Annotated in this window: 53 protein-coding genes and 1 riboswitch (2 of these 54 only partly in view); of the genes, 31 read left to right on the top strand and 22 right to left on the bottom strand. The window is 70.1% G+C overall.

The annotated features are described in order from the left end of the window. Window positions 1–533 carry the 3' portion of a xanthine dehydrogenase small subunit gene (gene xdhA, locus BC358_RS03530; RefSeq protein ID WP_143434145.1) on the top strand. It extends 970 nt beyond the left edge of the window, so only the last 533 of its 1,503 coding nucleotides appear in the window; its start codon lies beyond the left edge, outside the window; the stop codon is at window positions 531–533. Then, entirely contained in the window at window positions 530–2,839 is a 2,310-nt protein-coding gene (gene xdhB / locus BC358_RS03525; RefSeq protein WP_079364672.1) for a xanthine dehydrogenase molybdopterin binding subunit, read from the top strand. The genes xdhA and xdhB overlap by 4 nt, the downstream gene beginning before the upstream one ends. Window positions 2,840–2,877: 38 nt before the next feature. On the opposite strand, the gene BC358_RS03520 is transcribed toward xdhB, so the two are convergent. After that, complete coding sequence (locus BC358_RS03520; protein WP_079364671.1) at window positions 2,878–3,897, bottom strand: helix-turn-helix transcriptional regulator; 1,020 nt, start codon at window positions 3,895–3,897, stop codon at window positions 2,878–2,880. Window positions 3,898–3,931: 34 nt separating this feature from the next. Further along, window positions 3,932–5,119 carry a serine hydrolase gene (locus tag BC358_RS03515; RefSeq protein WP_066156358.1) on the bottom strand — a complete coding sequence of 396 codons (1,188 nt, stop codon included), beginning with the start codon at window positions 5,117–5,119 and terminating at the stop codon, window positions 3,932–3,934. Between the two features lie 290 nt (window positions 5,120–5,409). Here BC358_RS03515 and BC358_RS03510 point away from each other — a divergent pair, with 290 nt between their 5' ends. The 6 genes from BC358_RS03510 to BC358_RS03485 are packed head-to-tail and all read left to right on the top strand — an operon-like array spanning window position 5,410 to window position 12,353. Beyond that, on the top strand, window positions 5,410–6,606 hold the full coding sequence (locus tag BC358_RS03510) for an ROK family protein (protein ID WP_174545247.1): 1,197 nt from the start codon (window positions 5,410–5,412) through the stop codon (window positions 6,604–6,606). Further along, window positions 6,606–8,114: a sugar ABC transporter ATP-binding protein gene (locus BC358_RS03505; protein WP_066156356.1), complete on the top strand. Its 1,509-nt coding sequence runs from the start codon at window positions 6,606–6,608 to the stop codon at window positions 8,112–8,114. The genes BC358_RS03510 and BC358_RS03505 overlap by 1 nt, the downstream gene beginning before the upstream one ends. Beyond that, window positions 8,095–9,105 (top strand): ABC transporter permease, encoded by a 1,011-nt coding sequence (locus tag BC358_RS03500; protein WP_143434144.1) that lies wholly within the window; start codon window positions 8,095–8,097, stop codon window positions 9,103–9,105. Before BC358_RS03505 ends, BC358_RS03500 begins: the two co-directional genes overlap by 20 nt. 52 nt (window positions 9,106–9,157) lie before the next feature. Then, on the top strand, window positions 9,158–10,120 hold the full coding sequence (locus BC358_RS03495) for a substrate-binding domain-containing protein (protein WP_079364670.1): 963 nt from the start codon (window positions 9,158–9,160) through the stop codon (window positions 10,118–10,120). 26 nt (window positions 10,121–10,146) lie between these two features. Next, a complete protein-coding gene (locus BC358_RS03490) occupies window positions 10,147–11,205 on the top strand; it encodes a sugar phosphate isomerase/epimerase (protein ID WP_079364669.1) in 1,059 nt (352 codons plus the stop codon). Further along, complete coding sequence (locus BC358_RS03485) at window positions 11,202–12,353, top strand: Gfo/Idh/MocA family protein (RefSeq protein ID WP_079364668.1); 1,152 nt, start codon at window positions 11,202–11,204, stop codon at window positions 12,351–12,353. Before BC358_RS03490 ends, BC358_RS03485 begins: the two co-directional genes overlap by 4 nt. 25 nt (window positions 12,354–12,378) lie before the next feature. Here the strand turns inward: BC358_RS03485 and BC358_RS03480 are convergent, their stop codons facing one another. The 9 genes from BC358_RS03480 to BC358_RS03440 all read right to left on the bottom strand — a co-directional run bounded on the left by BC358_RS03480 (window position 12,379) and on the right by BC358_RS03440 (window position 21,815). Further along, on the bottom strand, window positions 12,379–13,743 hold the full coding sequence (locus BC358_RS03480; protein WP_066156347.1) for a sigma-54 dependent transcriptional regulator: 1,365 nt from the start codon (window positions 13,741–13,743) through the stop codon (window positions 12,379–12,381). Further along, window positions 13,740–15,728 (bottom strand): ATP-binding protein, encoded by a 1,989-nt coding sequence (locus tag BC358_RS03475; protein WP_143434143.1) that lies wholly within the window; start codon window positions 15,726–15,728, stop codon window positions 13,740–13,742. Before BC358_RS03475 ends, BC358_RS03480 begins: the two co-directional genes overlap by 4 nt. After that, window positions 15,725–16,459: an amino acid ABC transporter ATP-binding protein gene (locus BC358_RS03470; RefSeq protein ID WP_066156343.1), complete on the bottom strand. Its 735-nt coding sequence runs from the start codon at window positions 16,457–16,459 to the stop codon at window positions 15,725–15,727. Before BC358_RS03470 ends, BC358_RS03475 begins: the two co-directional genes overlap by 4 nt. Window positions 16,460–16,476: 17 nt before the next feature. Beyond that, window positions 16,477–17,142 carry an amino acid ABC transporter permease gene (locus BC358_RS03465; RefSeq protein WP_066156342.1) on the bottom strand — a complete coding sequence of 222 codons (666 nt, stop codon included), beginning with the start codon at window positions 17,140–17,142 and terminating at the stop codon, window positions 16,477–16,479. A 1-nt stretch (window position 17,143) separates the two neighbouring features. After that, a complete protein-coding gene (locus BC358_RS03460) occupies window positions 17,144–17,884 on the bottom strand; it encodes an amino acid ABC transporter permease (RefSeq protein WP_079364666.1) in 741 nt (246 codons plus the stop codon). 134 nt (window positions 17,885–18,018) lie between these two features. Further along, a complete protein-coding gene (locus tag BC358_RS03455) occupies window positions 18,019–18,918 on the bottom strand; it encodes an amino acid ABC transporter substrate-binding protein (protein ID WP_079364665.1) in 900 nt (299 codons plus the stop codon). Window positions 18,919–18,965: 47 nt separating this feature from the next. Continuing rightward, complete coding sequence (locus tag BC358_RS03450) at window positions 18,966–19,862, bottom strand: amino acid ABC transporter substrate-binding protein (protein ID WP_079364664.1); 897 nt, start codon at window positions 19,860–19,862, stop codon at window positions 18,966–18,968. Window positions 19,863–19,900: 38 nt separating this feature from the next. Further along, a complete protein-coding gene (locus BC358_RS03445; protein WP_079364663.1) occupies window positions 19,901–20,797 on the bottom strand; it encodes a transporter substrate-binding domain-containing protein in 897 nt (298 codons plus the stop codon). A 184-nt stretch (window positions 20,798–20,981) separates the two neighbouring features. Continuing rightward, window positions 20,982–21,815, bottom strand: coding sequence for an SDR family oxidoreductase (locus BC358_RS03440; protein ID WP_179129999.1), 834 nt, complete (start codon window positions 21,813–21,815; stop codon window positions 20,982–20,984). Window positions 21,816–21,927: 112 nt separating this feature from the next. Here BC358_RS03440 and BC358_RS03435 point away from each other — a divergent pair, with 112 nt between their 5' ends. The 3 genes from BC358_RS03435 to BC358_RS03425 all read left to right on the top strand — a co-directional run bounded on the left by BC358_RS03435 (window position 21,928) and on the right by BC358_RS03425 (window position 23,636). Next, window positions 21,928–22,917 (top strand): AraC family transcriptional regulator, encoded by a 990-nt coding sequence (locus BC358_RS03435; protein WP_079364661.1) that lies wholly within the window; start codon window positions 21,928–21,930, stop codon window positions 22,915–22,917. Window positions 22,918–23,022: 105 nt separating this feature from the next. Further along, window positions 23,023–23,361, top strand: a complete 339-nt coding sequence (locus BC358_RS03430; protein WP_079364660.1) for a zinc ribbon domain-containing protein YjdM — start codon at window positions 23,023–23,025, stop codon at window positions 23,359–23,361. Between the two features lie 8 nt (window positions 23,362–23,369). Continuing rightward, complete coding sequence (locus BC358_RS03425; RefSeq protein WP_079364659.1) at window positions 23,370–23,636, top strand: DUF167 domain-containing protein; 267 nt, start codon at window positions 23,370–23,372, stop codon at window positions 23,634–23,636. Here the strand turns inward: BC358_RS03425 and BC358_RS03420 are convergent. The 5 genes from BC358_RS03420 to BC358_RS03400 are packed head-to-tail and all read right to left on the bottom strand — an operon-like array spanning window position 23,608 to window position 28,601. After that, a complete protein-coding gene (locus BC358_RS03420; RefSeq protein ID WP_079364658.1) occupies window positions 23,608–24,897 on the bottom strand; it encodes an amidohydrolase family protein in 1,290 nt (429 codons plus the stop codon). The genes BC358_RS03425 and BC358_RS03420 overlap by 29 nt on opposite strands. 34 nt (window positions 24,898–24,931) lie before the next feature. Continuing rightward, complete coding sequence (locus tag BC358_RS03415) at window positions 24,932–25,378, bottom strand: HIT family protein (RefSeq protein WP_079364657.1); 447 nt, start codon at window positions 25,376–25,378, stop codon at window positions 24,932–24,934. A gap of 56 nt (window positions 25,379–25,434) precedes the next feature. After that, window positions 25,435–26,064: a uracil phosphoribosyltransferase gene (gene upp / locus BC358_RS03410; RefSeq protein ID WP_066156312.1), complete on the bottom strand. Its 630-nt coding sequence runs from the start codon at window positions 26,062–26,064 to the stop codon at window positions 25,435–25,437. Between the two features lie 36 nt (window positions 26,065–26,100). Continuing rightward, on the bottom strand, window positions 26,101–27,312 hold the full coding sequence (locus BC358_RS03405; protein WP_079364656.1) for a URC4/urg3 family protein: 1,212 nt from the start codon (window positions 27,310–27,312) through the stop codon (window positions 26,101–26,103). Then, window positions 27,309–28,601, bottom strand: coding sequence for a GTP cyclohydrolase II (locus BC358_RS03400; protein WP_066156307.1), 1,293 nt, complete (start codon window positions 28,599–28,601; stop codon window positions 27,309–27,311). The genes BC358_RS03405 and BC358_RS03400 overlap by 4 nt, the downstream gene beginning before the upstream one ends. Window positions 28,602–28,759: 158 nt before the next feature. Here BC358_RS03400 and BC358_RS03395 point away from each other — a divergent pair, with 158 nt between their 5' ends. The 3 genes from BC358_RS03395 (at window position 28,760) to BC358_RS03385 (ending at window position 32,716) form a co-directional block, all read left to right on the top strand. Then, window positions 28,760–29,053, top strand: coding sequence for a hypothetical protein (locus tag BC358_RS03395; protein WP_066156304.1), 294 nt, complete (start codon window positions 28,760–28,762; stop codon window positions 29,051–29,053). A gap of 2 nt (window positions 29,054–29,055) precedes the next feature. Beyond that, window positions 29,056–29,976, top strand: a complete 921-nt coding sequence (locus BC358_RS03390; RefSeq protein ID WP_079364655.1) for a ketopantoate reductase family protein — start codon at window positions 29,056–29,058, stop codon at window positions 29,974–29,976. A gap of 136 nt (window positions 29,977–30,112) precedes the next feature. Next, window positions 30,113–32,716 (top strand): PAS domain S-box protein, encoded by a 2,604-nt coding sequence (locus tag BC358_RS03385; RefSeq protein WP_079364654.1) that lies wholly within the window; start codon window positions 30,113–30,115, stop codon window positions 32,714–32,716. Window positions 32,717–32,743: 27 nt separating this feature from the next. Here BC358_RS03385 and ompA read toward each other — a convergent pair whose 3' ends face one another. Together ompA and BC358_RS03375 are read right to left on the bottom strand one after the other, a co-directional pair. After that, a complete protein-coding gene (gene ompA / locus BC358_RS03380) occupies window positions 32,744–33,397 on the bottom strand; it encodes an outer membrane protein OmpA (RefSeq protein WP_079364653.1) in 654 nt (217 codons plus the stop codon). Between the two features lie 168 nt (window positions 33,398–33,565). Beyond that, window positions 33,566–34,576 (bottom strand): sodium-dependent bicarbonate transport family permease, encoded by a 1,011-nt coding sequence (locus BC358_RS03375; RefSeq protein ID WP_079364772.1) that lies wholly within the window; start codon window positions 34,574–34,576, stop codon window positions 33,566–33,568. A 95-nt stretch (window positions 34,577–34,671) separates the two neighbouring features. Between BC358_RS03375 and BC358_RS03370 the strand changes: the two genes are divergently transcribed. Further along, entirely contained in the window at window positions 34,672–35,604 is a 933-nt protein-coding gene (locus tag BC358_RS03370; protein WP_079364652.1) for a LysR family transcriptional regulator, read from the top strand. Here the strand turns inward: BC358_RS03370 and BC358_RS03365 are convergent. Next, a complete protein-coding gene (locus BC358_RS03365; protein WP_079364651.1) occupies window positions 35,583–37,136 on the bottom strand; it encodes a class I adenylate-forming enzyme family protein in 1,554 nt (517 codons plus the stop codon). The two genes, BC358_RS03370 and BC358_RS03365, sit on opposite strands and share 22 nt — an antisense overlap. 108 nt (window positions 37,137–37,244) lie before the next feature. Here BC358_RS03365 and BC358_RS03360 point away from each other — a divergent pair, with 108 nt between their 5' ends. Both BC358_RS03360 and BC358_RS03355 read left to right on the top strand, forming a co-directional pair. Beyond that, window positions 37,245–38,981: a thiamine pyrophosphate-binding protein gene (locus tag BC358_RS03360; RefSeq protein WP_079364650.1), complete on the top strand. Its 1,737-nt coding sequence runs from the start codon at window positions 37,245–37,247 to the stop codon at window positions 38,979–38,981. Window positions 38,982–39,016: 35 nt separating this feature from the next. Further along, on the top strand, window positions 39,017–39,679 hold the full coding sequence (locus BC358_RS03355) for a GntR family transcriptional regulator (protein WP_079364649.1): 663 nt from the start codon (window positions 39,017–39,019) through the stop codon (window positions 39,677–39,679). Window positions 39,680–39,691: 12 nt separating this feature from the next. On the opposite strand, the gene BC358_RS03350 is transcribed toward BC358_RS03355, so the two are convergent. Beyond that, on the bottom strand, window positions 39,692–40,279 hold the full coding sequence (locus BC358_RS03350) for an NAD(P)H-dependent oxidoreductase (RefSeq protein WP_079364648.1): 588 nt from the start codon (window positions 40,277–40,279) through the stop codon (window positions 39,692–39,694). A 103-nt stretch (window positions 40,280–40,382) separates the two neighbouring features. On the opposite strand from BC358_RS03350, the gene BC358_RS03345 reads away from it, so the two are divergent. Continuing rightward, complete coding sequence (locus tag BC358_RS03345; RefSeq protein ID WP_079364647.1) at window positions 40,383–40,985, top strand: TetR/AcrR family transcriptional regulator; 603 nt, start codon at window positions 40,383–40,385, stop codon at window positions 40,983–40,985. A 58-nt stretch (window positions 40,986–41,043) separates the two neighbouring features. Next, entirely contained in the window at window positions 41,044–42,213 is a 1,170-nt protein-coding gene (locus tag BC358_RS03340; protein ID WP_079364646.1) for an AAA family ATPase, read from the top strand. A gap of 18 nt (window positions 42,214–42,231) precedes the next feature. Here the strand turns inward: BC358_RS03340 and BC358_RS03335 are convergent, their stop codons facing one another. Further along, the gene (locus BC358_RS03335) at window positions 42,232–42,993 is read right to left on the bottom strand and encodes an SDR family NAD(P)-dependent oxidoreductase (RefSeq protein ID WP_079364645.1); all 762 of its coding nucleotides are present in this window, start codon (window positions 42,991–42,993) and stop codon (window positions 42,232–42,234) included. 120 nt (window positions 42,994–43,113) lie between these two features. Between BC358_RS03335 and BC358_RS03330 the strand changes: the two genes are divergently transcribed. The 4 genes from BC358_RS03330 to BC358_RS03315 all read left to right on the top strand — a co-directional run bounded on the left by BC358_RS03330 (window position 43,114) and on the right by BC358_RS03315 (window position 46,108). Then, a complete protein-coding gene (locus BC358_RS03330; protein ID WP_079364644.1) occupies window positions 43,114–44,019 on the top strand; it encodes a LysR family transcriptional regulator in 906 nt (301 codons plus the stop codon). Between the two features lie 81 nt (window positions 44,020–44,100). Continuing rightward, window positions 44,101–44,559: a MarR family winged helix-turn-helix transcriptional regulator gene (locus BC358_RS03325; RefSeq protein WP_079364643.1), complete on the top strand. Its 459-nt coding sequence runs from the start codon at window positions 44,101–44,103 to the stop codon at window positions 44,557–44,559. Beyond that, window positions 44,556–45,485 carry an alpha/beta fold hydrolase gene (locus BC358_RS03320; protein WP_079364642.1) on the top strand — a complete coding sequence of 310 codons (930 nt, stop codon included), beginning with the start codon at window positions 44,556–44,558 and terminating at the stop codon, window positions 45,483–45,485. The genes BC358_RS03325 and BC358_RS03320 overlap by 4 nt, the downstream gene beginning before the upstream one ends. Continuing rightward, a complete protein-coding gene (locus BC358_RS03315) occupies window positions 45,482–46,108 on the top strand; it encodes a DNA-3-methyladenine glycosylase I (RefSeq protein WP_079364641.1) in 627 nt (208 codons plus the stop codon). Before BC358_RS03320 ends, BC358_RS03315 begins: the two co-directional genes overlap by 4 nt. A 14-nt stretch (window positions 46,109–46,122) precedes the next feature. On the opposite strand, the gene BC358_RS03310 is transcribed toward BC358_RS03315, so the two are convergent. Then, complete coding sequence (locus tag BC358_RS03310) at window positions 46,123–46,758, bottom strand: LysE family translocator (RefSeq protein ID WP_079364771.1); 636 nt, start codon at window positions 46,756–46,758, stop codon at window positions 46,123–46,125. Between the two features lie 127 nt (window positions 46,759–46,885). On the opposite strand from BC358_RS03310, the gene BC358_RS03305 reads away from it, so the two are divergent. From BC358_RS03305 to bioF, 8 genes are all read left to right on the top strand, one after another. Continuing rightward, the gene (locus tag BC358_RS03305; protein WP_079364640.1) at window positions 46,886–49,513 is read left to right on the top strand and encodes a cation-translocating P-type ATPase; all 2,628 of its coding nucleotides are present in this window, start codon (window positions 46,886–46,888) and stop codon (window positions 49,511–49,513) included. Between the two features lie 47 nt (window positions 49,514–49,560). Then, a riboswitch (TPP riboswitch) is annotated at window positions 49,561–49,676 on the top strand. 101 nt (window positions 49,677–49,777) lie between these two features. Further along, entirely contained in the window at window positions 49,778–51,670 is a 1,893-nt protein-coding gene (gene thiC, locus BC358_RS03300; RefSeq protein WP_079364639.1) for a phosphomethylpyrimidine synthase ThiC, read from the top strand. Window positions 51,671–51,673: 3 nt separating this feature from the next. Beyond that, window positions 51,674–52,816 carry an FAD-dependent oxidoreductase gene (locus tag BC358_RS03295; protein ID WP_079364638.1) on the top strand — a complete coding sequence of 381 codons (1,143 nt, stop codon included), beginning with the start codon at window positions 51,674–51,676 and terminating at the stop codon, window positions 52,814–52,816. Further along, on the top strand, window positions 52,810–53,007 hold the full coding sequence (gene thiS, locus BC358_RS03290; RefSeq protein WP_066156248.1) for a sulfur carrier protein ThiS: 198 nt from the start codon (window positions 52,810–52,812) through the stop codon (window positions 53,005–53,007). Before BC358_RS03295 ends, thiS begins: the two co-directional genes overlap by 7 nt. A gap of 30 nt (window positions 53,008–53,037) precedes the next feature. Then, window positions 53,038–53,430 carry an aspartate 1-decarboxylase gene (panD, locus tag BC358_RS03285; RefSeq protein ID WP_079364636.1) on the top strand — a complete coding sequence of 131 codons (393 nt, stop codon included), beginning with the start codon at window positions 53,038–53,040 and terminating at the stop codon, window positions 53,428–53,430. Next, window positions 53,427–54,725 carry an adenosylmethionine--8-amino-7-oxononanoate transaminase gene (locus BC358_RS03280; RefSeq protein ID WP_079364635.1) on the top strand — a complete coding sequence of 433 codons (1,299 nt, stop codon included), beginning with the start codon at window positions 53,427–53,429 and terminating at the stop codon, window positions 54,723–54,725. The genes panD and BC358_RS03280 overlap by 4 nt, the downstream gene beginning before the upstream one ends. After that, window positions 54,722–55,381, top strand: coding sequence for a dethiobiotin synthase (gene bioD / locus BC358_RS03275; protein WP_079364634.1), 660 nt, complete (start codon window positions 54,722–54,724; stop codon window positions 55,379–55,381). The genes BC358_RS03280 and bioD overlap by 4 nt, the downstream gene beginning before the upstream one ends. After that, window positions 55,378–55,668, top strand: the beginning of a protein-coding gene (bioF, locus tag BC358_RS03270) for an 8-amino-7-oxononanoate synthase (protein WP_079364633.1). The gene runs 975 nt beyond the window's last position; the window shows 291 of its 1,266 coding nt (coding positions 1–291); the start codon lies at window positions 55,378–55,380; its stop codon lies beyond the right edge, outside the window. Before bioD ends, bioF begins: the two co-directional genes overlap by 4 nt.

Raw genomic sequence — 55,668 nt, 5'->3', positions numbered from 1 at the left:
GTGCCAGCGTGGTGCTGATGCGCTGGAAGAAGACGAAAGCCGGCGGCGAGATCGCCCACCGCGAACTGCGCCTGGAAGACCTCTACACCGGCTACCGGACGAACGTGATGCGCCCGGATGAGCTGCTGTGCTGGATCAAGGTACCCCGGCCGACCGGACACGCTCTGGAAAAGGTCTACAAGATCAGCAAGCGCTTCGACGACGACATCTCGGCGGTGTGTCTGGCCATCCAGATGACGGTGAAAGCCGGGGTGGTGCAACAGGTCTCCATCGGCGCCGGCGGCGTGGCAGCCACGCCCGCCCGCGCGCGTAAGACCGAAGCCGCCCTGCTCGGCCAGGCCTGGAACGAGGACACCGTGATGGCCGCCACCGCCGCCCTGCGCGCCGAGTTCCAGCCCATCAGCGACATGCGCGCCAGCGCCGCCTACCGCCAGACGGTGCTGGGCAACCTGCTGCGCCGCTTCTGGCTGGAAAGCCAGGGGCAGCAGGCCATCAACCTCGAAAGCCTCAAGACCCTGGAGGCCCTGTCATGAACGCACCGGATCTCAAGCTCGTGGTGGACAACACGCCCGCCACCACCGCAGCCGGCGTCTCGCGCTTTCACGAAAGCGCCCGCGCCCAGGTGGCCGGCGCCGCCACCTACATCGACGACATCCCCGAGGTGCGCGGCACCCTGCACGCCGCGCCGGTGTGTTCGCCGGTGGCTCACGGGGTGCTCTTGAGGCTGGACCCGTCCGCCGCCCTCGCCGTGCCCGGCGTGCATGCCTTCATCGGTCCCGACGACATCCCGGGGGACCAGATGCTCGCCGCCTTCGCTCACGACGAACCCGTCTTCGCCCAGGGCACGGTGCAGTTCCTCGGCCAGGTCGGTGGCCTGATCGTGGCCGACGACGTGATGACCGCGCGCCGCGCGGCCCGTCTGGTGAAGTGGGACATCGAAGCGCTGGAGCCGGTGCTCACGCCGCAGCAGGCGCATGCCAAGCAAAGTTATGTGCTGCCGCCGGTGCACGTGACACGCGGCGATGCGGCGGCCGCGCTGCAGAAGGCGCCGCACACGCTGGCCGGCGCGTTCGAGGTCGGCGGTCAGGAACACTTCTACCTCGAAGGCCAGATCGCCTACGTGCTGCCGCTGGAGCAGCAGCAGTGGTGGGTCTGGAGCAGCACCCAGCACCCGGGCGAGGTGCAGCACTGGGTCTCGCACGCGCTGGGCCTGTCCAACCACGCGGTCACGGTGGAATGCCGGCGCATGGGCGGTGGTTTCGGCGGCAAGGAGACGCAGGCCGGGCATCTGGCGGTGTGGGCCGCCATCGCCGCGAACAAGCTGCGCCGGCCGGTCAAGCTGCGCCTGGACCGCGACGACGACTTCATGGTCACCGGCAAGCGCCACCCGTTCGCCTACAGCTACCGCGTCGGCTTCGACGACCGCGGCCGCCTCTGCGGGCTGGAGCTGGACATGCTGGCCAACTGCGGCTTCAGCGCGGACCTGTCGGGCCCGGTGGCCGACCGCGCCGTCTTCCACGCCGACAACGCCTACTTCCTCGAAGACGTCGCGATCCACTCCTACCGCTGCAAGACGAACACGCAGAGCCACACCGCCTACCGCGGCTTCGGCGGCCCGCAGGGCGTGATCGTCATCGAACGCATCATGGGCGACATCGCGCGCCACTTGGGGCTTGATGCGCTGGACGTGCGGCTGGCCAACCTCTACGGCATTACCGAGCGCAACGTCACGCACTACCAGATGACGGTGGAAGACAACATCCTCGAACCGCTCATGACGCAGCTGGCGCGCACCAGCGGCTACCGCGAGCGCGCCGAGCAGATCGCGCAGTGGAACGCCGGCAGCCCGGTCATCAAACGCGGCATCTCGCTCACGCCGGTCAAGTTCGGCATCAGCTTCACCGCCACCCTGTTCAACCAGGCCGGCGCGCTGGTGCACGTCTACACCGACGGCAGCGTGCAGGTGAACCACGGCGGCACCGAGATGGGCCAGGGCCTGAACACCAAGGTCGCGGCCATCGTGGCCGACGAGCTGGGCGTGCCCTTCGAGCGCGTGCTCAGCACCGCCAGCGACACCAGCAAGGTGCCCAACGCCAGCGCCACCGCCGCCAGCAGCGGCACCGACCTGAACGGCCGTGCGGCCCAGTTCGCCGCGCGCCAGGTGCGCCAGAACCTCGCGGCCTTCGTGGCCGGGCTGGACGGCGTGGGCGCGGGCGCGGTGCGCTTCGAAAACGGGCAGGTCATCACCGAGAAGACCACGCGCAGCTGGGAATCGGTGGTGGGCGCGGCGTATGCCAACCGCATCCAGCTCTGGAGCGACGGCTTCTACCGCACGCCCAAGATCCACTACGACAAGGTCACCATGCTGGGCCGGCCCTTCTACTACTTCGCCTACGGCGCGGCGGTGACCGAGGTGGCCATCGACACGCTGACCGGCGAGAGCCGCGTCCTGGCTGTGGACATCCTGCACGACGTGGGGCGCAGCATCAACCCGGCCATCGACATCGGCCAGATCGAGGGCGGTTTCGTGCAGGGCATGGGCTGGCTGACCACCGAACAACTCGTTTGGAACGGCAAGGGCTACCTGCAGACCCACGCGCCGAGCACCTACAAGATCCCGGCCACCGGGGACATCCCCGCGCACTTCAAGGTGGACCTCTGGCCCGAACCCAACCGCGAGGACAACGTGCACGGCAGCAAGGCCGTGGGCGAGCCGCCGTTCATGCTGGCGATCAGCGTGTTCGAGGCGCTGCGAGACGCGGTGGCCCAGGCCGGCGGGCGGCCGGAGGCCATGAACGCGCCGGCCACGGCCGAAGAGGTGCTGAACAGCCTGGCCTGATCATCGCTGCCGGGTCTGGCGCCCGGCCCGACGCCCGGTCACTGCATGCGGTGCCGCCGCAGCGAGGTGGCCGGCAGTTCGCCGAAGCGCTGACGGAACAGCCTTGCGAAGTGGCCGAAGTGGGCAAATCCCCAGCCTGCGGCGACCGACCGCACGGTGGCACCGGGCTGGGCCAGCAGCAGCTCGGCCCGCACGCCCTGCAGGCGCTGTTCGCGCAGCGCCTCCATGGGCGTGCAGCCCCGGTATTCGCGGAACGCCTGGCTCAGCGACCGCACGCTGACGCCGGCCACCGCCGCCAGTTCACCCAGCGTGGGCGCATGCCGCGCGTGTTCTCGGATGTGCCGCTCCGCGGCCAGCACATGCCGCGGCGCCAGCCGGTACTCGTTCTGCACGACCGGCCGGTCCAGGTGCGCGCGCCACTGCGTGAGCAGGTGCACACCGACCATCTCCTCCAGATGCCGTCCCAGGGGACCGTCCTGCACCGCCTCGGGCATGTGGGTGACGCACTGGCAGACGTAGTTCAGCAGCCCGATCCACGGCGAGCCCGCCCCGCCCAGGCGGAAGCTGCGCCGCCACAGTCGGTCGTCGGCCGGGCCGCCAAACCAGCGCTCGTGCAGGCGGTCCAGGGCGTCGTGTTCGAAGGTCAGGTTCACCTGCAGGTGCCCGGGGTCGAAGTCCACCCAGTAGGGGGTGCGCGAGTTGTCGACCACGAAGGCATCGCCCACCCCCGTGTCGCTGAACGCGCGCGGCGCGCTCCAGTGGCGCGCCGCGCCTCGCAGCGTGGTCAGCACCATGCCGGTGCCGGCCTCGGGCGAGAAGTCCTTGATGTTCACCGGGATGCCGTACTTGAAGCGGCTGAGTGTGAAGTGGCCGATCCGGGTCGCATCAAGCACCGAGTCCGGGCGCCGGGCCTTGCCCAGCGGTGTGACGGTGTAGGGCATGTAGACCTGGTCCGACCACTGGCGGATGTCGTCCCACTCGCTGGAGGCCACCAGACGGTGGCGCGTGCTCGGGCGCCCGTGGGCGTCGTGGACCAGCACATCGCGGATGGCGTCCATGGGGGTGTCTCCTTTGCCGCGGCTTCGCCCCGGATCAGCGGTGATGGTAGACCGCGGTCTCGAACTCCACAAACCCGGGGTAGGAGGCCGTGTCCTGGAACGGCAGGATCTGCGTGCCCCAGTAACCGCCGATGCCGTTCTTCCGGTCGATCCAGTAGTAGCAGTTGGCCAGTCCCGCCCACATCGGCGACCCGGCAGGGCGCCCGCTGGGCGTGGCTTCCCGGTTGAGCATGAAGGTGTGGCCCCAACCCTTGTCGGTGCCGGGGAAGAACTCGCCCGTGTTGCTGAGCGAGGGAATGGAGCTGGTCCATCCGCCCGCCGACAGGCCCATGGCGGCCAGACCGTCCTGGCACATGGCGGCCACCGTCTCGGGCCGCAGCACGCGGCCGTGCGGCCCCGCCCCGTCGTTGAGCATCATGCGGATGAACTTCATGTACTCGCCCACCGTCCCGTACAGACCGTGCCCGCCACAGTCCATCACGGCCGGCTGGGGCAGGGCCAGATCGGGCAGCGGCGTGAGCCGGCCGTCCGCCGCACGGTCGTGGATGGTCGCGCGGCGCTGCGCCATCGATTCGTTCATGGTGAAGGCGATGTCCTGCATGCCCAGCGGCTCGAACACGCGCTCGCGCATCACCTCGCCCAGGCGCCGGCCGCGCAAGTTCTCGATCACCAGGCCCGCCCAGTCCATGTTCACGCCGTAGGTCCATGCCGCGCCGGGGTCGTGCAACAGCACGGTTCGGATCGACGGCAGCGAGCTCGACACCACGGTGGGAATGCCCCGGGCCGTGCGGAACCGCAGGTCGTCGTGGCTGAAGAACTCGTAGCCAAGGCCCGAGGTGTGCAGCATCAGGTCGTTGAGGGTGATGCGCCGCCGGGGCGCGCGCGTCCGGGGCTGGCCGTCGGCGTCGAAACCGTCCAGCACCTGCAGTTCGTCGATCTCCGGCACGTAGTGACCCGCCGGGTCGTCCAGGCGCACCAGGCCCTCCTCCACCAGCTGCATCAGGCACACGCCGGCCAGCGCCTTGGTGGTGGAAAAGAGGGCCAGCACCGTGTCGGTGGTCATGGCCCCGTCCTTGCCCAGCTCGCGCACGCCCGCCGCGCCTTCGTAGAAGTTGCGCTCGCGGCCGGTGGCCATGGCCACCACCCCCGGGGAGCCGCCGTGGCGGCCCACGTTCTGCTGCAGCACCGCGTCCAGCGCGGTGTTCATCCTGGTCGTCGTCATGTGTCTGTCTCCATCGCGCGGCTGTTCGGAGCACCCGCACCGGGCCGCGGCTCACCGGATGGCAGGTGCGACCCAGTCTAGGAAGCGGGTGGGTGAAAGCCTGTCCGGGTCCGGCAGGGGGCTGTCCGGATCTGGTGAATTGATGCCGGTGATCTGCCTACGACCTGATTGATCCGTTTTGATTGACCCGTTTTGGGTCTAACTTTGATCTTGTCGGGTCGAATTCGACCACCTAGCATCCTTCCCCAAGTGCCACCCGGCGATGGTGGTGCGTCGAAGGAGACAAGCCAGTGATCTGGAAAGAACTGAAAAGCGGCGAACGCACCGTGCTGGACCATGTGTTCTGGTCCAGCGGGATCTCGCGCGACGCGCTCGCGACGGCGTCCTCGTTCTCCAAGACCCGCGCCAACGCCGCAGTGGCCGAACTGCTCGAACAGGGCCTGCTGGAACACACCGGCGAACAGGTGGGCACCGGCGGACGGCGCGCCGAGACCCTGCGCCTGAGCCGCAGCCTGGGCGTGCTGATCGGTGTGGCGGTGGGCGCGACGGGACTGGAGGTAGGCGTGCTCAGCCCCGACCTGACCGTGATGGCCCACCACAGCGAGCCGGCCGACGTGCGCGACGGCCCGGTGCCCATCCTCTCGCGCATCCGTGCGCTGATGCGCGAGCTGCTCACGCAGTGCGGCCTGCAGGCGCGCCAGGTCATCGCCATCGGCATCGGCCTGCCCGGCCCGGTGGATTTCGACAGCGGCCAGCTCGTGAACCCGCCGCTGATGCCGCAGTGGGACACCTATTCCATCCGGGACGACCTGGCCAGCGACTTCACCGCCCCCGTGTTCGTCGACAACGACGTCAACGTGATGGCGCTGGGCGAGCTCTGGCGCATGCAGCGCGGGCTGCAGAACTTCCTGGTGGTGAAGGTGGGCACCGGCATCGGCTGCGGCGTGGTCTGCCACGGCCAGGTCTACCGCGGCGCCAACGGCTCGGCCGGCGACGTGGGGCACATCTGCGTGGTGCCCGATGGCCCGCGCTGCCACTGCGGCAACCTGGGCTGCGTCGAGGCCATGGCCGCCGGCCCGGCCATCGCGCGCATGGCGGCCGAGGCCGCCGAGGCCGGCCAGAGCCCACTGCTCGCGCGCCTGATCGCCGAGCGCGGCGGCCTGCGCCTGCAGGACGTGGCCGAGGCCAGCCGCGGCGGCGACCTGGCCGCCAACCAGGTGATCCAGCGCTCGGGCGCCTATGTGGGGCAGATGCTCGCCTCGGTGGTGAACTTCTTCAATCCGTCGCACGTGTTCATCGGCGGCGGCATCACGCGCGTGGGGCCGCTGTTCCTGGCCGCCGTGCGCCAGAGCGTCTACCACCGCTCGCTGGCGCTCTCCACGCGCCACCTCGAGATCCAGTACACGCCGCTGGGCGAACGCGCCGGCCTGATCGGCGCGGGCGTGCTCGCCATGCAGGAAAGCCTGCGCCGGATGGAGGTGGCCTGATGACCACACCCGACACCGCCGGTGTGCGCGTCGAGCTGCGCGGCATCGTCAAGCGCTTCGGACCGGTGCAGGTGCTGCACGGCGTGGACCTGGCGTTCGAGCCCGGCCGCATCGTCGGCCTGCTGGGCGAGAACGGCGCGGGCAAGTCCACGCTCATGAAGATCCTCGCGGGCTACGAGGCGCCCAGCGAAGGCGGGATCGTGGTCAACGGCCGCGCCGTGGTGTTCGACGGACCTCGCGCGGCCGAGGCCGAAGGCATCGTGCTGATCCACCAGGAGTTCAACCTCGCCGAAGACCTCACGGTGGCGCAGAACATGTTCCTCGGCCACGAGATGCGCCGCGGCTGGTTCGTCGACGACGCGGCGATGCGGGGCATCGCGCGCGGCCTGCTCGACGACGTGGGCCTGGGCCAGGTGGACCCGGACACGCGCGTGCGCGACCTCATCGTGGCCGAGCGGCAGCTGGTCGAAATCGCCAAGGCGCTCTCGCGCAAGGCGCGCGTGCTCATCATGGACGAGCCCACCGCCACGCTGACGCCCGGCGAGACCGGTCGGCTGTTCGAGCTGGTGGCGCGGCTCCAGGCCGACGGTGTGACCATCGTCTTCATCTCGCACAAGCTCGACGAGGTGGAACGCATCACCGAGGAGGTCGTGGTGATGCGCGACGGCCGCCTGGTGGCCCGCCAGCCCACGGCCTCGCTCACGCGGGCACAGATGGCCAGCCTGATGGTGGGCCGCGAGCTGGAGGACCTCTACCCGCCCCGCCGGGCCGTGCCGGCCGACGCGCCGGTGCTGCTGTCGGTGCAGGACCTGAGCGTGCCCGGCTGGGCGCAGGACGTGAGCTTCGAGGTGCGGGCGGGCGAGGTGTTCGGCTTCGCCGGTCTGGTGGGCGCGGGCCGCACCGAGCTGTTCGAGGGCCTGCTGGGCCTGCGCGAGCGCCACGCGCGCGCGGTGTCCGTGGCTGGCAGTACGGTGCTGCCGCGCTCGCCGCGCGCCGCGGCCGAGGCCGGCCTGACCTACCTCAGCGAAGACCGCAAGGGGCGCGGGCTGCATGTGCACTTCGGGCTGCGCCAGAACCTCACGCTGATGGCGCTCGAACACCACGCGAAGCCCTGGCTGGACCCGGCCAGCGAGCGCCAGGCGCTGGAACAGGCGGTGCGCGAGTTCGGCATCCGCTGCGGTTCGCCCGACGTGACCGCGGGCTCGCTCTCGGGCGGCAACCAGCAGAAGCTCGCGCTGGCCAAGGTGCTGCACCCCGGGCCGCGCGTGGTGGTGCTCGACGAACCCACACGCGGCGTGGACATCGGCGCCAAGCGCGAGATCTACGCGCTCATCCGCCGTCTCGCCGACGAGGGCCGGGCCGTGGTGGTGATCTCGTCCGAACTCATGGAACTCATCGGCCTGTGCCACCGCGTCGCGGTGATGCGCGCGGGCCGCCTGCAGGCCACGCTGATGGCCGCCCAACTGAACGAACAGGAGCTGATCGCCCATGCCACCGGAACACACTGACGCCCCCTGGACGACCCCGTCCGCCACCGGGTCCGGCCGCGCGCTGCGCCTGCCCGCGTTCGGCCCGCTGCTGGGCCTGGCGCTGCTGTGCATCGCGGGCACCCTGCTCAACGGCGAGTTCGCCACGCTGGACAACGCCATGAACGTGCTCACCCGCACCGCCTTCATCGGCATCATCGCGGTGGGCATGTGCTTCGTGATCATCTCGGGCGGCATCGACCTCTCCGTGGGCTCCATGGCCGCGCTGATCGCGGGCGTGACCATCCTGCTCATGAACAAGATCGCACCGCTGGGCTGGTCGCCGGTGGCGGTGGTGATGCTGGGCATGGCCACCGCGGTGCTGCTGGGCGCGCTGTTCGGCCTGGCGCACGGCCTGCTCATCACGCGCGGTCGCATCGAGCCCTTCATCGTCACGCTGGGCACGCTGGGCATCTTCCGCGCCTACCTCACCTACTTCGCAGAAGGCGGCGCGCTGGCGCTGGACGACACACTCGCCGACACCTACGGCCCGGTCTACTACGGCAGCCTGCTGGGCGTGCCGATCCCGGTGTGGGTGTTCGCGCTGGTGGCCATCGGCGGCGCGCTGCTGCTCAACCGCACGGCCTACGGCCGCTACGTGCAGGCCATCGGTTCCAACGAACAGGTGGCGCGCTACGCGGCGGTGGATGTGGACCGCACCAAGGTGCTGACCTACACCCTGCTGGGCGTGTGCGTGGGCATCGCCACCCTGCTCTACGTGCCGCGCCTGGGTTCGGCCTCGCCCACCACCGGCCTGCTGTGGGAGCTCGAAGCCATCGCCGCCGTCATCGTGGGCGGCACCGCGCTGCGCGGCGGCGCCGGCAGCATCGGCGGCACCGTGGTCGGCGCCATCCTGCTCTCGGTCATCAGCAACATCCTCAACCTCACCAGCATCATCAGCGTGTACCTCAACGCGGCGGTGCAGGGTTTCGTGATCATCGCCGTCGCATTCATGCAGCGGCGGCGTCCGTGAAGGCACGCCAAGCCTTCGCTTTTCTGTCAGCACCACCCTCAAGGAGACAAGCATGAAGAACCGCATCCGCCTGCACGCACTGGCCGCCTTGGCCGCCGTCGGCCTGGCCAGCCCGCTGCTGGCACAGGCCCAGAACAAGGTGAACCTGGGCGTGGCCATCCCGGCCGCCACCCACAGCTTCGCCGCCGGCCTGGTGTACTGGGCCAACGAGGCCAAGAAGGAGCTTGAAAAGGACCCGAACATCAAGGTCACGATCAAGACCGCCAGCGGCGCGCCCGAGCAGGCCAACCAGCTGCAGGACCTGGTCACCGCGACCAAGATCGATTCCCTGGTGGTCCTGCCCTTCGAATCGGCCGCGCTCACGCGCCCGGTGCAGCAGGTGAAGTCCAAGGGGGTGTACGTCACCGTGGTCGACCGCGGCCTGACCGACACCAGCGCACAGGACGCCTATGTGTCCGGCGACAACACCGCCTTCGGCAAGGTGCCGGCCGAGTACCTGGCCAAGGCCCTCAACGGCAAGGGCAACATCGTCGCGCTGCGCGGCATTCCGACCACCATCGACAACGAGCGCATGGACGCGTTCACCGGGGTGATGAAGAACCACCCGGGCATCAAGATCCTGGACGCCAAGCACGGCAACTGGAACCGTGACGACGCCTTCAAGGTGATGCAGGACTTCCTCACCCGCTTCAAGGCGATCGACGCCGTGTGGGCGGCCGACGACGACATGGCCTTCGGCGTGCTGCGCGCCATCGAGCAGGCCAAGCGCAAGGACATCAAGATCGTGTTCGGCGGCGCCGGCGCCAAAGCCATGGTCAAGACGCTGATGGACGGCAGCAACCCGCTGATCCAGGCCAACGTGTCGTACTCGCCCAAGTTCCTCTACGACGCCATCAAGATGACCGCGCTGGCGCGCCAGAAGGGCGAGAAGCTGCCGGCCACGACCATCGTTCCTTCGGTGTTGATCACCAAGCAGAACGCCAAGGACTTCTACTTCCCCGACAGCCCGTTCTGAGGCCGCGCCCGCCAGGAGGACCCCACATGAAAACCATCCAGGGACCCGGGATCTTCCTGGCCCAGTTCATCGGCCCGGCCGCGCCCTTCAACACGCTGGAGGGCCTGGCCGGATGGGCCGCATCGCTGGGCTACCAGGGGCTGCAGATCCCGACCAGCGATGCGGCCATCTTCGATCTGGAACGCGCCGCGGAGAGCGACGCGTATTGCGACGAGGTAACGGGCCTGCTCGCCGCGCACGGCCTGCAGGTGACCGAGCTCTCGACCCACCTGCAGGGCCAGCTGCTCTGCGTGCACCCGGCCTACGACCTGCAGTTCGACGCCTTCGCCGCGCCGCAGGTGCGCGGCAACCCGGCCGCCCGCACGGCGTGGGCGCACGAGCAGCTGCTGCTTGCCGCGAAGGCCTCGAAGCGGCTCGGCCTGAAGGCCCATGCCTCGTTTTCAGGCGCGCTGGCCTGGCCCTACCTCTACCCCTGGCCGCAGCGCCCGCCCGGCCTGGTCGAGGCGGCGTTCGCCGAGCTCGCCAGGCGCTGGCGCCCGGTGCTCGACGCCTTCGACGACGCGGGCGTGGACGTCTGCTACGAGCTGCACCCCGGCGAGGACCTGCACGACGGCGTGACCTTCGAGCGCTTCCTCGACGCCGTGGGCCAGCACCCGCGCGCCAACATCCTCTACGACCCCAGCCACTTCGTGCTGCAGCAGCTCGACTACCTGGCCTTCATCGACCACTACCACGAGCGCATCCGCGCCTTCCACGTGAAGGACGCCGAGTTCCGGCCGAACGGCCGGCAGGGCGTGTACGGCGGCTTCAGCGACTGGGCGGACCGCGCCGGCCGCTTCCGCTCGCTGGGCGACGGGCAGATCGACTTCAAGGCCATCTTCTCGAAGATGGCGCAGCACGACTATGCGGGCTGGGCGGTGCTGGAATGGGAGTGCTGCCTCAAGCACCCGGAAGACGGCGCGCGCGAAGGTGCGGCCTTCATCCGCGACCACATCATCCGCGTGGCCGACCGGGCCTTCGACGATTTCGCCGCGAGCGCCGGAGACCCCGGCACGCTCGCGACCTTGCTGGGCCTGCAACCATGAACGACCACGACACCGGCGACCGCTCCCGGCGCCGCATCCGCCTGGGCATGGTGGGGGGCGGCGAAGGCAGCTTCATCGGCGCTGCGCACCGCATCGCCGCGCGGCTGGACGACCAGTTCGAATTGGTGGCCGGCGCCCTGTCGTCCACCGCGGAGCGCGCGCACGCCAGCGCGGCGGCGCTGCACATCCCGCGCGAACGCAGCTACGCCGACTACGCCGAGATGGCGCGCGCCGAGGCGCAGCGCCCCGACGGCATCGACGCCGTGGCCATCGTCACCCCCAACCACCTGCACGTCCCGGTTGCGCTGGCCTTCGCCGAGCAGGGCATCCACGTCATCTGCGACAAGCCCCTGGCCACCTCGCTCGCGCAAGCCCGGACGCTGGCCGAGACCGTGCGCACGCGCGGCCTGTTGTTCCTGCTGACGCACACCTACGCCGGCTACCCCATGGTGCGGCAGGCGCGCGACCTGGTGGCCGCGGGCCAGCTCGGCGAGCTGCGCATCGTGCAGGTTGAATACGCCCAGGACTGGCTGGGCGAGCCGGCCGAGCAGCAGGGCAACAAGCAGGCCGAGTGGCGCGCCGACCCGCTGCGGGCCGGACCCGCCGGTGCGCTGGGCGACATCGGCACCCACGCCTACCACCTGGCGCGCTACGTCAGCGGCCTGCGCGTGCAGGAGCTGTCGGCCGAACTCAGCCGATTCGTTCCGGGCCGCGTGCTGGACGACCACGTGCAGGCCATGCTGCGTTTCGACGGCGGCGCGCGGGGCATGCTGTGGGCCAGCCAGGTGGCCAGCGGCGCCAGCAACGCGCTGCGCCTGCGTGTGTACGGCACCCGCGCGTCGCTGCATTTCGACCAGGAACAGCCCGAGCAGCTCTGGCTGGCGCCCCGCGGTGAACCCGCCCGGCTGCTGCGCCGGGGCCTGCCACCACAGACGCAGACCCAGCCAGGAGACCAGCGCCTGCCCGCCGGGCACCCCGAGGGCTATCTCGAGGCCTTCGCCGGGCTGTACCGCGACTTCGCGCAGGCCTGGCGCGGCAACGGCAGCGCGGACTTCCCGGGGATGGCGGACGGGCTGGAGGGCATGGCCTTCATCGAGGCGGTGCTGCGCAGCCACCAGCAGAACGCGGGCTGGGTCCGGATGGAGTGACCGGGCGCCCAGCGCCCGCGCCGGTTCAGCCCGCGCCGGGGCCGCCCTTGCCCAGTCCGTGCTTGCGGATCTTGTCCACCAGCGTGGTCTTGGGCAGCCGCAGGGCCTTGGCGGTCTGGCCCACGTTGCCGCTGTGGCGCTCCAGCGCATCGGCGATCAGGCTGCGTTCGAACTGGTCGACCGTCTCGGCCAGGCCGGGCTCGCCGTCGGCCCCCGGCTCGCCCGACGGCGCCGCGTGCGGCGAGACCCACTGCGGCCCCACGCCCAGCACCAGCGCGTCGGCCACGTTGCGCAGTTCGCGCACATTGCCCGGCCAGTCGCGCGCCATCAGCTGGCGCAGCTGCGCCGCGGGCAGGCGCGGTTCGGGCCGGCCGTAGCGGCTGGCCGCCAGCAGCATGAAGTGCTCCAGCAGCATGGGGATGTCCTCGCGCCGCTCGCGCAGCGCCGGCAGCTCGATGTTCACCACGTTCAGGCGGTAGACCAGGTCGGCGCGGAAGCTGCCCTGCTGCGCGCGCGCCAGGAGGTCGTCCTTGGTGGCGGCGACCACGCGCACGTCCACCGGGATGCTCTGGTTCGATCCCAGGCGCTCGATGCAGCGCTCCTGCAGCACGCGCAGCAGCTTGACCTGCACGCCCAGGGGCATGCTTTCGAGTTCGTCGAGGAACAGGGTGCCGCCGTTGGCGTGTTCGATGCGGCCGATGCGGCGCTTCTGCGCGCCGGTGAAGGCGCCCGGCTCGTGGCCGAACAGTTCGCTGTCGAGCAGGCTGTCGGGCAGGCCGCCGCAGTTGAGCGCGACGTAGGGCGCATCGCGTCGGCGCGAGTGGTCGTGCAGGGCACGCGCCACCACCTCCTTGCCGGTGCCGGTCTCGCCACGGATCAGCACGTCCACCGGCGAATCGGCGATCTCGGTGATCAGCTGGCGCACGCGGGCGATGGCGGGCGCGTGGCCCACCAGCTTGCCTTCCAGGCCCTCGCTGAGCGTGAGCGCGCGGCGCAGGTTCGCCACCTCCAGCGTCAGGCGGCGCTTGTCCAGCGCGCGCTGCACCACCTCGACCAGCTGCTCGGGCGAAAACGGTTTGGGGATGAAGTCGTAGGCGCCGCTGCGCATGGCCTGCACCGCCAGGTTCACGTCGCCGTGGCCGGTGATCATGATGACCGGCAGGTCGGGGTCGAGGTCGTGCGCCTCGGCGATCAGCGAGAGGCCGTCGGCGCCGGGCAGGCGCATGTCGGTCACGACGACGCCGGCCATGCCGGGGCTCAGATGCGGCAGCACGGCCTCGACCGAGTCGAAGGCGCGCACGGCGATGTCGGCCAGCTGCAGGGCCTGCACGCAGCCCAGCTGCAGGTCCGTGTCGTCCTCGACCAGGAACACGGTGAGGTTGCGGTTCATCGGGATGGGGTGTCTTTCGCGGTGTCGGGGGCGGGACCCACGGGAACCGTGAGCACGAAGCAGGCGCCGCCATCGGCATGGTTGTGGGCCTGCAGGTCGCCCCCGAATTCTGCGGCAAGGTCGCGGCAGATCGCCAGGCCCAGGCCCAGGCCCGCGCCGCTGGGTTTGGTGGTGTAGAAGGGTTCGAAGAGGCGCCGCTGGTCGGTCTCGCTCAGGCCCTTGCCACTGTCGCGCACCGTCAGCGCCACCATCGGCACACCGGCCACCTCGCAGCTCTCGGCGCTCAGGGTGAGCACGCGCGGTTCGGCGTCGCGCATGGCGTCCAGCGCGTTGCCGACCAGGTTCACCAGCACCTGCTCCAGCCGGTTGGCGTCGCACCAGGCGGTCCACTGGCCCGGTGCGCAGCGGTTGTCCACCCGCACCTGGTCGTGGCGCACGCGCAGCTGGTACAGGAACAGCGCCTGCTCGACCACCCGGCCCACGTCGGTGGCCCCGGGCGAGGCGCTGGACTTGCGCGAGAAGCTCTTGAGCGGGTCGATGATGCGCGCCATCTGCTCCACCAGCCGCGCCACGATGGACAGGTTCTCCTGCGCGGCGGCGTGGTTGCCGCGGCGCATGAACTCGGCCGCGTTGCCCGCCAGCGTGCGGATGCCGCCCAGCGGCTGGGTCAGCTCGTGCGTGATGCTGGCGGCCAGCTGGCCCAGCACCGCCATCTTGCCGGCGTGCACCAGCTCGTCCTGCGCCGACCGCAGGGTCTGTTCGGTCTGCTGGCGCTCGGCCACTTCGCGGCGCAGCTGCTCGTTGGTGTCGGTCAGCTCCTGGGTGCGCAGGCCGACCTGGCGCTCCAGGTCTGCGTTGACCTGCTCCAGCAGCCGCTTGGCCGCGAGCTTCTGCCGTTCGATGCGGCGGCGCTGGCTCCAGTACAGCACCAGCAGGATCAGGAAGGCCGCGGTCATCGCGCCGCCCACGCCGTCGGCCAGGGCCTGGTCGCGCACCTCCGAGAGGCTGGTGAAGATCAGCACGCGCCAGTCCATGCCGTCGAGCGAGCGGCCCAGCACCAGATGCCCGGCCCGGTTGCTGCCGGCCCCCAGCGCTTCGCGGTGGCGCGCCTCGTCGCCCGAGACGAAGCCCTGCACCTCCTGCGTGTCCTCGTCGACGGAGAGCCGCACGTCGATGGGGAACTGCGGCAGCCGCAGCGAGCCGTAGGTCTGGGTCAGCTGCAGGTCGACCCGCCGCTCGGCCGGCAGCGGCGCCATCGAGGTGTAGCGCCAGGCCGGCTGCGACGACAGGATCACCACCTGGTTGGCGTCGGCCACCAGGGCGGGCGCCGCGAGCATGGGCCAGGTCTGCTCCAGCGCGTCCAGGCCGATCTTGATGGCGGCCACGCCCAGCACGCGCGGGCCGTCGTAGATCGGGTGCGAGGCGAAGTAGCCCGCCTGGCCCCCGCTGCCGATGGCGAAGTGGCGCGTCGAACGGCCGGCCAGCGCCTCCAGGTAGTAGGGACGGTAGGACACGTCCTCGCCCAGCAGGCTGTCGTCGCGCTCGGACACGTTGCTCGACGCCAGCACGACGCCGCGCACATCGAGCACGTAGACCGCCACACTGCCCAGGTGGGCATTCAGCCGGGCCAGGTAGTCGTTGGCGGCGCGCTCGCGGGCCGGATCGGGGGCGCGCAGCACCGCCAGCACCGCCGGGTTGAGCTGGATGGTGGCGGGCACCGGCTCCAGGCGCCGCACCCGCGCCTCGACAACCGTGGCGAACAGGTCCAGCCTGCTGTTGGTGGCGGCCTTGAGGCTGTGCTCACCCTGGGCGTAACTGTGCTGGTAGACGCCGGCGCCGGTGAGCGACACCAGGGCCACGCCGACCAGCAAGAGCAGCAGCCGCCGCGCCAGCCAGCCCACCCGTTCGGAGGCCGGACGCACAGCCGCGCCTGCGCCAGCGGGCGCGTTGGCGGGCGGGGATGGCGCGGCCTGGGCGGGGTTCAATGCTGGAGGATCTTGGAGAGGAAGTCCTTGGCGCGGGGTGAACGGGCATCGGGGTTGCCGAAGAACTCGTCGCGGCGGCAGTCTTCGACGATTTTGCCCGCGTCCATGAAGATCACGCGGTGGCTGACCTTCTTGGCAAAGCCCATTTCGTGCGTCACGCACATCATGGTCATGCCCTCGTTGGCCAGCTGCACCATCACGTCCAGCACCTCACCCACCATCTCGGGGTCGAGCGCCGAGGTCGGCTCGTCGAACAGCATGACGATGGGGTCCATCGACAGCGCGCGCGCGATCGCCACGCGCTGCTGCTGGCCGCCCGAGAGCTGGCCCGGGAACTTGTCCTTGTGCGCCATCAGGCCCACGCGGTCGAGCATCTTCAGCCCGCGCGTCTTGGCCTCGTCGGCGTTGCGACCCAGCACCTTGATCTGCGCGATCGTCAGGTTTTCGGTCACCGACAGGTGCGGAAACAGCTCGAAGTGCTGGAACACCATGCCCACGCGGCTGCGCAGCTTGGGCAGGTTGGTCCTGGGGTCGGCCAGGCTGATGCCGTCGACCACGATGTCGCCCTTCTGGAAGGGCTCCAGCGCGTTGACGGTCTTGATCAGCGTGGACTTGCCCGAGCCCGAGGGACCGCAGACCACCACCACCTCCCCCTTCTGGATGGAGGTGGTGCAGTCGGTCAGCACCTGGAAGCTGCCGTACCACTTGGAAACGTTCTTGATGTCGATCATGGTTCTTCTCCAGCCGCTCAGCGAATGATGGCGATCTTCTTCTGCAGGCGACGCACCAGCATCGACAGCGAGAAACAAATGACGAAATAGACGACGGCGGCGACCAGGTAGGTCTCGACCGGGCGGTTGAAGTTTTTGCCCGCCACCTCGAAGCCCTTGAGCAGGTCGTAGGCGCCGATGGCGTAGACCAGACTGGTGTCTTGGAACAGGATGATGGTCTGCGTCATCAGCACCGGCAGCATGTTGCGGAAGGCCTGCGGCAGCACGATCAGCTGCATGGTCTGCCCATAGGTCATGCCCACGGCGTAGCCGGCGTTGACCTGGCCCTTGGGCACGCTCTGGATGCCCGCGCGCATGATCTCCGAGTAGTAGGCCGCCTCGAACACCGTGAAGGTGATGATGGCCGAGAGCTCGGCGCCCATTGGCTGGCCGATCATCAGCGGGATCAGCAGGAAGAACCACAGGATCACCATCACCAGCGGGATGGAGCGCAGGGTGTTGACGTAGAACGCGGCCGGCATCACCAGCCACTTCTTGCCCGACAGGCGCATCAGCGCGAGCACCGTGCCCAGCGCGATGCCACCGATCATGGCCACCAGGGTCAGCTGCACCGAGAAGATCAGGCCCTTGAGCACGAAGCCCGTGAGCACGTCCCAGTTCAGGAATGAGAAGTCGAGGTTCATGTCAGTGACCTCCGATCATGCCGGGCACCTGCACCCGGTGTTCGATGAACAGGGCGATGCGGTTGATGACGAAGGCGGAGATGAAGTACAGGCCGGTGACGGCGAGGTAGACCTCGATGCCGCGCGAGGTTTCTTCCTGCGCCTGCATGGCGAACATGGTCAGCTCGGCAATCGACACCGCGAAGGCCACCGACGAGTTCTTGATGATGTTCATGCTCTCGCTGGTCAGCGGCGGAATGACGATGCGGAACGCCATCGGCAGCAGCACGTAGCGGTAGGTCTGGGTCAGCGTCAGGCCCATGGCGAGGCCCGCGTAGCGCTGGCCCTTGGGCAGGCTCTGGATGCCGGCGCGCACCTGCTCGGCGATGCGCGCCGAGGTGAAGAAGCCCAGCGCGAACACCACCAGGATGAAGCTGGGAAAGTTCTTGAGCGCGGGCACCAGCGCCGGCAGCACGTGGTACCAGAGGAACACCTGCACCAGCAGCGGGATGTTGCGGAACAGCTCGGTCCAGGCGTTGCCGATGGCCACCAGCGCCTTGCTGGGCGTGGTGCGGAAGATGCCCATGACCGAACCGACCACGAGCGCGACCACCAGCGCCAACAGGGCGACGGAGAGCGTCCAGCCCCAGGCCGAGAGCAGCCAGTCCAGGTAGGTGATGTCGCCACCCTCGCCGAAGCAGCGCGGACGGACCTCACCGTCGATGGTGTCCTTGCAGAACACCTGCCAATCCCATGTAGCCATGGTGAATCCCCAGGTTCAACAGAAGAAAAAACAAACCCGACGCCGGAGAGTGACCGACCCGGCGCCGGGCCGCCCCAAGCCGGGTCAGCCCCCTCGGGGGGCAGCGACCCGCGCAGCGGCGAAGCGTGGGGGCCTTACTTCTTGACAGCGTAGTCTTCCATCGGCTTGTCATTGGGGGTGGCCCAGGCCGCCTTGGTGGCTTCCGACAGCGGCAGGCCGATCTTGGCGTTGGCCGGCGGGATCGGCTGCATGAACCACTTGTCGTACAGCTTGGCCAGCGAGCCGTCCTTGATCTGGTTCTTGATGGAGTCGTCCACGGCCTTCTTGAAGGCGGCGTCGTCCTTGCGCAGCATGCAGGCGATGGGCTCGACCGACAGCACCTCGCCGACGATCTTGTAGTCGGCCGGGTTCTTGGACTTGGCGATGTTGGCGGCCAGAATGGAGCCGTCCATCACGAAGGCGTCGGCGCGGCCGGATTCGAGCAGCAGGAAGCTGTCGGCGTGGTCCTTGCCGAACACCTCTTCGAAGTTCACGTTGGTCGCACGCTCGTGCTTGCGCAGGGTCTGGACCGAGGTGGTGCCGGTGGTGGTGGCGACCTTCTTGCCGCTGAGCTGGGCGATGGAGTTGATGCCCGAGTTGGCCTTGACGGCGATGCGCACTTCTTCCACGTAGGTGGTCACGGCGAAGGACACGTCCTTCTGGCGGGCCGCGTTGTTGGTGGTGGAGCCGCACTCCAGGTCGACGGTGCCGTTCTGCACCAGGGGGATGCGGTTCTGCGAGGTCACCGGCTGGTACTTCACTTCCAGCTTGGCCAGGCCCAGCTGCTTCTGCAGGTCGGCGATCACGCGCTCGGCCATCTCGGTGTGGAAGCCCACGAACTTGCCGTTGCCGATGGTGTAGGACAGGCCGGAGGACTCGCGCACCCCCAGGGTGATGCTGCCGCTGTCCTTGATCTTCTTGAGCGTGTCGGCGGTCTGGGCCATTGCGGTCGAGGCGGCGAGCACGGCGGCCACGGCCAACAGGGTCTTCTTCATGGTTACTCCTTCGAGTGGGTTGGGGAAACGGAAATCGCTGCTGGAGATCAGCCCGGCACCTGGTCGGTGGGGTACTTCCAGAAGTCCTTGAGCAGGTAGTTCATGGGCAGGTTGAGGCTGCGGTTGGCCGGCGGGATGGGCTTCTGGAACCAGCGCTCGTAGACCACATGGGCCTCGCGCGTCTGGATCAGGCGCTTCATCTCGTCGTCGACCAGCTTCTTGAACTCGGCGTCGTCGCGCGAGAACATGATGGCCAGGGGCTCGATGGTCAGGAACTTGCCCACCACCTTGAACTTGCCGGGATCGGGCCGCCCGGCCACCAGGCCGTAGAGCAGCACGTCGTCCATCGCGAAGCCGTCGGCCTCGGCGGCGGCCACCATGTCGACCGCGCGCGCATGGTCCGGCGCTTCCACCACGCGGATGCCGAGCTGGTACTCGTTGTTGGCCTGCGTCACTGCCTTGAGCGGCGTGGTGCCCTTGGTCGAGACCACGGTGCGGCCCTTGAAGTCGCGGATCACGTCCACCGGGCTGTCGGCCCGCACGAGGTAGCGCGCCCCGGCGATGTAGTGCGGCACGGTGAAAGCCACCTTCTGCCGGCGCTCGGCGTTGTTGGTGGTCGAGCCGCATTCCAGGTCGGCCTTGCCCTCTTCGATCATGGCGATGCGGTTGGCCGGCGTCACCATCACGAAGCGGGGTTTCAGATCGGGCGCGGCCATCTGGCGGCGCAGCGCGTCCACCAGCTTCAGGCACAGGTCCACCGCGTAACCCACCGGCTTGCCGTCCGGGTCGACAAAGGAGAACGGCACCGACGATTCGCGGTGGGCGATCACCACAGTGCCGCTGGATTTGATGCGGTCCAGCACCGGGCCGGCCATCGACGGCTGGACCAGCGCGGCGGCCAGCAAGGCGAGCGCACAACGGGCGAGGGACCGGGTGAGTGGCATGGCGGTGTTGTTGGTGGAAGGGTGGAGGAATGGACGGCTCAGCCCAGCGGCCGGTCGTTGGGCGACCGGTACAGCTCCAGCAGCGCCTCGGGCGCGGGCCAGTTGAGGTTGAGCCCCCTGGGCGGAATCGGCGACTGGAACCAGCGGCGGTAGATCTTCAGCGCCTCGCCCGACTGCATCAGCTCGGTCAGGCTGCGGTCCACCAGCGCCTTGAAGCGCGGGTCGTCCTTGCGCAGCATGCAGGCATAGACCTCGGCCGCCATCGGCTGGCCGACCACGCGCCAGTCGCCGGGCCGGTCGGCCTTGGCGCGCAGGCCGTAGAGCATGGCCTCGTCCATCAGGAAGGCCGCCGCACGGCCATCCTGCACGCTGTTGAAACCGTCGCCGTGGTCCTTGACCTTGAGGATGTCGAAGCGGGTGCCGGTGGCCTCGGCGTGCAGCAGCAGCGAGCGCTCGCTGGTGGTGCCAGCGGTCACCGCCACGCGGCGGCCCTTGAGGTCGGCCAGCTCCTCGATGCCCGAGCCATGGCGCGTGAGCAGGCGCGAGCTGGTCACGAAGATGGACACCGAGAACGCCACCTGGCGCGCGCGTTCGCGGTTGTGGGTGGTGGAGCCGCACTCCAGATCGACCGAGCCGTTCTGCACCAGCGGAATCCGGTTCTGCGAGGTCACCGGCACCAGCTTGACCGCCAGCGCGGGCAGCTTGAGTTCACGGCGGATGCGCTCGACCGCCGCCAGCATCAGGTCGTGCGAATAGCCCACCACCTGGCGCTTGCTGTCGTAGTAGGAGAAGGGCACCGAGGACTCGCGGTGGCCCAGGCTGATGGTGGCCGTGCGCGAAATCTTCTCCAGCGTCGGCAGGCCTGAGGGCTCGGCCCGCGCGGTCAGGGCCAGTGGCAGGAGCAGCAGAAGGGGGAGGTGGCGAAGGGGTTTCATGGGCGCAGTGTGCCGCCCATGGCGCAAGGGACGTGCCAGTCGGTGTAAACCCTCGGTTCCGCCCCTCCAGACCGGGTTTGTGGCCCTGAAACCGGTCTTCAGGGCCGGGGCGCGAACGGAAATCCGACCGCCGCCAGCGGACGGCAGACGGATTTCCGACCCCCGGCCTTCAGACGCAGGTCCTTCAGGCCCAGTGCGCCTTGAAGTCCTGCGCGTACTGCTCGAAGCGGATCGGCGCGCGCCCGGTGATGCGCTGCACGCCGTCGGTGGTGCGCTCGGCAAATCCGGCCTTGAAGGCGCCCAGGATCACTAGCAGGAACTCGGCGTAGTCGGCCGGCAGGCCCGCGCCCAGCAGGCCCTGGCGCATCGCGTCTTCCGGGATGTCGGTGTAGCCGATGGTCCGGCCCGCCGTTTTGGACAGGATGGCCGCCACCTGGTTGTGGTCCAGCGCTTCGCTGCCGGTGAGGTCGTGCGCGGCGTTGACGAACTCGTCCGACGACAGCAGCTTCGCGGCCACGGCGGCGATGTCGCGCGTGTCGATGAAGCTGCCCTTGGCGGCGCCCACCGGCAGGAAGATCTGGCCTTCGGTCTGGATGCCGTGCAGCCAGAAGGTGTGGAAGTTCTGCATGAACCAGTTGGGGCGGATCACGTTCCAGGCCAGGCCCGAACGCTCCAGGTGCAGCTCGGCACGGCGCAGCGGAATGCTGTCGTCGGCATTCGCACCCATCGCAGACAGCAGCAGCACCTTGCGCACGCCGGCGGCCTTGGCCGCGTCGATGGCGGGGATCAGCAGCTCGTGCTGGTTGGCGTAGCCGGGCGGCGCCATCAGGAACAGCTGGTCCACGCCGGCCAGCGCGGCCGCCAGGCCTTCGCCGGTGGCGAGGTTGACCTGCACCTCGCCGGGTTGGGAGGGCGCGCGGCTGGTGGCGCGGCGCACGGTCTGGCCCTGGGCCGACAGCAGGTCAACAAGGGTGGAACCGATCTGGCCGCTGGCGCCGGTCACGAGGGTGGTGGTCATGGGAAATCTCCTGTGGTGTGTTGCGAAGGCCTCCAGTGTGTTTCCGATGAGCCAGAACTGGAATGCATGAAATTCCAACATTCATGTCTAATCGTCCATAAAATACCGCTCCATGGACATACTCTCCGACATCCTCCATGTCGCCGGGTTGCGGCGGCGCCTGCTCGACCTGCACGGGCTCACGCCCGAGGCGGCGCTGCGTTTCCCCTGCGAACGCAGCTTCGGCCTGCACGCGGTCACGCGCGGCCGCGCCTTCGTGCACGCGCCCAACCTGGACGGACCACTGGAACTGCAGGCCGGCGACCTGGTGCTGATGGCGCGCGGCTGCGTGCACCTGCTCTCGCTGGACCGCGAGCCGCCCGCCCGCAGCACCACGGTGCCGATCGCGCGCTTCGTGGGCAGCGACCTGGCCGAGAGCGACCATGACCGCTTGCACGACAGCCCGCCCGCCCGCGACCCGGCCGCGCCCACCCAGGTCATCAGCGCCGCCTACCAGCTCTGGCACGACCCGCTGCACCCCTTCCTGCGCAGCCTGCCGCCCTGGTTTGTGGTGCGCGGCCACAGCCTGCCCCAGCTGTCGGCGGTGCCGCTGACGCTTGGTCTGCTGGACCGCGAGCTGGGCGACCAGGCGCTGGGCGCGACCTCGGCCACGCACGGCCTCTTGGACGCCCTGTTCGCCTTCGCACTGCGCGAGATCGCCGCCCGCGAGAACCCCGGCACACCGGGCTGGCACCACGCCATCGCCGACCGGCCGATCCGCCAGGTGCTCACCCTCATGCACGGCAACCTGGGCCACGGCTGGACGCTGGACGAGCTGGGCCAGCAGGTGGGCCTGTCGCGTTCGGCGCTGGCCGAGCGCTTTCGCAGCGCCATGGGCGACACGCCGCTGAACCACCTGCGCACGCTGCGCATGCAGAAGGCCATGCAGCTGCTGGCCGAGACGCGGCAGACGCTGGAGCAGGTGGCGCAGGCCGTGGGCTACCAGGACGCCTTCGGTTTCTCCAAGGTGTTCAAACGCACCACCGGCCAGTCGCCGCGCCAGTTCCGCGAGCAGGACGCGTCGGACCGGCAGACCGCATGGCGCATCCAGGAGGCCTCCTGAGTTCAGCGGCGGGGCGAGGTCGGGGAGTTCGCGCCGGGGCACCGAACACCGTGAGGGGTACAGTGTCGGCCTCTGCGCTCCAGCGCTCTCCGAATCCCACACACCATGGCCCTGCCCCGCTGCCCGAAATGCCAGTCCGAGTTCACCTACGAGGACGGCGATCTCTACATCTGCCCCGAATGCGCCCACGAGTGGGGCAAGTCCGGCGGTGACGAACCGGCCGAAGCGGCCAAAGTCTGGAAGGACGCGTTCGGCAACCTGCTGGCCGATGGCGACAGCGTGACACTGGTCAAAGACCTCAAGCTCAAGGGCTCGTCGGCGGTCATCAAGGTCGGCACCAAGGTCAAGAACATCCGCCTGGTCGAGGGCGACCACGACATCGACTGCAAGATCGAGGGCTTCGGCGCGATGCAGCTCAAGTCCGAGTTCGTGAAGAAGAGCTGATTTCCCCCATGGGCCGCATCGTCGTCTACTGCCAGCCCGGTGCCAAGCAGACCCAGTGCGTCGGCCTGCACGACGGCAAACCCAAGATCCAGCTCAAGGCGCCGCCGGTCGATGGCGCGGCCAACAAGGCGCTGATCGGCTTTCTCTCCGACGTGTTCGGCGTGCCCAAGTCGGCCATCAGCATCGAGCTCGGCGCGTCGGGCCGCACCAAGCGGGTCGAGGTGGCCGGCGTGGACGACGCGGAACTCAGCCGCCGGCTGCTCGCGGCGGCATGAACGCGGTGCTGCCCGGCCGGCCGGGCAGCGATAGCTGCGCTTCGGTGGGCGCGGTCTGCGCCAGCAGCTTCCCTTGGCGCCACACCTTCAGACGCGTCGCGCGCAGGCGGATCGCCTCCACCGGGTCGCGCGCCTGCAGCAGCACGAAGCTCGCGTCCCGGCCCTTCTCGATGCCATAACCCGCCAGCCCCATCACCTGCGCCGCGTTCACCGTCACCGCATCGAAGCACTGGCGCATGCCGGCCTGGCTGGTCATCTGCGCCACGTGCAGGCCCATGTGGGCCACCTCCAGCATGTCGCCGCTGCCCAGCGAGTACCAGGGGTCCATCACGCAGTCGTGACCGAAGGCCACCGTCACGCCGGCCGCCATCAGCTCGGGCACGCGGGTCATGCCGCGGCGCTTCGGGTACGTGTCGTGGCGGCCCTGCAGCGTGATGTTGATCAGCGGGTTGGCCACCGCGCTCACACCGGCCTCGGCGATGAGCGGGATCAGCTTGCTCACGTAGTAGTTGTCCATGCTGTGCATGGACGTCAGGTGGGAGCCGTTGACGCGCCCCTGCAGGCCCAGACGCTGTGTTTCGTACGCCAGCGTCTCGATGTGGCGCGAGAGCGGGTCGTCGCTCTCGTCGCAGTGCATGTCCACCGGCAGGCCGCGTTCGGCGGCGAGTTCGCACAGCAGCTTCACGCTTTGCGCCCCCTGTTCAGAAGTGCGCTCGAAGTGCGGGATGCCACCGACCACGTCCACACCCAGATTCAGGGCGCGCGTCAGGTTGTCCAGACCGCCCTTCGTTCGCAGCACGCCGTCCTGCGGGAAGGCGACCAACTGCAGGTCCAGGTAGGGCGCGACGCGCGATTTCACTTCGAGCATCGCGCGCACCGGCAGCAGGCTGGGGTCGCTGGTGTCCACATGGCTGCGGATGGCCAGCAGGCCTTTGGCCACCGCCCAGTCGCAGTAAGCGAGCGCGCGCTCGACCAGCGCCTCTTCGGTCAGCAGCGGCTTGAGTTCGCCCCAGAGCGCGATGCCTTCGAGCAGGGTGCCGCTCTGGTTCACGCGCGGCAGGCCATGGCTCAGCGTCGCGTCCATGTGGAAGTGCGGGTCGCAGAACGGCGGGCTCAGCAGCTGGCCGGCGGCGTCCACGGTTTCGTGCGCGGGCGCCTGCAAGCCCTCGGTCACCGCCACGATGCGGCCGTCCTGCACCGCGACCGACATGCCGGTGCGGCCGTCGGGCAGGGTGGCGCGGGTGATCAGCAGGTCGAGCATGGCGACGTCCGTCCGGCCGTGGGCGACCAGGCGCTCATGGCGTCACGAGCACGGCCCGAAGCCGCTCGGCATACCCGTGCAGCACCTCGGCGCCCGGCTCCTTGCGCGGCCAGCTCAGAGCGATGCCATCGCCGCCATGGCGCGGCACCAAGTGCAGGTGGAAATGGAACACGGTCTGGTCGCCTTCGCGGCCATTGGCCTGCAGCAGGGTGAGGCCCGGCGGATCGAACACCGCCTGAACGGCCCGCGCCACGCGCTGCGCCGTCTGCATCACGGCGGCGGCTTCTTCGGCGGTGATGTCCAGCAGGGTCGCGGCGTGGCGACGGGTTGCCACCAGCACATGGCCGGGATTGACCTGGCCCAGGTCCATGAAGGCGATGGTCAGCGCGTCTTCGTACACCTTGGCCGAAGGAATGTCGCCACTGACCAGCCGACAAAAAATGCACTGGCCGGGTGGCGAGGTGTCGATGAACATGGGCATGTACAGGCTCCTCAAGGGTCGCAGTCATGGTAGCAGCCGGCCCCTCGGCGCCGCGCTCACTGCGTGCCGAAGATGCGGTCGCCGGCGTCGCCCAGGCCCGGCAGGATGTAGCCGTGATCGTTGAGCTGGCGGTCGATGGCCGCGGTGTAGATGGGCACGTCCGGGTGGGCTTTCTCCATCGCGGCCAGGCCTTCCGGGCAGGTCAGCAGGCAGACGAACTTGATGGACTTCGGGTTGCATTCCTTGAGGCGGTCGATGGCGGCGATGGCGGAGTGGCCGGTGGCCAGCATCGGGTCCACCACGATGGCGTCGCGCTCGTGCATCTCGGGCGGCATCTTGAAGTAGTACTCCACCGCGGTCAGGGTCTTGGGGTCGCGGTAGAGGCCGATGTGGCCCACGCGCGCACCCGGCACCACGCTGAGCATGCCGTCCAGGATGCCGTTGCCCGCGCGCAGGATGGACACGAAGACCAGCTTCTTGCCGTCGATGACCTGACCCGTCATGGTCTCCAGCGGCGTTTCCACTACCAGGTCCTGCATGGGCATGTCGCGCGTGACCTCGTAGGTCATGAGCATGGACAGCTCGTTGAGCAGGCGGCGGAAGCTGTTGGTGCTGGCGGTCTTGCTGCGCATGAGCGTGAGCTTGTGCTGCACCAGCGGGTGGTTCACGACGTGGACGTTGCTCATGGTGGAGGCCTTTGTTGTGGTGATGGAAAGAAAGGGTCAGAAAACCGTGCCGTCGCTGACGATGTTCAGCGGCGGCAGCCCACCGCGCTGGCGCTGCGCGAGCAGGCGGCCGGCGGCCCAGGTGCCGCCTTCGAGCACGCAGGCCAGGGGCATCTGCTGCTCGCTCAGATCCAGCTCGGCGCGCACCAGCGGCGCCAGTTCGTCCAGCAGCGCCACGGTGAGCGCGCGCCATTCGACGATGAAGGTATCGCCCGCCTGCCAGTCGCGCGTGGCCCAGTCGGGCGGCAGCGGGCGCAGCACGCCAGCGTCGATCAGCAGGCCGCCGTTGCGGTATTCGGGCAGCCCCGTCAGGGCGTCCAGGCCGGTCACGCGCACGCCCGCCCATTCAAAGGGTTCGAGCAGCGAGTAGGTCAGCCACTGAGACAGTTTGTGGAAGGGCATCCAGCCCGCGGTCAGCCCTTCGCCCACCACGGCCGGGTGGCGCCAGCAGTCGCCCAGCGGTTCGCCATCGATGGTGTTCTGCGCTGGCCAGATGCCGGACAGCGTGTCCAGCAGCAGCACCAGGATGTCGTGCGCGGCCACCGCGCCACCGCCCTGCGCGGTCAGTGCATCGAACAGGCCACCGGGCCGGCCCTGGGCACCGAACACCGCCGGCTGCGCGGCCAGCGCCTCGCCCAGCCGGCGCAACAGCGCGGCGCGCCCCTCCAGTCCCACCAGCGGGTTGCCACCGCCCACCTGGAAGGCGGTGGCCAGCCGGTCGGCCGTCACGGCGCTCAGACCGGCCGCGTCCACCCGCAGCGGCCGCTGCGGGTCGCTGGAGAACAGGCCGGCCAGGAAGGCATGGAAGCTCGCCACGCCCAGGCCTTCGGAGCGCGCGAAGCGCTGGCCGCTGGCGGCTTCCCGGTACGACCAGTCGGCGCCCGCGCCCGCGTCCAGCAGCACGCTCACCACCACCAGATCGATCTGCGCACGCGCCCGCGTGGCCGCTTCCACGTCGCCCAGCGCGGCGTCCAGCAGGGCACGCCGGTCCACGCCACCGGCCTCGAAATGGCGCCAGCGGCTGTGGTACGGGATGCGGCCGTCGGGGTAGCGCTCGCGCGTGAGTTGGGCCACGGTGCGCGCAGCGCCGGCCAGCGCAGTGCCGCTCACCACAAAGTACTCGGAGGCGCCTTCACGCGCGCGGGCCAGCAGCTGGCGCGCGCGGGTGCGGACGGCCGTCGTCGACCGCAGCAGGCGGGCGGCGCTCATGCCCCCAGTCCCCGGCCCTTGGCCTTCTTCAGCTCCTCGGCGTCGGGCACCACACCCGGCGTGAAGTAGCCGGCCGCCATCTTGGCGTCCATCTCCACGCGCGCGTCGGCGGGGATCAGCTCGTCCGGGATGTTGACGCGCTCGCCCACCTCGATGCCCGAGCCGGTGATGGCGTCGTACTTCATGTTGCTCATCGACACCAGCCGGTGGATCTTGGTGATGCCCAGCCAGTGCAGCACGTCGGGCATGAGCTCCTGGAAGCGCATGTCCTGCACGCCGGCCACGCACTCGGTGCGCGCGAAGTACTGGTCGGCCGTGTCGCCGCCCACCTGCCGCTTGCGCGCGTTGTACACGAGGAACTTGGTCACCTCGCCCAGCGCCCGGCCCTCCTTGCGCGAATAGGCCACCAGGCCCACGCCGCCGCGCTGCGCGCCCTGGATGCACTCTTCGATGGCGTGCGTCAGGTAAGGCCGGCAGGTGCAGATGTCGGAGCCGAACACATCCGATCCATTGCACTCGTCGTGCACACGCGCGGTCAGCGTGACGGCGGGATTGGCCAGGTCGCGCGGGTGGCCGAAGATGTAGAGCGTCTGCCCGCCAATCGGCGGCAGGAAAACTTCAAGGTCGGAGCGCGTGACCAGCTCCGGGTACATGCCGCCGGTTTCTTCGAACAGCACGCGGCGCAAATCCGCCTCGCTGCAGCCGAAGCGCTTCGCCACACCCGGCAGGTACCACACCGGCTCGACCGCCACCTTGGTCACCACTGCCGCACCGCCCGCGGTCAGCAGCTGGCCATCCGGCTTCAGACGCCCCTTCTGCACGGCGTCGATCACTTCGGGCAGCAGCACATGGGCCTTGGTCACGGCAATGGTCGGGCGGATGTCGTAGCCCGCGGCCAGCTCCTGCGCGTACACGTCGGCCACCTCGGCGCCCCAGGGGTCCAGGCTGACGATCTTGGTCGGATCGGCCCACTGCGGGTAGGGGCCGATCACGTCGGTGGGCGCGGTGTTGGTCAGGTCGGCCTTGTGCTCGCGCTTGAGCGCGCCGGCCGCCACCGCCAGCGCACGGTAGACGCTGTAGCTGCCGCTGTGCGTGCCGATGACGTTGCGGTGCGCGCGGTTGGTGGTGGTGCCCACCACCGGGCCGCGCTCGCGCGCCGTGGCCGCGCCCCAGACGATCGGCAGGGCACCGAAACCGCCCGAGTGCGAGGTGAGCCGGATGTGGCGCGGGTGCGGCGTCTGGGCCGAGGCCGGGGCCTCGCCGGAAGGCTGGGAAGCGTCTGCGGACATGGACAGGTCCTGTGGTGAAAGCCCGTGGCGGGCGAACCGGCGGCAGCGGCGGGTGGCCGCTGCCGACACCCGTTTCCGTTGTAGCAAGGCCGATGCCAGCCGTCCACCCGGCGGCCCTCCGTACAATCCCGGCCCTCCCCCTCTTTCTGGCCACTTTCATGCACTACGCCGTCTCCCACCACAAGCTCAAGCTCATCCTCAGCGGCGCCGGCCTCAAGTCCGGCGACGCGGCCGGCATCGACCAGCTCTTTGGCGGCAAGGACGGCTACTACTGGTTCGGCACCCTGCGCGACATGTGCCCCGAGGGCAAGACCCTGACCTGGGACAACCAGTACGCGCTGGTCGCGGCCATCCAGGCGCACGAAGACGCCAGCGCGGCCGAGGACGAGATGCCGCCCGAGAAGCCGACGCCGGCCCACATCGCGGCCATCTGCAAACTGCTCGCGATCTGACCATGAGCACGCCGACCGCACCGCTCCAGGTCGCCGTGCTCGGTGCCGGTGCCGTCGGCTGCTTCTACGGCGGCATGCTCGCGCGCGCCGGCCACCGCGTCACGCTCATCGGCCGGCCGCAGCACGTGCAGGTGTTCGAGGCGCAAGGCCTGCGCATGCAGACCCTGGCCTTCGACGAGACGGTGAAGCTGCACGCCAGCACCGAGGCATCGGCGGTGGCCGGCGCCGACCTGGTGCTGTTCGCGGTCAAGTCGCCCGACACGGAAACGGCGGGCGCGCAGATGCGCGAGCACCTGAAGCCCGGTGCCCTGGTGCTGTGCCTGCAGAACGGCGTGGACAACGCCGAACGCCTGCGCGCCGTGCTGACCGGCGTGCAGGTGGCCGCCGCCGTGGTCTATGTGGCCACCGAGATGGCCGGCCCCGGCCACCTGCGCCACCACGGGCGCGGCGAACTGGTCATCGAACCCTCACCGGCCAGCGAACGGGTGGCACAGGCGCTGGCCGCCGCAGGCGTGCCCACCGAGATCAGCGACAACGTGCGCGGCGCGCTCTGGGCCAAGCTCATCCTCAACTGCGCCTACAACGCCCTCTCGGCCGTGGGGCGCATCGCCTATGGCGAACTGGTGCAGCAGCCCGGGGTGAAGGACACCATGCGCGACGTGGTGGCCGAGTGCCGCGCGGTGGCCGCAGCCGACGGCGTGACCTTGCCCGGCGACGTGGACGCCGCCGTGCGCCGCATCGCCGAGACCATGCCCAGCCAGTATTCGTCCACCGCGCAGGACCTGATGCGCGGCAAGCCCAGCGAGATCGACCACCTCAACGGCCACGTCGTGCGCCGCGGCGAGGCCCTGGGCGTGCCCACCCCCGCCAACCGGGTGCTGTGGGCGGTGGTGAAACTGGTGGAAGCCGCCACGCTCCGCTGACGACATCCATCGCGCACCGTCAATTCTGACAAGGGCATTCGGGGAGCGCCGGGCAGGATCTTGTACAACGGCCCCTCCCGGGTTACAAGCCCTTCTCCGATCACCGCGGCGGAGCCTCCGCCCTCACCGCATCAACGTGTCTTCTGGTCTGCGCAACAGTCTTCGGCTGCAGCTGGTGCTGCTCATCGGTGGCCTGGCCGTGGCCGGCGCGGTGGGCTATGTGCTGCTCACCACGCACCTGGTGCGGCAGCAGATCGAAGCCGACCAGTTCCGGCTGCAGCGCATCCTGGTCACCCGCATGGCCTCGCAGCTCGACCAGGACATGCACGCGCGCACCACCGAGCTGCGCTTCATTGCCAGCCTTGAGCGCCTGCGCGACCCGCAACGGGCGGCGCAGGACAAGCAGGCCCTGCTCCTGACCAAGAAAGCCATCTATCCCTTCTACGCCTGGATCGGCATCACCGACACGCAGGGCCGCATTCTGGCCAGCACAGAACCGCGCATCAACGGCGCGGATGTGTCGCAGCGCTCGTGGTTCATCGGCGGCCGGCAGCGCCTGCACCAGGAAGACATCCACGACGCCGTGCTGCTGGGCAAGCTGCTGCCCCCGCCCGAGCTGGACGAGCTGCCGCTGCGGCTGATGGACATTTCGCTGCCCCTGCTCGACCGCCAGGGCCAGTTCATCGGCGTGCTCGCCACCCACCTCAGCCTGGACTGGGCCTACCAGTTGCGCCACCAGCTGCTGGACCAGCTGGACGTGCCAGGGCTGGAGATGCTGCTGGTCAACCGGGACGGCGAAGTCATCGTGGGCAGCCCCACGCTGCCCGCCCGCGACGCGACCAAACTGTCGTCGCTCACGGTGTTCACCGGTTCGAAAGCCGGCCGGGTGGGCACCGCGATCGAGACCTGGCCCGACGGCCGGCGCTACCTCACCGCCGCCGCGCCGGCCCTGGGCACCCACCCCTACCCCGGCCTGGGGTGGACGGTGCTGGTGCGGCTGGACGAAGCCACCGCCTTCGCCGACGCACGGCGCCTGGGCGGGCGGGCGCTGGCCGTGGGCCTGGTGTCCGCGCTGCTGTTCTCCTGGATCACCTGGTGGGCCATGGGCCGCAAGCTGCGCCCCATGGAGCGCCTGAGCCAGGCGGTGGCCGACCTGGACGTGAACCGCCCTCTGGTGAGCCTGCCGGAGGTGGAAGGCGGCGGCGAGGTGGCGGTTTTCGCCCGCTCGATGGCCCGCCTGGTGAACGCGCTGGGCGAAAGCCGCGAGCGCTTCCAGATGCTGTTCGACCATGCGCCGGTGGCGATGGCCTTTGTGGCTTCGGACGGCCAGGTGCTGTTGCTCAATGCCCGCTTCACACAGCTGCTCGGCTACGACATCCGCCACGTGCCCCATGTGGACCAGTGGTTCGTGCAGGCCTTCCCGGAGGGGCCGGCCCGGGAAGCGGCCCGCGAACGCTGGCGGAACGCGTTGCCACACGTTGGCAAGACGCCCATGGCGCTGCCCACCGCCGAATACGAGTTGCGCTGCTATGACGGCAGCACCTGCATCGCCGAATCCGGCGGCATTGCCCTGCCCGACGGCATGCTCGTGTCGTTCCAGGACCTGACCGAACGCCGCAAGGCCGAGGCCGGCCTGCGCCTGTGGGCCGAGGCCTTTGAACACAGCGAAGTCGGGCTGCTGATCTCCGATGTGCGGACCGAAACCCTCATTTCGGCCAATCCGGCCTTCGCGCAGCAGCGGGGCTACACCGCCCGGGAGCTGAACGGCCTGCCGGTCGCCAGCCTGTACCCCGAGCGCGCCCTGCCCGGCCTGAGGGACGCACTGGAGCAGGCGTATGTGGACGACCACATCGTCTTCGAAACCGAGCACATCACACGCGATGGCCGCATCTTCCCGGTGCTGATCGACCTCACGGTGCTGCGCGACGCCGACGGCCGCCCCGTGCGCCGCGTGTCCTATGTGCAGGACCTGACCGAGCGCGAACGCGCGACGCAGGAAATCCGCCGCCTCAACACCGAACTGGAGCAGCGCGTCGTCGAACGCACGGCCGAGCTGAGCGCAGCCAACCGGGAGCTCAACGCCTTCGCCGCCGCCGTCACCCACGACCTGCGCGCGCCGCTGCGAACGGTCAACGGATTCGTGCAGATCCTGATGGACGAGTTTGCGGGTCTGCTGGGGGACGAGGGGCGCCAGCACCTGCTCCGCATCCAGGATGGCACGCGCCGCATGGGCGAACTCATCGAGGGCCTGCTGGCCCTCTCGCACCACACCAACAAGCCGCTGGACCGCACCCGCGTCGACCTGTCGACCATCGCCACGCGGCGCCTGGCCGAGCTGGCCGCGGCCGAACCGGCGCGCCAGGTGGTGGTGGAGGTGGAACCCGGCCTCGTGGCCGACTGCGACGCGGCCCTGGCCGAGGCCCTGCTGGTCAACCTGCTGGACAACGCCTGGAAGTACAGCGCCCGGACACCCCAGGCGCACATCCGCTTCTGCAGGGACACGGTCGATGGCCTGAGCGGCTTCTGTGTGTGCGACAACGGCGCTGGCTTCGACATGGCCAAGGCCGGCCACCTGTTCGAACCCTTCCAGCGCCTGCACCACCCCAGCGAATTCCAGGGCACCGGGGTGGGCCTGGCCACGGTGCGCCGCATCGTGGACCGGCACGGCGGCCGCATCACGGTGCAGGCGGCGCCCGGCCAGGGCGCGCGCTTCTGCTTCACGCTGCGCGCCGAGGCCTGACCACACGGTCAGCCCCGGCTCCCGTCCTCAGGGCTTCTGCGTGCCCACCACCTCGATCTCCACGCGGCGGTTCTGGGCGCGGCCCTCGCGGGTCTGGTTGGACGCCACCGGCTGCGACTCGCCGCGGCCTTCGGTCTTGATCTGCTCGCTCGGCACGCCCTTGCTCACCAGGTAGGCCTTGACCGCGCCGACGCGGCGCACGGACAGCGACTGGTTGTAGGCCTCGGTGCCGGTGGCGTCGGTGTGGCCCACGGCGATGATGGTTTCGACGTTCACCTTCGAGAGCTCTGCCACGAGGCCGTCGAGCGCGGCCTTGCCGGCCGGCTTGAGCACCGCCTTGTCGAAATCGAACAGGGTCTCGGCTTGCAGCGTCATCGCTTGCACCGGGGCTGGCGCGGGAGCGGGCGCCGGTGCGGGTGCTGGCACGGGCACCGGTGCCGGGACAGGCGCCTGCGCCACGGGGGCGGGCGGAGGCGGCGGCTTGATGGCGCCGTCGCAGTCCGGGTGGGCGGTGGCCGGCGTCCAGTTGCTGTTGCGCCAGCACAGCTCGTTCGTGCCGTTGCGCCAGGCGAGCGAGCCGTCGCCATTGGTCCAGTTGTCGACCGTCTGGGCACCGGCGGCAGAGGCCAGGCTGACCGTGGCGGCCAGCAGCAGCATGCGGGGGAGGTTGCGCTTGTTCATGAGGGGTTCCTTTTCTCGAAGCTCCGTGGAGCGTGGTTGGAAGGACTCTGGCGGGTCGGTCCTCTTCCCTGCCGAGTGAAGCCATTCTGGTTTTTTGCCCCCTCGGGCCCCATCGGAAAGCGCCGCATGCGCGTGTAGGACAACACGCCATGCGGCCCGCCCCTGCGTTCAGGGCAGCGTCATGGCCAGGTGCGTGTACAGCGGAATGCCCAGCAGCAGGTTGAGCGGGAAGGTCAGCCCCAGCGACAGGCCGAAGTACAGCGACGGGTTGGCCTCCGGTATCGCGTAGCGCACCACCGCCGGCACCGCGATGTAGGACGCGCTGGCCGCCAGCGTCATCAGCAGCGCGGTGTCGCCCGCGGGCAGGCCGGCGGTGCGCGCCAGGGCCCAGGCCAGCGAGGCGTGCAGCAGCGGCGCCAGCACGCCGTAGGCCAGCAGCACCGGCGAACGCCCGCGCAGGCCCGGCAGGTTGCGCGCGGCCATCAGGCCCATGTCGAGCAGGAAGAAGGCCAGCATGCCCTTGAACAGGTCGCCCGAGAAGGGCTGCATGGCCTCGCGCCCGGCCTCGCCGGTCATCAGGCCCACCACCATGGCGCCGATCAGCAGCAGCTGCGAGCCGTCGGTGAAAGATTCGTGCAGCAGCTTGCGCCAGTCGGTGGACACGCCTCCCCCAGGGGGCCCGCCCAGCACCGCCGCACCGCCGCCCAGCACGACTCCGGCCGGCGCCGTCTGCTGCTGGCGCAGGCGGTTGGCTATCAGCACCGCGAGCACGATGGCGGGCGACTCCATCAGCGCCATGGCCGCGGCCATGTGTCCGCCGTAGGGCAGACCGATCTTGTCCAGGTGGCCGGTGGCGGTGATGAAGGTCACCGCGCTGACCGAGCCGTAGGTGGCGGCCAGCGCCGCCGCGTCAAAGCCCGAGACCCAGCGCCGCAGCAGCGTGTAGCCGATCAGCGGCACCACCACCGCCAGCACCACGGCGATGCCCAGCCCCGCCACCACCTGCGCATTCAGGCCCGAGGCCGCAAGCGCGAACCCGCCCTTGAGGCCGAGCGCCATGAGCAGGTACATCGAGAGAAAGCGGGAAATGGCCGGCGGGATTTCGAGGTTCGAGCGGACCAGGCCGGCCAGCACGCCGACCACAAAAAACAGGATGGCCGGATCGACCAGGTTGTGCAGGTTCATGGGATGTTCCTTGGTTGGGCGCGGATTGTGGCGACCGGCATGCATTAAGTAAAATCGATTTTTGTGCGCCACAACATAGATAAAAATCTATGAACATCACCTTCCGCCAGATGCGCCTGTTCCTGGCGCTGGCCGACACCGGCAGCGTCAGCGCCGCCGCGCGCGCCCTGCACGTGACGCAGCCGACCGCGTCCATGCAGCTGCGCGAAGTCACCGAGTCCATCGGCCTGCCGCTGTACGAGGTGATCGGCCGCAAGGTCTTTCTCACCGAAGCGGGCCGCGAGCTGGCCCAGAGCGCGCGCGCCATCGCCGGCGAATGGGAACGTTTCGGCCAGCAGGTCAGCGCCATGAAGGGCCTGACCCGCGGGCGCCTGAGCGTGGCCGTGGTCAGCACCGCCAAGTACTTCGTGCCGCGCCTGCTTGGTGGCTTCTGCGAACAGCACCCGAGCATCGACATCGCGCTGGAGGTGCTCAACCGCGACGGTGTGGTGCAGCGCCTGCGCGAGAACCGCGACGACCTCTACGTCATGTCCCAGCCACCGGCCGACATCGACCTGCAGGACCAGGTGTTCCTGGACAACCCGCTGCACCTGATCGCGCCCGCCAGCCACCCGCTCGCGCAGCGCCAGCGCGTGGCGCTGCCGTCGCTGGCGGGTGAACGTTTCATCCTGCGCGAACGCGGCTCGGGCACCCGGCTGGCGACCGAGCGGCACTTCGCCGCGGCCGGCTTCGCACCCGCGCTCACGCTGGAGCTGGGCAGCAACGAGGCGCTGAAGGAAGCCGTGGCCGGCCACCTGGGCGTGGGCATCGTCTCGCGCCACGCGCTCAAGGCCGAGGAGATCGGCCGCGACCTGGTGCTGCTGCCGGTCAGCGGGTTTCCGATCCGCTCACAGTGGCACTTGGTGCACCCGCGCGCCAAGCAGCTGTCGCCCATCGCGCAGGTGTTCCGTGAGCACCTGCTGGGGAGCGCGGCGCAGTGGGCGGTCGGATCGGAGAAGCCTCAGGCGGGCAGGAAGCGCTGACGCAGGATGCGGTGCAGCACCTTGCCGGTGGCGGTGCGCGGCATCTCGTCCTCCTGAACGAAGACGATGCGCGACGGGCACTTGAAACCCGCCAGTCTTTCGCGGCACCAGTCGCGCAGCACCGCCTCGGTCGCCTCCGCCCCCTGGTGCAGCACCACCACCGCCAGCGGCGTCTCGCCCCATTTGTCGTGCGGCACGCCCACCACCGCCACGTCGCGCACCGCCGGGTGCTGACCGATCACGGCCTCCACCTCCGACGGGTACACGTTCTCGCCGCCGCTGATGATCATGTTGCTCTTGCGGTCCACCAGCCAGATGTAGCCCTGCTCGTCGCGCCGCGCCATGTCGCCCACCGAACACCAGTGGCCGTCCATCGCCTCGGCGGTCTTCTCGGGGTTGCGCCAGTAGCCGTCGAACACATAGGCGGTGCGCGAGAACAGCTCGCCCACCTCGCCGTCCGGCACCTCGTTGCGTTCGTGGTCGAGCAGCCGGATAGCCCCGCTGCCCGCCCATTCGCGCCCCACCGAACCGAGCTTGCTCAGTTGCTCGTCGGGCCGCAGCAGCGTGACCCAGCCGGCCTCGGTCGAGCCGTACAGCTCGTAGAGCTTGCCGTTGGGAAACAGCTTCATGATCCCGCGCTTGGTCTCGGGCCGCGCCGGGGCCGAGGAGATCATCAGCTTGCCCACGGCGCTCAGGTCGCAGGCCTGTTTCACCGCGTCGGGCAGGGCCATCATCATGATGTAGTGCGTGGGCACCAGCGAGGTGAAGGTCACGCGGTCCTGTGCCAGTGTCTTCAGCACCGCTTCGGCGTCGAAGCTGGGCCGGTCGTCGATCACGATGGTCGCGCCCAGGTGCACGAAGGTGGTGCCGAAGTACAGCGAGTTGGCGTGGCACAGCGGCATCACCAGCAGCGCGGTGTCGTCGCGGGTGAAGCCCATTTCCAGCGCCGTGGCCAGCGCGATCAGCGTGCTGCCCGCGTGTGCACGGATCGCGCCCTTGGGCCGGCCGGTGGTGCCCGAGGTGTACATGAGCGCACACATGTCCTCCGGCGCCACCAACGGAAACACCGTGTCCGTGCGCGCGCCGGCCAGCAGCGCCTCGTAGGCCGTCCAGCCCGCGGGGGACTCGTCGCCCAGCACCACGTAGCGGTCGGCTGGCACCGCCAGTTCGCCGCGGATGCCGTCCAGCGTGGCGCAGAAGTTGGGGCCCGCGATCACCGCGCCCACCTCGGCATGGTCCAGGATGTAGGCCATCTCCGGCCCGGTCAGGCGGAAGTTCAGCGGCACCACCACCAGCCCGGCGCGCGCCATGCCAGCGTACATCTCCATCCACTCCAGCCGGTTGTGCGCGATCAGGCCCACGCGGTCGCCCGGGGCCAGGCCCAGCCCCAGCAGGCCGGCCGCCAGCCGCGAGGCGCGCGCGTCCCACTCGGCATAGGTCAGTCGGCGCCGCGAGTCGCGCACCGCGAGCTTGTCCGGGGTGAGCCGGGCGTGCGTGGCCACGGCGTCGGCGATGGTGAGCAAAGGGCCCATGGGCTGTCTCCTGGGTGATGGCTGGGGGCGATTCCGGGTGAATCCTGGCTTGATTTATTTGAACTCTGAATTCAGAATTCAATTTCGTCAATCCCCCCGGAGACAAACATGGCCCCACCCCCGATCGGCGAGCAGTCCGCCGCCGCCGTCATCGCACGGTTCCTCAAGGCGCGCGGCGTGCGCCGCGTCTACGCCCTCTGCGGCGGGCACATCATGCCGATCTGGATGCGGCTGGACGCCGAGGGCATCCGCCTCGTGGACGTGCGCGACGAGCGCGCCGCCGTCTACATGGCGCACGCCGAGGCGCAGCTCACCGGCGGGCTCGGCGTGGCCCTGGTCACCGCAGGTCCGGGCGTCACCAATGCCATGACCGGCATCGCCAACGCCCACGTGGCCAAGGCCTCGGTGCTGATGCTCTCGGGCCTGCCGCCCACGCCGCAGGAAAACCGCGGCGCGCTGCAGGACATCGTGCACACCGAACTGGTGCGCAGCCTCACCCGCTACGCCCGCACCGTGCGCCACTCCGACCTGGTGCCGCAGGAACTGGCCGAGGCCGCCGCCCGTGCGCTGGGCGAAGGCGGCGAACCCGGCCCGGTCTACCTCGACTTTCCCATCGACACGCTGCGCGCCGACGTGGCGGTGCGCATGCAGCTGCCCGAGGTGTTCGCACCGCCCGCCGCCCTGCCCGCACCGCCGCACCCGCAGGCGGTGCAGGCGGCGGTGGACCTGCTGTGGGCAGCAAAACGCCCGCTGTTCATCTCGGGCCGCGGCGCGCGCGGCGCCGGCCCCGCCCTGTGTGCATTGCTGGAGAAGTTCGGCGCGGCCTACCTCGACACCGGCGAGAGCAAGGGCCTGGTGCCCGACGACCACCCCAGCGTGGTCGCTGCAATGCGCGGCGCGGTCATGGGCCAGGCGGACCTGGTGATCACCGTCGGCCGCCGGCTGGACTTCCAGCTCGCGTTCGGTTCCCCCGCCGTCTTTGGCGACGCCAGGTTCCTGCGCATTGCCGACACCGCCGCCGAACTGCGCGACAACCGGCGCGGTGCGGTCGAGGTGCTGGGCGATTGCGGGCTGGCGCTGCAGGCCATCGTGGACGCCGCGCCCGCCACCGCACCCGCCAGCGACGGTGCCTGGCTGGCCGGCCTGCGCGAGCAGCACCGCCAGCGTTCGGCCAAGCTGGAGCAGTCCATGAAGGACGCGCCCAGCGGCCGCGACGGCCGCCTGCACCCCAACCGCGTGCTGGCTGCGCTGCGCCAGGCCCTGCCACCTGACGCCATCGTGGTGGCCGACGGCGGCGACTTCCTCTCGTTCGCGCGCGTCGGCCTGCCCGCCAGCACCTATCTCGACCCCGGCTCGCTGGGCTGCATCGGCGTCGGCACACCCTTCGGCATCGCAGCCAGCCTGGCCTGCCCGGGCCGCACCGTGGTGGTGGCCACCGGCGACGGCGCCTTCGGCTTCAACGCCATGGAGATCGACACCGCCGTGCGGCAGAAGGCGCCGGTGCTCATCGTCGTGGCCAACAACGGGTCCTGGGCCATCGAGGTGCGCGACCAGCAGGAGACGCACGGCAAGGTGGTCGGCACCCACCTGCAGTTCGCCGACCACGCCGCCATGGCGCGCGCCTTCCACATGCACGGGGAACGGGTGGAGAAGGCCGAGGACCTGGACGGCGCGATCGCCCGCGCCCTGGCCGAGTTGCGCGCCGGCCGCCCGGCCTTGCTGGACGTCGTGGTCACGCCCGAAGCGGCATCGTCGGACGCCAAGAGCGGTCTGGCCTGGGTGCCCGACCTGCAGGCGCTGGGCGCCTGGGACGAGGCCGAACGGCGCTGGCGCGCAGGGGCCTGATAGCCAGGCGTCCGGCGACCACTACCATTGGGCCCATGAAGCCGCTGCAGTCTGCGCCCAGCCTGGTCGAACAAGTCCACCGTTCGATCCTCTCCAGCATTGCCTCGGGCCAGCTGCGCCATGGCGAACGCATCATCCAGGAGCAGCTGGCGCACCAGCTCGGCATTTCGCGCCAGCCGGTGCAGCAGGCGCTGACCCTGCTGCGCAAGGAGGGCGTTCTGATCGACGCGCCCGGCCGCGGCCTGCAGGTGGCACCGCTGGACCTGGACCACGTGCGCCACATGTACGAGGTGCGCGCCGTCATCGAAGGCCTGGCCTTCCGGAACGCCGCCGAGCGCAACGCCAGGGCGGCGGCCCGGCAGGGGCCGGCGCTGATCCGCGCCGGCCGACAGGCGGTGGCCAGCGGGTCCTACACCGAGATGATTGCCGCCGACATGGCCTTCCACGGTGTCATCTACGCGCTCTCGGGCAACCCGCTGGTGGCCCCCTCGATGGAAACGCACTGGACGCAGACCCAGCGCGTGATGGGCGAGGTGCTGATGCGCGACGACAAGCCGCGCGACATCTGGGACCAGCACGAAGCCCTGCTGGCCGCGGTGGCAGCCGGTGATGGCGACACCGCCGAACGCCTGGCGCGCCGCCACATTCTGGACGCCGCCGATTTCATGATCGAGCGGCTGCGGCAGGAAGCAGACTGAAGCCGCCGAGCCTCAGGCCCCGCGCGCGCCCAACTGCCCCACCGCCTCCAGCCAGCGCTGCACCCGGCCCGGCTTCGCATGGCTGGCCGGCGCGAACAGCGTGAAGCGCGCGGGCCGCAAACCGACGAAGTGCAGGATCTGCCCGCGCAGCTGCCAGACCAGCGCGTTGCGGTAGAGCAGGCGCAGGAACAGCGACGGCGTGTCGGACGTCACCACCACCCGCGCGCTGCGCCCCGTCAGCAGCGGCCGGGGCATGCCGGTCCAGCTCGGGTTGCGCGTGTCGAAGGCCTGGCCCGGCAGCAGCGAGCGGTCGAACAGGCCCTTGAGTCGGGCCGGCAGGCCGCCCCACCACATCGGCGTGAACAGCACGAAGTGGCCGCACCACGCCAGGTCGTCCTGGAACTTCTGCAGCGATGGCTCCAGCGGCTTGGTGGTCCCGTAGCCCGCCAGACCGAAGTCGGCGTCGAAGTCCAGGTCGTGCAGGTGGACGACCCGCAGCTCGTGCCCGGCCTCGCGCGCCGCGTCGGCGTAGCGCTGCGCGAGCGAGCGGCAGAGGGAGGCTGGCGCCGGATGGCCGTCGAGAACCAGGATGCGGGTCATGGGTGATCTCCTTTGAAAATGACTATGGTCAAATTCAAGCACAACTATTGACCGTGGTCAATTTAAATTTGACTGTGGTCAACACCTGCGGCACAGTGCCGCCATGCGCAAAGCCGTCCAGCAGAGAACCCTTGAAACGCGGGCCCGCCTCACCGAGGTTGCCCAGGCCCTGGTGACCGAAAAAGGCTTCGAGGCCTTGCGGATCGACGAGGTCGTGCAGCGCGCCGGGGTGGCCAAGGGCACCTTCTTCGCCCACTTCAACGACAAGGACGAACTGATGGACCTGCTCATCGGCGAGCGCATCAATGCCCAGCTCGACCGCATGTCCGCCGCCGCCCCGCCCCGCAACGCCGAACAGCTGGCCAGGCGCCTGATGCCGCTGCTGGAGCTGATGGCGTCGGAGCGTTACGTGTTCGACGTGATCCTGCGCCGCTCGGGCGCCGCGGCGATGGAAGAGATCGGCCCCATCGCCACCACCTTCGAGCGCATGGGCCAGGTCTGGGGCCCCTGGCTGGCGACCGGCGACTTCCGCCGCGACGTGTCGGTGGAGCTGCTGGTCGAGGGGCTGCAGGCCCTGGTGGTGCAGACCCTGGCACTGCACTTCTGCGCCCTGCACCAGCACAAGCCCATGAAGGACCGGCTGCTGCCCTACCTGCGGGCCTGGCTCGGCCCCTTCAGCGCAGGACCGGCGCCGATGCCGCTCTGAGTGGTTCATCCTGTTTTATCTGTTTCAGATAATTATCCGAATCCACTAATATCCGGCAATGAGCACCGACAGCCTCTTCCACCGCGACCTCTACGCCGGCCAGATGGCCGAGCAGCTGCTCAACCCCGGCCCGCTGGACGAGAGCACCCGCTCGGGCGTGTTCCTCTCGGGCATCCGCCGGGTGGGCAAGACCACCTTCCTGCGCCAGGACCTGATCCCCGCGCTGGAGTCCCGCGGCGCGCTGGTGATCTACGTGGACCTCTGGGCCGACCCGGCCAAGAGCCCTTCGGCCCTGGTGCACGAGGCGGTGCGCCAGACCCTGCTGCAGCTGCAGACGCCGGGCTCGGCCCTGCTCAAGCGGCTGCGGGGCCTGCGCCTGAGCGCGGCGGGGCTCAGCCTGGACATCGAGCTGGACCGCATCGGCGAGCCCGGCGGCAGCACGCTGGCCCAGGCCTTCGAGGCCCTGGTCGCGAAGACAAAGACCAACGTGGTGCTGATCATCGACGAGGTGCAGCAGACCCTGGGCACCGACGAGGGCCAGGCCCTGCTGCACGCGCTCAAGGCTGCGCGCGACGCCGTCAACGCCAAGCCCGGCACGCCCGGTCGCTTCCTGTTCATCGGCACCGGCTCGCACAAGTCGCTGCTGGCCGAGATGACGAGCCGGCGCGCGCAGCCCTTCGCGGGCGCGCTCTCGGCGTCCTACCAGGTGCTCGGCAAGGACTTCGTGCAGTGGCAGCTGGACCGCCTCGCGTCGGCGCCCGGCCTGACCCTGCCCAGCCTGGACGCCGCCTGGGAAGGCTTCCAGACCCTGGGCCACCGGCCGGAGGAGCTGCTCAAGGCGCTGCGCCAGCTGCAGCAGGTGGGCGGCACCGACCCCGACACCGCCTGGCACATCATCTGCGCCACCCTGGCCGGCGCCGCGGCCGACGCCGACCTCAAGGCCTTCGACGACCTGGGCGAACTCGGCAAGGCGGTGTTCGAGCGCATCGCCGCGGGTGGCGAACAGGGCGTCTCGGGCCTGTTCGGTGCCGAGTCGCTGACCTTCTACGGCGAGCGCATCGGCAGCGCGGTGGACGCCTCCCAGGTGCAGAAGGTCGTCGACAAGATGGTCGGCGCCCAGCTCATCATCCGGCCCAGCCACGGCGTCTACACCATCGCCGACCCCTTCGTGCGAAAGGTCTGGCAGGAGAAGCAGGCGCTGCTGGCGCCGCCCCCCGGCCCGCGCTGAACCGGGGGTGCCGGGGCTTCAGAGGTGGATGCCGCCCGAGGCCTCGATGCGCTGGCCATTGACCCAGCCCAGCCCGTCCGACAGCAGCGCCGCCATCACCGGGCCGATGTCGTCCGGCCGGCCCACGCGACCCAGCGCGGTCTGCCCGGCGATCAGGGCATTGAGCTGCGCGTTGTCGCGCACCGCACCGCCACCGAAGTCGGTCTCGATCGCCCCCGGTGCCACCGTGTTGACCGTGATGCGGCGCGGCCCCAGCTCCAGCGCCAGGTAGCGCGTCAGCACCTCGACGCCGCCCTTCATGACCGCGTAGGCGGCATAGCCCGGCAGCGAGAAGCGCGCCAGCCCGGAGGACACGTTGAGGATGCGGCCCCCGTCGGCGATCAGCGGCAGCAGCGCTTGCGTGAGGAAGAAGCTGCCCTTGAGGTGCACGCGCAGCATCTCGTCGAACTGCGCCTCGGTTGTTTCGGCGAACGATGCGTGCACCCCGCTGCCGGCGTTGTTGAGCAGGGCGTCGAAGGTCTCGCGCTGCCAGTGGGTCCGCAGGGCGGTGCGCAACGCGTCGGCGAAGGCGGCAAAACCGTTGCTGTCGCCCAGGTCCAGCGGCAGCGCCACCGCGGTCGCCCCGCGCACCTGCAGCTCGGAAACCAAGGTCTGCGCGTCGGCCGCGCCCTGGCGGTAGGTGACGATCAGGTCGAAGCCACGGGTGGCCAGCTGCAGGGCGGCGTTGCGGCCGAGGCCGCGGCTGCCCCCGGTGACGAGGGCGATGGGTCGGGTGTTCATGTCGGTGTCCTTTCAAGGCGGGGGTGGTACAGGGCCCGCAGTCTATTGATCGACATGAAATGAATAAACCAGATCAATCTGTCTAGACTGTGCAGAAATCCAGACCAATCGAACCGATCCATGCACCTCACCGAATCGCTGCGCATCTTTGCCCGCGTGGCCGAACTGGCCAGCTTCAGCGCCGCCGCCGAGCAGCTGGGCCTGCCACGCACCAGCGTGTCGGCCGCCGTGCGCGAGGCCGAGGCCGAACTGGGCACGCGCCTGCTGCACCGGACCACGCGGCGCGTGCAGCTCACGCAGGACGGTCAGGTGGTCTATGAACGGGCGCTGGACCTGCTGGCCGACGTCGACGAGCTGCGTGGCCTGTTCCAGGCCGAGCCCGCCGCGCTGCGCGGGCGCCTGCGCGTGGACATGCCGCAGACCCTGGCGCGCGAACTGGTCATTCCCGCGCTGCCGCGCTTCATGGCCGAGCACCCGGCGCTGGAGATCGAGCTCTCGTCGGTGGACCGCCGCGTGGACTTGGTGCGCGAGGGCTTCGACTGCGTGCTGCGCGTCGGCCACCTGGCCGACTCCAGCCTGATCGCCCGGCCGCTGGGCGCCTACCGCATGGTCAACCTGGCCAGCCCCGCCTACCTCCAGGCCCACGGCAGGCCCCGCAAGCTGGCCGACCTGGGCCGGCACCGCCTGGTGCACTACGTGCCCACACTGGGCAACAAGGCCGACGGCTTTGAACATGTGGACGCCGACGGCACGGTGCACACCCTGGCCATGGACGGCGCACTCACCGTCAACACCACCGCCGCCTACGAGGCCGCCGCCCTGGCCGGCCTGGGCATCGTCCAGGTGCCGGAGGCCGGGATGCGCGCCCACCTGCAGGCCGGGCGGCTGGTGGAGGTGCTGCCGAAGTGGCGCGCCGCGCCCCTGCCAGTCTCCATCGTCTACGCCCACCGGCGCCACCTGCCACAGCGCGTACAGGTGTTCATGCACTGGCTGGCGGCGCTCATCACCCCCCGGCTGCAGGGCTGACCGACGCGGTGGCGACAGCCGGCGCTGGCGCCCGCGTCATCGGGCAGATATATTTCGCATGCGAAACAAATTTAACACCGCATGCCACCCGCCAGACCGCCCCGCCTCATCTTCCTGCTCAACACCGCGCAGCGCCGCCTGCAGCAGCTCGTGGCCGCCGAACAGCTGCGGCTGGCGCATGACAACGCCGACGCACCCTCGCCCGCGCAGGGCGGTCTGCTGTTCGTGCTGCAGGACAGCGACGGCCGCACCATGGGCGAGATCGCGCAGGCGCTGGACCTCGCGCCCTCGGCCGCCACCGGCCTGGTGCAGCGCACCGAGGCGCTGGGCTGGGTACAGCGCGCCACCTGCCCTGAGGACGCGCGCACCCAGCGCGTGTGGCTGCTGCCCGCCGGGCGCGATCAGCTGCCGCTGCTGCGCTCGGCCATCCAGCGCATCAACCGCCGGCTGACCACCGGCTTCAGCCCCGACGAGCTGGCCACCGTGGCCCGCTGGCTGCAACGCGTGCAACAGACCGCCCAGGAGCCCGACGCGCCATGAACACCCCACACCCGACCACCGACGACACCGTGCCCATCACCTGCGCCGACGGCCAGCGCCTGCACGGCCACTTCATCGCCCGCAGCGGCGGTGCGCCGGAAGGCCTGCCGGTGCTCATCTCGCCCGCCACCGGCGTGCGGCAGCACTTCTACCTGCGCTTCGCACGCTGGCTGGCCACGCAGGGCCACGACGTGCTGGTGTTCGACTACCGGGGCATCGGCCTCTCGCTGCACGGGCGCCTGAAAGACTGCCGCGCCACCCTGGCCGACTGGGGCCAGCAGGACCAGGTGGCGGCGCTGGACTGGCTGCTGGCGCGCACCGGCGCCGCGCAGGCCGTGATCGTCGGCCACAGCGCGGGCGGGCAGATGATCGGCCTGCTGCCCAACCACCACCGCGTCGCGCGGCTGGTCGGCATCTCGGCCTCCACCGGCTGGTTCAAGGCCATGCGGCCCGGCTTCCGGCTGAAGGCCAACTTCGGCATGCGGCTGGTGCTGCCGCTGGGCACCCGCCTCACCGGCTACGGCACCACCGCACTGCTGGGCCTGGGCGAGAACCTGCCGGCCGGCGTGGCGCTGCAGTGGTCGCGCTGGTGCGCCCGCGGCGGCTACGCCACCAACGCCGTGCGCCACCGGCCCGAGCAGGACTTCCACGCCCAGGTGCGCACGCCCGTGACCGTGCTGCACGCCGAGGACGACGACATCGCCAACGCCGCCACCGTGGCCGACCTCCTGCGCACCCTGCCCGCCGCGCCGCGCCAGGCCCACTGCCTGCGGCCGCGCGACCACGGCCTGCGCCAGCTCGGCCACCTCGACTGGTTCCGGCAGTCGCACCAGAGCGTGTGGCCGCTGATGGCGCAGGCGGTGCGCGGTGAGACACTGGCGGTCGCTGGCGCCCCGTCGGGTGCCGCCGCCAGGGCCCACCCATGACCGCCCCCCCGCAGACCGACGCCACCGACGAGCTGCCGCGCTGCCGCTGGTGCAACGGCGCCCCCGAGTTCCCGGCCTACCACGACGCCGAATGGGGCTTTCCCGTGGCGGACGACCGGCGGCTGTTCGAGAAGGTCTGCCTCGAAGCCTTCCAGTCGGGCCTGTCCTGGCGCACCATCCTCAGCAAGCGCGAACACTTCCGCCGCGCCTTCCTCGGCTTCGACTTCGATCGGGTCGCCGCCTTCGGTCCGGCGGATGTCGAGCGCCTGCTGCAGGACGAAGGCATCGTGCGCCACCGCGGCAAGATCGAAGCCGTCATCCGCAACGCGGCCGGCGCGCAGGCGCTGGTGAAGGAGTTCGGTTCGCTCGGCGCCTACTTCTGGCGCTTCGAGCCCGACCCGGCCACGCTCGCGGCACCACAGACCGCGTCCACCCACGCGGCCTCGGTCGCCATGGCCAAAGACCTCAAGAAACGCGGCTGGGTCTTCGTCGGCCCCACCACCGCCTACGCCTTCATACAGGCCATGGGCCTGGTCAACGACCATGAACTGGGCTGCCATGCGCGTGCCAAGGTGGCCGCGGCGCGCAAGACGTTCAAGCCGCCAATGGCCCGGCCCGCCTGAGGCCGTTCAGCGCCTCAGCGCGACAGCGCCATCCGCAGGCCCAGGCCCACGAACACCACGCCGCTCACGCGGTCCAGCCACAGGCCGGCGCGCGGGCGGCGCTGCAGCCACTGGCCGATGCCACCTGCGAACCAGCCCAGCGCGCCGAACAGCACCGCCGCCTGCAGCGTGAACACCAGGCCCAGCACGGCCATCTGCAGCGGCACATCACCGTTGGCCGGCACCACGAACTGCGGCAGGAAGGACAGGAAGAACAGCACCACCTTGGGGTTGATGGCGTTGGCCAGCATGCCCTTGAAGAACTGCCGCGCCGCGGAGTCGGTGGCAGCGGGCGCGCCGCTCTCGGCCGGCAGGCCCAGGCCGCCCCGGCTGTGCAGGGCGTGGATGCCCAGCCACACCAGGTAGGCCCCGCCCAGCCAGCGCAGCGCGGTGAAAGCCACCGGTGAAGCGGCCAGCACCGCCGACACGCCGAGCGCGGCCAGCACCGTGTGGCTCAGGCAGCCGGTGGCGCAGCCCAGGCCGAACGCCATGCCCAGTCGCCGCCCGCGCGAGGCGCCGACACTGAGCACCATCAGGTTGTCCGGCCCCGGCGTGGCGGTGAGCAGGATGGCGGCGAGCAGGAAGGGCAGGACTTGGGCAAGCGCGGGCATGGCGTTCAGGTCGGTGGCGCGATCGGGCAAAGCCGACGATTGTCGCGGCAGTCGCGGTGGTGACGGTCCTGGCAGGCAGGTGCTGCCGGTGGATGGGCGCCCCCGACCTGCTGCGCTACGCTCGGGCATGCCCTCACCGACCACCCATCCCGCCGATCCGGACACGCTGGCCGGTGCGGCCCAGGGCCTCTCCTCGGCCACGGCCGCCCAGCGCCTGGCCGAAGACGGCCCCAACGCCCTGCCCGGCGGTCAGCGCCGCAGCCTGCTGTCGATTGCGCGGGACACGGCGAAAGAGCCCATGTTCCTGCTGCTGCTCGCGGCCGGAACGCTGTACCTGAGCTTTGGCGACCTGCAGGAAGGGCTGACCCTGTTCGGCTTCGTGCTCGTCACCCTGGGCCTGACGCTGTACCAGGAGGGCAAGACCGAGCGCGCCATCGAAGCACTGCGCGACCTGACCAGCCCTCGTGCGCTGGTGGTGCGCGACGGCGTGGCGCAGCGCATCGCGGGGTGCGACGTGGTGCGCGGCGACCTGCTGCAGCTGAGCGAGGGCGACCGCGTGCCGGCCGACGCCTTGCTGCTGTCGGCGGATGGCGTGCAGGCCGACGAATCGCTGCTGACGGGGGAGCCGGTGCCCGTGGCCAAACGGGCCGCCCTGCCCGACGAAGTGGCTGCGCTCACGCACGACGGCACCACCCCCGGCCACCGCCCCGGCGGCGACGAGCTGCCCTCTGTCTATGCGGGCACGCTGATAGTGCGCGGGCAGGCGCTGGCCCGGGTCACGGCCACGGGCGCGCGCAGCGAGATCGGGCGCATCGGCCTGGCGCTGGGCACGCTGGACAACGAACGATCCCCGCTGCAGCGGCAGACCACCGCGCTGGTGCGCAGGCTGGCCCTGCTGGCGCTGCTGCTCAGCCTGACCCTGGTGCTGGTGCACGGCCTGTTGCGGGGCGACTGGCTGCAGGCCGCGCTGGCCGGCATCGCGCTGGCCATGGCGATGCTGCCCGAGGAATACCCGGTGGTGATGACCGTGTTCCCGGCGCTGGGCGCGCGCCGCCTGTCGCGCGAAGGCGTGCTCACGCGGCGCATCAACGCCATCGAAACCCTGGGCGCCACCACGGTGCTGTGCAGCGACAAGACCGGCACGCTGACCGCCAACCGCATGACGGTCACCCACCTGGCCGCGGGCGGCGCCGCGCTGCCGGACCGACTGGCGCTGGACACGCTGGGCAGCGCACCCCTGCCAGAAGCCTTCCACACGCTGGTGGAGTACTCGATCCTGGCGAGCGTGGTGGAGCCCTTCGACCCGATGGAGAAGGCCTTCAACCAGCTGGGCGCGCGCTTCCTCGCCGACACCGAGCACCTGCACCACGACTGGCGGCTGGTGCAGACCTATGCGCTGAGCCCGGCGCTGCGCGCCATGTCGCATGTGTGGATGGCGTCGGACGGCGGCGCGCAGACGGTGGCCGCCAAGGGCGCCCCCGAAGCGGTGATGGACCTGTGCCACCTCGATGCGGCGCAGCGGGCGCACATCGCCACGGTGGTGGACGGGCTGGCCGCACAGGGCCTGCGTGTGCTGGCCGTGGCCAGCGGCCGGTTCGAGGGCGAGGACTGGCCCGCGAACGAACACGACTTCGATTTCGGCTTCGTCGGCCTGCTGGGCCTGGCCGACCCGGTGCGCCCGCAGGTGCCGGCGGCGATTGCCGAGTGCCGTGCGGCGGGCATCCGCGTGGTCATGATCACCGGCGACTACCCCACCACCGCGCTGACCATCGCGCAGCAGGCCGGCCTGGCCACATCGCTCACCGCGGACGACGTGCTCTCGGGCGACGAGATGGCCTCGCTCAGCGATGCCGCGCTGCAGGCGCGCATGGCGCACGTCAGCGTGTGCGCGCGCATCGCGCCGGAACAGAAACTGCGCATCGTGCAGGCGCTCAAGGCGCGCGGCGACATCGTGGCCATGACGGGCGACGGTGTGAACGACGCGCCCGCCCTGCGCGCCGCCCACGTGGGCGTGGCCATGGGCCTGCGCGGCACCGACGTGGCGCGCGAGGCGGCTTCACTGGTGCTGGTGGACGACGACTTCGCGGCCATCGTGCGCGCGGTGCGGCTGGGGCGGCGCATCTTCGACAACCTGCGCAAGGCCATGTCCTACATCCTGGCGGTGCACGTTCCGATCGCCGGCATGGCGCTGCTGCCGGTGCTGCTGGGCTGGCCGGCGCTGCTGTTCCCCATGCACATCGCGCTGCTCGAACTCATCATCGACCCGGCCTGCTCGGTCGCGTTTGAAAACGAACCGGCCGAGAGCGACCTGATGCAGCGCCCTCCGCGCGATGCCAGCGCCCCGCTGTTCGGCGGCGTGACCCTGTGGCTGGCGCTGCTGCAGGGCATGGGCGTTCTGGCGGCGGTGCTGGGGGCCTTCGCCTGGGCCGCGCCGCGCCTGCCCGAGGAAGAGGCCCGCGCCTTCGCCTTCGCCACCCTGGTGATCGGCAACCTGGCGCTGATCCTGTCCAACCGTTCGGCCACCGAGCCGTTCTGGATCACGCTGCGCACGCCCAACCGTTCGCTCTGGGTGGTGGTGGGGCTGGCCCTGGCGCTGCTGCTGGCCGCCCTGTATGTGCCCTGGGCCGTGGCGGTGCTGCGCTTCGCGCCGCTGCCCTGGCACGAACTCGCCGCGGCCGGTGGACTCGGCCTGCTGAGCGTGTTCTGGTTCGAGGCCATCAAGCGGGTCCGGCGCGGGCGGCGGGCGCAGCGCTGACCGTCGCAGGGACATTTGGCGCCCCGCAAAGAAGCACGCTACACTGCGCGCCTGCTCCGGGGTGCACGGGCCTGCCAAGGCCCGGCGCTGAGATGGTGTGACACACCGAACCCGTGAACTTGATCCGGCTAGTACCGGCGAAAGAAGAGCGTTGCCTTGAAGGACCCGTGGACGGGGTGCATCCGTCCACACCCATGGTCCCTCCGGGCGGTCCTCCGGAGCTGTTCGTTTTCGCAACAGCTTTTTCAATCAGGAGACCGCCCGATGAACGCCCCCGACAAGCTCCAGCAGCTGCTCACGCTCACGCGCGAGCCGTTCCCCCAGTCCCGCAAGGTCTATGCGCCTGGCGTACAGCCCGGCGTGCAGGTGCCCATGCGCGAGATCGCGCTGACCAACGGCGAGACCGTCACGGTCTACGACACCTCCGGCCCCTACACCGACCCGGCCGCGGACATCAACATCCGCCGAGGCCTGGCGCCGGTGCGCAGCGAGTGGGTGGCCGCGCGCGGCGACACCGAGGCCTATGAGGGCCGCGCCCGCGTGGCACTGGACGACGGCGGCAAACACGGCGAGGTGGCGGACGCGCGCATCGAAGCCCTGCGTGCCGAGGCCGCTGGCCTGCAGCGCCAGCCGCTGCGTGCCAAGGCCGGCGCCAACGTGACGCAGATGCACTACGCGCGAAAAGGCATCGTCACGCCCGAGATGGAGTACATCGCCATCCGCGAGAACGGCAAGCGCGAGTGGATGAAGGAATACCTCGGCGACGCCGAGCGCGAGGCGCGTCTGAAGGGCAACGGCATGGGCGCGCGCATCCCCGACGTGATCACGCCCGAGTTCGTGCGCGACGAGGTGGCGCGCGGCCGCGCGGTGATCCCGGCCAACATCAACCACCCCGAGGTCGAGCCGATGATCATCGGCCGCAACTTCCTAGTGAAGATCAACGCCAACATCGGCAACTCGGCCGTCACCTCGTCCATCGAGGAAGAAGTCGAAAAACTCGTGTGGTCCATCCGCTGGGGCGGCGACACGGTGATGGACCTGTCCACCGGCAAGAACATCCACACCACGCGCGACTGGATCGTGCGCAACTCGCCCGTGCCCATCGGCACGGTGCCGATCTACCAGGCGCTGGAAAAGGTGGGCGGCGTGGCCGAAGACCTCACCTGGGAAATCTTCCGCGACACGCTGATCGAGCAGGCCGAACAGGGCATCGACTACTTCACCATCCACGCCGGCGTGCGCCTGCCCTTCATCCACCTGACCACCAAGCGTCGCACCGGCATCGTCAGCCGTGGTGGCTCCATCCTGGCCAAGTGGTGCATCACGCACCACAAGGAAAACTTCCTGTACACGCACTTCGACGAGATCTGCGAAATCATGAAGGCGTATGACGTGACCTTCTCGCTGGGCGACGGCCTGCGCCCCGGCTCGGGCGCGGACGCCAACGACGAGGCGCAGTTCGCCGAACTCAAGACCCTGGGCGAGCTGACGCAGATCGCCTGGAAGCACGACGTGCAAACCATGATCGAAGGCCCCGGCCACGTGCCCATGCACATGATCCAGGCCAACATGGACGAGCAGATCAAGCACTGCCACGAGGCGCCGTTCTACACACTGGGCCCGCTGACCATCGACATCGCGCCGGGCTACGACCACATCGCCTCGGCCATCGGCGCCGCCATGATCGGCTGGATGGGCACGGCCATGCTCTGCTACGTGACGCCCAAGGAGCACCTGGGCCTGCCGGACCGCGACGACGTCAAGCAGGGGATCATTGCCTACAAGATCGCGGCCCACGCCGCCGACGTGGCCAAGGGCCACCCCGGCCAGCGCGCGCGCGACGACGCGATGAGCAAGGCACGCTTCGAGTTCCGCTGGCGCGACCAGTTCGCGCTCGGCCTGGACCCGCAGACCGCCGAGGCCTACCACGACGAGACGCTGCCCAAGGACTCGTCCAAGGAAGCCCATTTCTGCTCGATGTGCGGGCCCAAGTTCTGCAGCATGAAGATCACGCAGGACGTGCGCGACTACGCGGCCGCCAAAGGCCTGAGCGAGGAGCAGGCCCTGGCCGATGGCATGGCGCGCAAGAGCGAAGAGTTCAAGGCGGTGGGCGGCGAGTTCTACGTGCCCGTCGACTCATTGAAAAACAAGGCCTGAGCCATGGCGCGCATCGGTATCGCGGGCGCCGGCCTGCTGGGCCGGCTGCTCGCCTGGCGGCTGTCGCCCCACCACGAGGTGACGGTGTTCGACCCGGCCGATGGCCCGCAGGCCCGCAGCGACGGCCAGGGGCCGGCGGCCTTCACCGCGGCCGGCATGCTCAGCCCGCTGGCCGAGCTGGACAACAGCGGCCCCGCCATCGCCGCGCTGGGCTGGCGCTCCATGGCGCTGTGGCGCGAGATCACCGATGCCCTGGCCCGCGCAGGATCGCCGCGTGCGGGCGCCCTGCCCGCCGCCTGCGGCAGCTGCACCGGCTGCTCGACCAGCCCCGGCACCGGCGAGGAACCGGCGCTGCAGCTGCGCACCCTGGGCAGCCTGCTGGTGGCGCACGGCAGCGACCTGGGCGCGGCCCAGCGCGTGCTGGCGCGGCTGGCACAGGCGCCCGACCTGGTCGGCCACGCGCAGACCCCGCAGCGGCTGGACCGCGGCGCCCTGACGGCGCTGGAACCGGCCATCGACCCGCGCCTGCACGCCTGGCTGCTGCCGGGCGAGGGCCAGATCCTGCCGCTGCAGGTGCTGCCCGCGCTGTGCGCGGCCTCGTCCCGCGTGCGCTGGCGCTGGCGGCACACCGTGGCGTCGGTGGGCGCGGGCCGCATCGCGCTGGACGACAGCAGTGAGCAGCGCTTCGACCTCGCCATCGACGTGCGCGGCACGGGTGCCCGGCCCGAGCTGCCCGTGCGCGGCGTGCGCGGCGAGGTGGTCTGGCTGCAGGCGCCCGGCGTGCCGCTGCACCGGCCGGTGCGCCTGCTGCACCCGCGCCACCGCGTCTACATCGTGCCCAGGCCCTGCGACCACATCGTCATTGGTGCCAGCGAGATCGAGAGCGAGGACCGCTCGTCGGTGAGCCTGCGCAGCGCGGTGGAGCTGATGGCGGCCGCCCAGAGCGTGCTGCCCGAGCTGGCCGAGGCGCGCATCGTGCACCTGGAGACCAACCTGCGCCCAGCCCTGCCCGACAACGAGCCGCGCATCGACCACCAGGACGGCCTGCTGCGCATCAACGGCCTGTACCGCCACGGCTGGCTGCTGGCGCCCGCGCTGGTCGAAGACGCCTTGCGGCAATGCTTCTCCTCCGTCACAACATGCTGACCTTCAACGACCTCACCCTGCCCTGCCCCGAGGGCCTGACGCTGGCCCAGCTGCTGGACGAACGGAGCATGGACCCCGATACCATCGCGACCGCAGTGAACGGCGCCTTCGTCCCGCGCGATCAACGCGCCACCACCGTCCTGCAGCCCAACGACACCGTGCTGACCTTCCAGGCCATCGTCGGCGGCTGACCTCATTCACCGAACCCGGAGACACCCACCATGTTCCGCACCCTGCTCAAGTCCAAGATCCACCGCGTCGCCGTGACCCAGTGCGAGCTGCACTACGAAGGCTCCTGCGCCATCGACGAAGACCTGCTGGACGCCTCGAACATCGCCGAGAACGAACAGATCCACATCTGGAACATCAACAACGGCGAACGCTTCATCACCTACGCCATCAAGGGCGAGCGCGGCAGCGGCATGATTTCGGTCAACGGCTCGGCGGCGCGCCGCGCCTCGGCGGGCGACCTGCTCATCATCGCGGCCTTCGTACAGGTGCACGAGGACCAGGTCGCCACGCACAAGCCCAAGCTGGTGTTTGTCGACGAGCACAACCGCGCCAACGGCTCGCGCGACCACGTGCCGGTGCAGACACAGGAACAGGTGAAGTGAACACCGCCGACCTCGCGCAGCGCAGCCTGCGCAGCGTGTGGCACCCCTGCACGCAGATGAAGCGCCACGAGGCCCTGCCGCCGGTGGCCATCGCGCGTGCCGGGGGGCCGTGGCTGTATGGCACCGACGGCCGCCGCTACCTGGACGCGGTCAGCTCCTGGTGGGTCAACCTGTTCGGCCACAGCCACCCGGCCATGCGCGCCGCGCTGGCCGACCAGATGGCCACGCTGGACCACGTGATGCTCGCGGGCTTCACGCACGCGCCGGTGGTGGAGCTGTCGGAACGGCTGTCGGCGCTGACCGGGCTGGGCCACGCCTTCTACGCCAGCGACGGCGCCTCGGCCACCGAGATCGCGCTCAAGATGAGCGCGCACTTCTGGCGCAACAGCGGGCGCCCGGCCAAGAGCCGCTTCGTCGGCCTGGCCGGCGGCTACCACGGTGAGACCGTGGGCGCGCTGGCCGTGACCGACATCGCCCTGTTCCGCGAGGCCTACGCGCCGCTGGTGCGGCTGGCCGCCACCGTGCCCAGCCCCGACCGGCGCGGCATCGGGGCCGACGCCGCCGCAGATGCATTGGCCGACTGGCTGGCGCAGCACCACGAGACCACGGCCGCGCTGATCGTGGAGCCGCTGGTGCAGTGCGCCGCCGGCATGGCCATGCACGACGCGGCCTACCTGCGCCAGGCGCGTGCGCTGTGCGACCGCTACGGCGTGCACCTGGTGGTGGACGAAATCGCCACCGGCTTCGGCCGCACCGGCACCCTGTTCGCGCACGAGCAGGCCGGCATCCGGCCCGACTTCCTGTGTCTGTCCAAGGGCCTGACCGGCGGCACGCTGCCGCTGTCGGCGGTGCTGACCACCGACGCGGTGTACGCGGCCTTCTACGACGACGACGTGGCGCGCGGCTTCCTGCACTCGCACTCCTACACCGGCAACCCGCTGGCCTGCCGCGCCGCGCTGACCACGCTGGACCTGTTCAAGCAGGAAGACGCGCTGGCCTGCAACCGCCGCACTGCACAGGCGCTGGACGCGCTGCTGGCACCCCTGACCGCGCACCCGCGGGTGCGGCACGCCCGGCGCCAGGGAATGATCTGGGCCTGGGACATCGAGACGCCACTGCCCGACTTCGCGCGCCGCTACCAGGGCCACGCCCTGGCGCGCGGCCTGGTGCTGCGACCCATCGGCAAAACGCTGTACTTCATGCCGCCCTATGTGCTGGACGACGAAGCGATGCAGCACCTGGCCCACGGCGCACTGGCCGCGCTGGAGGCCACCCTCAGCGAGGAACCCCGATGACCGCCTACTTCGTGACCGGCACCGACACCGGCGTCGGCAAGACCTTGATGAGCTGCGCGCTGCTGCACGCGCTGGCACGCCGCCACCCGCGCGTGGTGGGCATGAAGCCGGTGGCCGCGGGCCTGGTTCAGACGCCGGACGGCTGGGACAGCGAGGACGCCATCGCCCTGCGCGCCGCGTCCACCGTGGGGGTGCCGCCCGCGCTGGACAACCCGGTGCGCCTGCCTGACCCGCTCTCGCCACACCTCGCCGCCGAACGCGCCGGCACCCGCATCGACATCCCCCACCTGGTGGCCTGCCAGCGCGAACTGGCGCAGCACGCCGACGCCATGGTGGTGGAAGGCGCGGGCGGCTTCCTGGTGCCGCTCTCGCCCGAGCACACCGGCGCCGACCTGGCCCATGCCCTGGGCCTGCCGGTGCTGCTGGTCGTGGGCCTGCGCCTGGGCTGCCTGAACCACGCGCTGCTGAGCGCCGAGGCCATCCGCGCGCGCGGCCTGCCGCTGGCCGGCTGGGTGGCCAACCGCATCGACCCGGGCATGGCAGCGGCGGACGACAACATCGCCTTCCTGCGCCAGCGCCTGGGTGCGCCGCTGCTGGCCGACATCGCGCACAGCGCCGCACCGGACTTCCGCACGGTGCCCATCGAACTGCCATGACACACACACCATCCGCCAGCTCCTGGCTCGACGAGATCCCCGCCCGCATCGCGGCCCTGGACGCCGCCCACCTGCGCCGGCGCCGCCGCGCGGTCGAACCCGCGGGCGACAGCGCGGGAGGCGCCGTGCTGCGCGTGGACGGGCGCGAGATGCTGGCCTTCTGCAGCAACGACTACCTGGCCCTCGCCGGCCACCCCGACCTGGCCGACGCGGCCTGCGAAGGCGCAAGGTCCTTCGGTGTCGGCGCTGGCGCTTCGCCCCTGGTCAGCGGCCACAGCACCGCCAAC

This window comes from Hydrogenophaga sp. H7 (assembly GCF_002025745.1).
GTDB lineage: Bacteria > Pseudomonadota > Gammaproteobacteria > Burkholderiales > Burkholderiaceae_C > Hydrogenophaga > Hydrogenophaga pseudoflava.
The sequence above is the reverse complement of the archived record's forward strand: the minus strand, read 5'-3'. Positions and strand labels throughout refer to the sequence as shown.

Bases quoted from the DNA above. Each gene is read 5' to 3' on its own strand.
- BC358_RS03450 (WP_079364664.1), bottom strand. From the start codon at position 19,862: ATGCCACTCACCCGGTCCCTCGCCCGTTGTGCGCTCGCCTTGCTGGCC.
- BC358_RS03505 (WP_066156356.1), top strand. From the start codon at position 6,606: ATGACCACACCCGACACCGCCGGTGTGCGCGTCGAGCTGCGCGGCATC.
- BC358_RS03335 (WP_079364645.1), bottom strand. From the start codon at position 42,993: ATGAACACCCGACCCATCGCCCTCGTCACCGGGGGCAGCCGCGGCCTC.
- BC358_RS03360 (WP_079364650.1), top strand. From the start codon at position 37,245: ATGGCCCCACCCCCGATCGGCGAGCAGTCCGCCGCCGCCGTCATCGCA.
- BC358_RS03515 (WP_066156358.1), bottom strand. From the start codon at position 5,119: ATGACGACGACCAGGATGAACACCGCGCTGGACGCGGTGCTGCAGCAG.
- thiS (WP_066156248.1), top strand. From the start codon at position 52,810: ATGCTGACCTTCAACGACCTCACCCTGCCCTGCCCCGAGGGCCTGACG.
- BC358_RS03315 (WP_079364641.1), top strand. From the start codon at position 45,482: ATGACCGCCCCCCCGCAGACCGACGCCACCGACGAGCTGCCGCGCTGC.
- BC358_RS03340 (WP_079364646.1), top strand. From the start codon at position 41,044: ATGAGCACCGACAGCCTCTTCCACCGCGACCTCTACGCCGGCCAGATG.
- BC358_RS03435 (WP_079364661.1), top strand. From the start codon at position 21,928: ATGGACATACTCTCCGACATCCTCCATGTCGCCGGGTTGCGGCGGCGC.
- xdhB (WP_079364672.1), top strand. From the start codon at position 530: ATGAACGCACCGGATCTCAAGCTCGTGGTGGACAACACGCCCGCCACC.
- BC358_RS03325 (WP_079364643.1), top strand. From the start codon at position 44,101: ATGCCACCCGCCAGACCGCCCCGCCTCATCTTCCTGCTCAACACCGCG.
- BC358_RS03430 (WP_079364660.1), top strand. From the start codon at position 23,023: ATGGCCCTGCCCCGCTGCCCGAAATGCCAGTCCGAGTTCACCTACGAG.
- BC358_RS03355 (WP_079364649.1), top strand. From the start codon at position 39,017: ATGAAGCCGCTGCAGTCTGCGCCCAGCCTGGTCGAACAAGTCCACCGT.
- BC358_RS03495 (WP_079364670.1), top strand. From the start codon at position 9,158: ATGAAGAACCGCATCCGCCTGCACGCACTGGCCGCCTTGGCCGCCGTC.
- BC358_RS03420 (WP_079364658.1), bottom strand. From the start codon at position 24,897: ATGCTCGACCTGCTGATCACCCGCGCCACCCTGCCCGACGGCCGCACC.
- BC358_RS03520 (WP_079364671.1), bottom strand. From the start codon at position 3,897: ATGGACGCCATCCGCGATGTGCTGGTCCACGACGCCCACGGGCGCCCG.
- BC358_RS03345 (WP_079364647.1), top strand. From the start codon at position 40,383: ATGCGCAAAGCCGTCCAGCAGAGAACCCTTGAAACGCGGGCCCGCCTC.
- BC358_RS03405 (WP_079364656.1), bottom strand. From the start codon at position 27,312: ATGAGCGCCGCCCGCCTGCTGCGGTCGACGACGGCCGTCCGCACCCGC.
- BC358_RS03415 (WP_079364657.1), bottom strand. From the start codon at position 25,378: ATGCCCATGTTCATCGACACCTCGCCACCCGGCCAGTGCATTTTTTGT.
- BC358_RS03455 (WP_079364665.1), bottom strand. From the start codon at position 18,918: ATGAAGAAGACCCTGTTGGCCGTGGCCGCCGTGCTCGCCGCCTCGACC.
- BC358_RS03330 (WP_079364644.1), top strand. From the start codon at position 43,114: ATGCACCTCACCGAATCGCTGCGCATCTTTGCCCGCGTGGCCGAACTG.
- BC358_RS03390 (WP_079364655.1), top strand. From the start codon at position 29,056: ATGAGCACGCCGACCGCACCGCTCCAGGTCGCCGTGCTCGGTGCCGGT.
- BC358_RS03295 (WP_079364638.1), top strand. From the start codon at position 51,674: ATGGCGCGCATCGGTATCGCGGGCGCCGGCCTGCTGGGCCGGCTGCTC.
- BC358_RS03485 (WP_079364668.1), top strand. From the start codon at position 11,202: ATGAACGACCACGACACCGGCGACCGCTCCCGGCGCCGCATCCGCCTG.
- BC358_RS03460 (WP_079364666.1), bottom strand. From the start codon at position 17,884: ATGGCTACATGGGATTGGCAGGTGTTCTGCAAGGACACCATCGACGGT.
- BC358_RS03465 (WP_066156342.1), bottom strand. From the start codon at position 17,142: ATGAACCTCGACTTCTCATTCCTGAACTGGGACGTGCTCACGGGCTTC.
- BC358_RS03500 (WP_143434144.1), top strand. From the start codon at position 8,095: ATGCCACCGGAACACACTGACGCCCCCTGGACGACCCCGTCCGCCACC.
- bioD (WP_079364634.1), top strand. From the start codon at position 54,722: ATGACCGCCTACTTCGTGACCGGCACCGACACCGGCGTCGGCAAGACC.
- upp (WP_066156312.1), bottom strand. From the start codon at position 26,064: ATGAGCAACGTCCACGTCGTGAACCACCCGCTGGTGCAGCACAAGCTC.
- BC358_RS03425 (WP_079364659.1), top strand. From the start codon at position 23,370: ATGGGCCGCATCGTCGTCTACTGCCAGCCCGGTGCCAAGCAGACCCAG.
- BC358_RS03445 (WP_079364663.1), bottom strand. From the start codon at position 20,797: ATGAAACCCCTTCGCCACCTCCCCCTTCTGCTGCTCCTGCCACTGGCC.
- BC358_RS03470 (WP_066156343.1), bottom strand. From the start codon at position 16,459: ATGATCGACATCAAGAACGTTTCCAAGTGGTACGGCAGCTTCCAGGTG.
- BC358_RS03310 (WP_079364771.1), bottom strand. From the start codon at position 46,758: ATGCCCGCGCTTGCCCAAGTCCTGCCCTTCCTGCTCGCCGCCATCCTG.
- BC358_RS03490 (WP_079364669.1), top strand. From the start codon at position 10,147: ATGAAAACCATCCAGGGACCCGGGATCTTCCTGGCCCAGTTCATCGGC.
- BC358_RS03305 (WP_079364640.1), top strand. From the start codon at position 46,886: ATGCCCTCACCGACCACCCATCCCGCCGATCCGGACACGCTGGCCGGT.
- BC358_RS03350 (WP_079364648.1), bottom strand. From the start codon at position 40,279: ATGACCCGCATCCTGGTTCTCGACGGCCATCCGGCGCCAGCCTCCCTC.
- ompA (WP_079364653.1), bottom strand. From the start codon at position 33,397: ATGAACAAGCGCAACCTCCCCCGCATGCTGCTGCTGGCCGCCACGGTC.
- thiC (WP_079364639.1), top strand. From the start codon at position 49,778: ATGAACGCCCCCGACAAGCTCCAGCAGCTGCTCACGCTCACGCGCGAG.
- BC358_RS03440 (WP_179129999.1), bottom strand. From the start codon at position 21,815: ATGACCACCACCCTCGTGACCGGCGCCAGCGGCCAGATCGGTTCCACC.
- BC358_RS03480 (WP_066156347.1), bottom strand. From the start codon at position 13,743: ATGAACCGCAACCTCACCGTGTTCCTGGTCGAGGACGACACGGACCTG.
- BC358_RS03400 (WP_066156307.1), bottom strand. From the start codon at position 28,601: ATGTCCGCAGACGCTTCCCAGCCTTCCGGCGAGGCCCCGGCCTCGGCC.
- BC358_RS03370 (WP_079364652.1), top strand. From the start codon at position 34,672: ATGAACATCACCTTCCGCCAGATGCGCCTGTTCCTGGCGCTGGCCGAC.
- BC358_RS03395 (WP_066156304.1), top strand. From the start codon at position 28,760: ATGCACTACGCCGTCTCCCACCACAAGCTCAAGCTCATCCTCAGCGGC.
- BC358_RS03320 (WP_079364642.1), top strand. From the start codon at position 44,556: ATGAACACCCCACACCCGACCACCGACGACACCGTGCCCATCACCTGC.
- panD (WP_079364636.1), top strand. From the start codon at position 53,038: ATGTTCCGCACCCTGCTCAAGTCCAAGATCCACCGCGTCGCCGTGACC.
- BC358_RS03365 (WP_079364651.1), bottom strand. From the start codon at position 37,136: ATGGGCCCTTTGCTCACCATCGCCGACGCCGTGGCCACGCACGCCCGG.